General features: G+C 70.0%; 55 protein-coding genes and 2 tRNA genes (1 of these 57 running past the window's edge). 38 read left to right on the forward strand and 19 right to left on the reverse strand.

Annotated elements, in window-relative coordinates:
• Positions 1 to 88: 88 nt before the first annotated feature.
• Positions 89 to 424 (reverse strand): translation initiation factor 2, encoded by a 336-nt coding sequence (locus tag AB0F72_RS26815; RefSeq protein WP_360436318.1) that lies wholly within the window; start codon positions 422 to 424, stop codon positions 89 to 91.
• Positions 425 to 482: 58 nt separating this feature from the next.
• On the opposite strand from AB0F72_RS26815, the gene AB0F72_RS26820 reads away from it, so the two are divergent.
• Positions 483 to 662, forward strand: coding sequence for a hypothetical protein (locus AB0F72_RS26820; RefSeq protein WP_014447640.1), 180 nt, complete (start codon positions 483 to 485; stop codon positions 660 to 662).
• A 4-nt stretch (positions 663 to 666) separates the two neighbouring features.
• Here the strand turns inward: AB0F72_RS26820 and AB0F72_RS26825 are convergent, their stop codons facing one another.
• From AB0F72_RS26825 to AB0F72_RS26835, 3 genes are all read right to left on the reverse strand, one after another.
• Positions 667 to 1,173: a hypothetical protein gene (locus AB0F72_RS26825; RefSeq protein WP_360436321.1), complete on the reverse strand. Its 507-nt coding sequence runs from the start codon at positions 1,171 to 1,173 to the stop codon at positions 667 to 669.
• 265 nt (positions 1,174 to 1,438) lie between these two features.
• Complete coding sequence (locus tag AB0F72_RS26830; protein ID WP_360436323.1) at positions 1,439 to 1,765, reverse strand: FmdB family zinc ribbon protein; 327 nt, start codon at positions 1,763 to 1,765, stop codon at positions 1,439 to 1,441.
• 102 nt (positions 1,766 to 1,867) lie between these two features.
• Complete coding sequence (locus tag AB0F72_RS26835) at positions 1,868 to 2,515, reverse strand: 5-formyltetrahydrofolate cyclo-ligase (RefSeq protein WP_360436325.1); 648 nt, start codon at positions 2,513 to 2,515, stop codon at positions 1,868 to 1,870.
• An 82-nt stretch (positions 2,516 to 2,597) separates the two neighbouring features.
• On the opposite strand from AB0F72_RS26835, the gene AB0F72_RS26840 reads away from it, so the two are divergent.
• The 6 genes from AB0F72_RS26840 to AB0F72_RS26865 all read left to right on the forward strand — a co-directional run bounded on the left by AB0F72_RS26840 (position 2,598) and on the right by AB0F72_RS26865 (position 8,985).
• Positions 2,598 to 4,589, forward strand: a complete 1,992-nt coding sequence (locus AB0F72_RS26840) for a diguanylate cyclase (RefSeq protein WP_360436327.1) — start codon at positions 2,598 to 2,600, stop codon at positions 4,587 to 4,589.
• Between the two features lie 47 nt (positions 4,590 to 4,636).
• Positions 4,637 to 5,551 carry a UTP--glucose-1-phosphate uridylyltransferase gene (locus AB0F72_RS26845; protein ID WP_360436329.1) on the forward strand — a complete coding sequence of 305 codons (915 nt, stop codon included), beginning with the start codon at positions 4,637 to 4,639 and terminating at the stop codon, positions 5,549 to 5,551.
• Complete coding sequence (glp, locus tag AB0F72_RS26850) at positions 5,548 to 6,861, forward strand: gephyrin-like molybdotransferase Glp (protein ID WP_360436331.1); 1,314 nt, start codon at positions 5,548 to 5,550, stop codon at positions 6,859 to 6,861. The genes AB0F72_RS26845 and glp overlap by 4 nt, the downstream gene beginning before the upstream one ends.
• Positions 6,862 to 7,497, forward strand: coding sequence for a GNAT family protein (locus tag AB0F72_RS26855; RefSeq protein ID WP_360436333.1), 636 nt, complete (start codon positions 6,862 to 6,864; stop codon positions 7,495 to 7,497).
• A 116-nt stretch (positions 7,498 to 7,613) separates the two neighbouring features.
• Positions 7,614 to 8,366: a hypothetical protein gene (locus tag AB0F72_RS26860; protein ID WP_360436335.1), complete on the forward strand. Its 753-nt coding sequence runs from the start codon at positions 7,614 to 7,616 to the stop codon at positions 8,364 to 8,366.
• Between the two features lie 542 nt (positions 8,367 to 8,908).
• Positions 8,909 to 8,985, forward strand: a tRNA-Ala gene (locus AB0F72_RS26865).
• A gap of 169 nt (positions 8,986 to 9,154) precedes the next feature.
• Here the strand turns inward: AB0F72_RS26865 and AB0F72_RS26870 are convergent.
• Complete coding sequence (locus tag AB0F72_RS26870) at positions 9,155 to 9,742, reverse strand: peptidase inhibitor family I36 protein (RefSeq protein ID WP_360436337.1); 588 nt, start codon at positions 9,740 to 9,742, stop codon at positions 9,155 to 9,157.
• 35 nt (positions 9,743 to 9,777) lie between these two features.
• Complete coding sequence (locus AB0F72_RS26875) at positions 9,778 to 10,419, reverse strand: peptidase inhibitor family I36 protein (protein ID WP_360436339.1); 642 nt, start codon at positions 10,417 to 10,419, stop codon at positions 9,778 to 9,780.
• A gap of 224 nt (positions 10,420 to 10,643) precedes the next feature.
• On the opposite strand from AB0F72_RS26875, the gene AB0F72_RS26880 reads away from it, so the two are divergent.
• Together AB0F72_RS26880 and AB0F72_RS26885 are read left to right on the forward strand one after the other, a co-directional pair.
• The gene (locus AB0F72_RS26880; RefSeq protein WP_360436341.1) at positions 10,644 to 11,168 is read left to right on the forward strand and encodes a sigma-70 family RNA polymerase sigma factor; all 525 of its coding nucleotides are present in this window, start codon (positions 10,644 to 10,646) and stop codon (positions 11,166 to 11,168) included.
• 10 nt (positions 11,169 to 11,178) lie between these two features.
• The gene (locus AB0F72_RS26885) at positions 11,179 to 12,237 is read left to right on the forward strand and encodes a CU044_5270 family protein (protein ID WP_360436342.1); all 1,059 of its coding nucleotides are present in this window, start codon (positions 11,179 to 11,181) and stop codon (positions 12,235 to 12,237) included.
• Between the two features lie 136 nt (positions 12,238 to 12,373).
• Here the strand turns inward: AB0F72_RS26885 and AB0F72_RS26890 are convergent, their stop codons facing one another.
• Positions 12,374 to 12,892 (reverse strand): DUF2199 domain-containing protein, encoded by a 519-nt coding sequence (locus tag AB0F72_RS26890; protein WP_360436344.1) that lies wholly within the window; start codon positions 12,890 to 12,892, stop codon positions 12,374 to 12,376.
• 131 nt (positions 12,893 to 13,023) lie between these two features.
• On the opposite strand from AB0F72_RS26890, the gene AB0F72_RS26895 reads away from it, so the two are divergent.
• A complete protein-coding gene (locus AB0F72_RS26895; protein WP_360436346.1) occupies positions 13,024 to 14,268 on the forward strand; it encodes a GAF domain-containing protein in 1,245 nt (414 codons plus the stop codon).
• 83 nt (positions 14,269 to 14,351) lie between these two features.
• Here the strand turns inward: AB0F72_RS26895 and AB0F72_RS26900 are convergent, their stop codons facing one another.
• Together AB0F72_RS26900 and AB0F72_RS26905 are read right to left on the reverse strand one after the other, a co-directional pair.
• A complete protein-coding gene (locus AB0F72_RS26900) occupies positions 14,352 to 16,805 on the reverse strand; it encodes a glycosyltransferase (RefSeq protein ID WP_360436348.1) in 2,454 nt (817 codons plus the stop codon).
• Entirely contained in the window at positions 16,802 to 17,407 is a 606-nt protein-coding gene (locus AB0F72_RS26905) for a hypothetical protein (protein WP_360436350.1), read from the reverse strand. The genes AB0F72_RS26900 and AB0F72_RS26905 overlap by 4 nt, the downstream gene beginning before the upstream one ends.
• A 753-nt stretch (positions 17,408 to 18,160) precedes the next feature.
• On the opposite strand from AB0F72_RS26905, the gene AB0F72_RS26910 reads away from it, so the two are divergent.
• Complete coding sequence (locus AB0F72_RS26910) at positions 18,161 to 18,985, forward strand: hypothetical protein (RefSeq protein WP_360436352.1); 825 nt, start codon at positions 18,161 to 18,163, stop codon at positions 18,983 to 18,985.
• Here the strand turns inward: AB0F72_RS26910 and AB0F72_RS26915 are convergent.
• Both AB0F72_RS26915 and AB0F72_RS26920 read right to left on the reverse strand, forming a co-directional pair.
• Complete coding sequence (locus AB0F72_RS26915; protein WP_360436354.1) at positions 18,982 to 19,554, reverse strand: NUDIX domain-containing protein; 573 nt, start codon at positions 19,552 to 19,554, stop codon at positions 18,982 to 18,984. The two genes, AB0F72_RS26910 and AB0F72_RS26915, sit on opposite strands and share 4 nt — an antisense overlap.
• A 176-nt stretch (positions 19,555 to 19,730) precedes the next feature.
• The gene (locus AB0F72_RS26920) at positions 19,731 to 21,314 is read right to left on the reverse strand and encodes a phospholipid carrier-dependent glycosyltransferase (protein WP_360436356.1); all 1,584 of its coding nucleotides are present in this window, start codon (positions 21,312 to 21,314) and stop codon (positions 19,731 to 19,733) included.
• A gap of 75 nt (positions 21,315 to 21,389) precedes the next feature.
• On the opposite strand from AB0F72_RS26920, the gene rsmI reads away from it, so the two are divergent.
• Entirely contained in the window at positions 21,390 to 22,244 is an 855-nt protein-coding gene (gene rsmI / locus AB0F72_RS26925; RefSeq protein WP_360436358.1) for a 16S rRNA (cytidine(1402)-2'-O)-methyltransferase, read from the forward strand.
• A gap of 283 nt (positions 22,245 to 22,527) precedes the next feature.
• Here rsmI and AB0F72_RS26930 read toward each other — a convergent pair whose 3' ends face one another.
• Positions 22,528 to 23,343, reverse strand: a complete 816-nt coding sequence (locus tag AB0F72_RS26930; protein ID WP_360436360.1) for a hypothetical protein — start codon at positions 23,341 to 23,343, stop codon at positions 22,528 to 22,530.
• A gap of 133 nt (positions 23,344 to 23,476) precedes the next feature.
• Here AB0F72_RS26930 and metG point away from each other — a divergent pair, with 133 nt between their 5' ends.
• Together metG and AB0F72_RS26940 are read left to right on the forward strand one after the other, a co-directional pair.
• Positions 23,477 to 25,279, forward strand: coding sequence for a methionine--tRNA ligase (metG, locus tag AB0F72_RS26935; protein ID WP_360436362.1), 1,803 nt, complete (start codon positions 23,477 to 23,479; stop codon positions 25,277 to 25,279).
• A gap of 208 nt (positions 25,280 to 25,487) precedes the next feature.
• A complete protein-coding gene (locus tag AB0F72_RS26940; RefSeq protein WP_360436364.1) occupies positions 25,488 to 26,714 on the forward strand; it encodes a hypothetical protein in 1,227 nt (408 codons plus the stop codon).
• Positions 26,715 to 26,760: 46 nt separating this feature from the next.
• Here AB0F72_RS26940 and AB0F72_RS26945 read toward each other — a convergent pair whose 3' ends face one another.
• Positions 26,761 to 27,795 carry a hypothetical protein gene (locus AB0F72_RS26945; protein ID WP_360436366.1) on the reverse strand — a complete coding sequence of 345 codons (1,035 nt, stop codon included), beginning with the start codon at positions 27,793 to 27,795 and terminating at the stop codon, positions 26,761 to 26,763.
• A 70-nt stretch (positions 27,796 to 27,865) separates the two neighbouring features.
• Between AB0F72_RS26945 and AB0F72_RS26950 the strand changes: the two genes are divergently transcribed.
• Positions 27,866 to 28,795: a TatD family hydrolase gene (locus AB0F72_RS26950; RefSeq protein ID WP_360436368.1), complete on the forward strand. Its 930-nt coding sequence runs from the start codon at positions 27,866 to 27,868 to the stop codon at positions 28,793 to 28,795.
• A gap of 15 nt (positions 28,796 to 28,810) precedes the next feature.
• Here AB0F72_RS26950 and AB0F72_RS26955 read toward each other — a convergent pair whose 3' ends face one another.
• Entirely contained in the window at positions 28,811 to 29,233 is a 423-nt protein-coding gene (locus tag AB0F72_RS26955; protein ID WP_360436370.1) for a hypothetical protein, read from the reverse strand.
• Positions 29,234 to 29,350: 117 nt separating this feature from the next.
• On the opposite strand from AB0F72_RS26955, the gene rsmA reads away from it, so the two are divergent.
• From rsmA to AB0F72_RS26980, 5 genes are all read left to right on the forward strand, one after another.
• Positions 29,351 to 30,259 (forward strand): 16S rRNA (adenine(1518)-N(6)/adenine(1519)-N(6))-dimethyltransferase RsmA, encoded by a 909-nt coding sequence (gene rsmA / locus AB0F72_RS26960; protein ID WP_360436544.1) that lies wholly within the window; start codon positions 29,351 to 29,353, stop codon positions 30,257 to 30,259.
• Positions 30,256 to 30,831, forward strand: coding sequence for a Uma2 family endonuclease (locus AB0F72_RS26965; RefSeq protein ID WP_360436372.1), 576 nt, complete (start codon positions 30,256 to 30,258; stop codon positions 30,829 to 30,831). Before rsmA ends, AB0F72_RS26965 begins: the two co-directional genes overlap by 4 nt.
• Positions 30,828 to 31,775 (forward strand): 4-(cytidine 5'-diphospho)-2-C-methyl-D-erythritol kinase, encoded by a 948-nt coding sequence (locus AB0F72_RS26970; protein WP_360436374.1) that lies wholly within the window; start codon positions 30,828 to 30,830, stop codon positions 31,773 to 31,775. The genes AB0F72_RS26965 and AB0F72_RS26970 overlap by 4 nt, the downstream gene beginning before the upstream one ends.
• Before the next feature lie 7 nt (positions 31,776 to 31,782).
• Positions 31,783 to 33,579 carry an ABC-F family ATP-binding cassette domain-containing protein gene (locus tag AB0F72_RS26975; RefSeq protein ID WP_360436376.1) on the forward strand — a complete coding sequence of 599 codons (1,797 nt, stop codon included), beginning with the start codon at positions 31,783 to 31,785 and terminating at the stop codon, positions 33,577 to 33,579.
• A gap of 82 nt (positions 33,580 to 33,661) precedes the next feature.
• Positions 33,662 to 34,126 carry a DUF4383 domain-containing protein gene (locus AB0F72_RS26980; protein WP_360436378.1) on the forward strand — a complete coding sequence of 155 codons (465 nt, stop codon included), beginning with the start codon at positions 33,662 to 33,664 and terminating at the stop codon, positions 34,124 to 34,126.
• 28 nt (positions 34,127 to 34,154) lie between these two features.
• Here the strand turns inward: AB0F72_RS26980 and AB0F72_RS26985 are convergent, their stop codons facing one another.
• Entirely contained in the window at positions 34,155 to 34,757 is a 603-nt protein-coding gene (locus AB0F72_RS26985; protein ID WP_360436546.1) for a TetR/AcrR family transcriptional regulator, read from the reverse strand.
• Positions 34,758 to 34,873: 116 nt separating this feature from the next.
• On the opposite strand from AB0F72_RS26985, the gene AB0F72_RS26990 reads away from it, so the two are divergent.
• From AB0F72_RS26990 to cysN, 10 genes are all read left to right on the forward strand, one after another.
• Positions 34,874 to 35,764: a resolvase gene (locus AB0F72_RS26990; RefSeq protein ID WP_360436380.1), complete on the forward strand. Its 891-nt coding sequence runs from the start codon at positions 34,874 to 34,876 to the stop codon at positions 35,762 to 35,764.
• Between the two features lie 17 nt (positions 35,765 to 35,781).
• Positions 35,782 to 35,853, forward strand: a tRNA-Gln gene (locus AB0F72_RS26995).
• A gap of 80 nt (positions 35,854 to 35,933) precedes the next feature.
• A complete protein-coding gene (gene glmU, locus AB0F72_RS27000) occupies positions 35,934 to 37,376 on the forward strand; it encodes a bifunctional UDP-N-acetylglucosamine diphosphorylase/glucosamine-1-phosphate N-acetyltransferase GlmU (RefSeq protein ID WP_360436381.1) in 1,443 nt (480 codons plus the stop codon).
• A 111-nt stretch (positions 37,377 to 37,487) separates the two neighbouring features.
• On the forward strand, positions 37,488 to 38,468 hold the full coding sequence (locus AB0F72_RS27005; RefSeq protein WP_014447606.1) for a ribose-phosphate diphosphokinase: 981 nt from the start codon (positions 37,488 to 37,490) through the stop codon (positions 38,466 to 38,468).
• 363 nt (positions 38,469 to 38,831) lie between these two features.
• Positions 38,832 to 39,443: a 50S ribosomal protein L25/general stress protein Ctc gene (locus tag AB0F72_RS27010; RefSeq protein ID WP_360436383.1), complete on the forward strand. Its 612-nt coding sequence runs from the start codon at positions 38,832 to 38,834 to the stop codon at positions 39,441 to 39,443.
• Between the two features lie 113 nt (positions 39,444 to 39,556).
• Positions 39,557 to 40,144, forward strand: a complete 588-nt coding sequence (gene pth, locus AB0F72_RS27015; RefSeq protein WP_360436385.1) for an aminoacyl-tRNA hydrolase — start codon at positions 39,557 to 39,559, stop codon at positions 40,142 to 40,144.
• 101 nt (positions 40,145 to 40,245) lie between these two features.
• Positions 40,246 to 42,015, forward strand: coding sequence for an exopolysaccharide biosynthesis polyprenyl glycosylphosphotransferase (locus AB0F72_RS27020; protein ID WP_360436387.1), 1,770 nt, complete (start codon positions 40,246 to 40,248; stop codon positions 42,013 to 42,015).
• A 60-nt stretch (positions 42,016 to 42,075) separates the two neighbouring features.
• Complete coding sequence (locus tag AB0F72_RS27025) at positions 42,076 to 42,957, forward strand: 3'(2'),5'-bisphosphate nucleotidase CysQ (protein ID WP_360436389.1); 882 nt, start codon at positions 42,076 to 42,078, stop codon at positions 42,955 to 42,957.
• A gap of 57 nt (positions 42,958 to 43,014) precedes the next feature.
• The gene (cysD, locus tag AB0F72_RS27030) at positions 43,015 to 43,926 is read left to right on the forward strand and encodes a sulfate adenylyltransferase subunit CysD (protein ID WP_360436391.1); all 912 of its coding nucleotides are present in this window, start codon (positions 43,015 to 43,017) and stop codon (positions 43,924 to 43,926) included.
• Positions 43,926 to 45,224 (forward strand): sulfate adenylyltransferase subunit CysN, encoded by a 1,299-nt coding sequence (gene cysN / locus AB0F72_RS27035; protein ID WP_360436393.1) that lies wholly within the window; start codon positions 43,926 to 43,928, stop codon positions 45,222 to 45,224. Before cysD ends, cysN begins: the two co-directional genes overlap by 1 nt.
• Here the strand turns inward: cysN and AB0F72_RS27040 are convergent.
• From AB0F72_RS27040 to galE, 4 genes are all read right to left on the reverse strand, one after another.
• Positions 45,208 to 46,023, reverse strand: a complete 816-nt coding sequence (locus AB0F72_RS27040; protein ID WP_360436395.1) for an ATP-binding protein — start codon at positions 46,021 to 46,023, stop codon at positions 45,208 to 45,210. The two genes, cysN and AB0F72_RS27040, sit on opposite strands and share 17 nt — an antisense overlap.
• Before the next feature lie 87 nt (positions 46,024 to 46,110).
• Positions 46,111 to 46,326: a hypothetical protein gene (locus AB0F72_RS27045; protein WP_360436397.1), complete on the reverse strand. Its 216-nt coding sequence runs from the start codon at positions 46,324 to 46,326 to the stop codon at positions 46,111 to 46,113.
• 37 nt (positions 46,327 to 46,363) lie between these two features.
• Positions 46,364 to 47,494 (reverse strand): galactokinase, encoded by a 1,131-nt coding sequence (galK, locus tag AB0F72_RS27050; RefSeq protein WP_360436399.1) that lies wholly within the window; start codon positions 47,492 to 47,494, stop codon positions 46,364 to 46,366.
• Entirely contained in the window at positions 47,491 to 48,465 is a 975-nt protein-coding gene (gene galE, locus AB0F72_RS27055; RefSeq protein WP_360436401.1) for a UDP-glucose 4-epimerase GalE, read from the reverse strand. Before galE ends, galK begins: the two co-directional genes overlap by 4 nt.
• Positions 48,466 to 48,598: 133 nt before the next feature.
• Between galE and trpS the strand changes: the two genes are divergently transcribed.
• From trpS to AB0F72_RS27095, 8 genes are all read left to right on the forward strand, one after another.
• Positions 48,599 to 49,624 carry a tryptophan--tRNA ligase gene (trpS, locus tag AB0F72_RS27060; protein WP_360436403.1) on the forward strand — a complete coding sequence of 342 codons (1,026 nt, stop codon included), beginning with the start codon at positions 48,599 to 48,601 and terminating at the stop codon, positions 49,622 to 49,624.
• Between the two features lie 4 nt (positions 49,625 to 49,628).
• A complete protein-coding gene (locus AB0F72_RS27065) occupies positions 49,629 to 50,159 on the forward strand; it encodes a 2'-5' RNA ligase family protein (RefSeq protein WP_360436405.1) in 531 nt (176 codons plus the stop codon).
• A gap of 21 nt (positions 50,160 to 50,180) precedes the next feature.
• A complete protein-coding gene (locus AB0F72_RS27070; protein ID WP_360436407.1) occupies positions 50,181 to 51,101 on the forward strand; it encodes a YihY/virulence factor BrkB family protein in 921 nt (306 codons plus the stop codon).
• A 100-nt stretch (positions 51,102 to 51,201) separates the two neighbouring features.
• Positions 51,202 to 51,576, forward strand: coding sequence for a hypothetical protein (locus AB0F72_RS27075; protein WP_360436409.1), 375 nt, complete (start codon positions 51,202 to 51,204; stop codon positions 51,574 to 51,576).
• Positions 51,576 to 51,794, forward strand: a complete 219-nt coding sequence (locus AB0F72_RS27080) for a hypothetical protein (protein ID WP_360436548.1) — start codon at positions 51,576 to 51,578, stop codon at positions 51,792 to 51,794. Before AB0F72_RS27075 ends, AB0F72_RS27080 begins: the two co-directional genes overlap by 1 nt.
• A gap of 220 nt (positions 51,795 to 52,014) precedes the next feature.
• Positions 52,015 to 53,103 (forward strand): BMP family ABC transporter substrate-binding protein, encoded by a 1,089-nt coding sequence (locus AB0F72_RS27085; protein ID WP_360436411.1) that lies wholly within the window; start codon positions 52,015 to 52,017, stop codon positions 53,101 to 53,103.
• A gap of 161 nt (positions 53,104 to 53,264) precedes the next feature.
• Positions 53,265 to 54,746, forward strand: a complete 1,482-nt coding sequence (locus tag AB0F72_RS27090; protein WP_360436412.1) for an ABC transporter ATP-binding protein — start codon at positions 53,265 to 53,267, stop codon at positions 54,744 to 54,746.
• Positions 54,743 to 55,868, forward strand: partial view of an ABC transporter permease gene (locus AB0F72_RS27095; protein ID WP_360436414.1) — the 5' portion only. Its footprint extends 116 nt past the window's final position; only the first 1,126 of its 1,242 coding nucleotides appear in the window; the start codon lies at positions 54,743 to 54,745; the stop codon falls past the right edge of the window. The genes AB0F72_RS27090 and AB0F72_RS27095 overlap by 4 nt, the downstream gene beginning before the upstream one ends.

Here is a 55,868-nt window from a genome sequence, read left to right on the forward strand (position 1 = left end):
GAGCACCTGCTACACCCATACCCGACCAACACATCGATCTTGATCAGAGTGACGGCCGTTCACTCCAAAGCATGTGCGAAGTACGGGGCTAGAAGAACACGCGGGCGCAGAGCAGGCAGGTCACGATGATCGCGATCGCGCCGGCGACCAGGCCGACCCCGTAGGTCACCGTGCGCGCGGAGCCCTCCGCCTCGTCGAGCGCGTCGATGTCCTGGCCGGGCATGGCGCGCGGCGGCGGCGGGTGCGCGATCGTCGGCGGCCGCCAGTCCGGTGCGGGCGGGTCGGTGCGCGGCGGCCCGGGATAGACGGGACCGGGCGTGGCGGGCGGCCCGTCCCGCTCCGGGCGACCGAGCGAATCGGCGGCCGGATCGGGACGTTGCCAGTACGCGTCGTCCGGGTCACTGGTGGGGGATGTCACGTTCATCGACGGTACAGCCGGAGGGGGAAGACGGCCTCGCCACCGTCGGCTTACCCTCTTAGACGTGGACATCCTGGATGGCCCCGAGCGGGACAGCGACGCCGAGCGTGAGGTGGACTTCGAGTCCGAGGAGGCCGCCGTGCTTCCCGATCAGACCCGTGACGACACGGAACGGGGCTGGGGCGAGCGCAGCTACTCCAACGACGACCGGCTCTACGAGGACCGGCCGCCGCACTGGGGCTAGGCCCCTAGCCCGGGCGGATCACAATGGCGAAACCGTCGCCCGCGCCGGCCAGCGCCCGGTCGGCCTCGCCGGGATCGAGCGCCAGCAGCAGGCCGCCGGTCCCCGGATCGTCCGCGCCGGTCACCTCCAGGACCAGAGCGGCGCTCGCCACGAGCGTGCTGCGGTCACCGGTGCGCAGCAGATCGACCCGCTGCCCGGGCTCGACCAGGGTGAGGGCGGTGGGGTCGGCCAGGCGTACCGGAACGCCGACCTTGCCGGCCGGGATGCCGGGCCGGCCGGTGCCCGCCGTGCCCTCCTGCGCTGACGGCGCAGGTGCGGGCGGAGCGGTGGCGTCCGGCGAGCGGGCCACCGGCTGGTACCAGAGCACCGCCGCCGACGTGATCAACAACACCGCCGCGAGGACGAGCCGGGCCAGGGAGCCGCGGTGCGGGCGGCGCCAGCGGACCGGGTCCAGGCGTTCTCCGCGACGCACGGCGCGGTCGTGGCGGGCCGAGGCTTTGCGGGCCGTCATCCGGGCCTCCCTGAACTCGCCTGACTTGCCGTGACTCGTCCGGCTCGCCGGTGGGCAGCCGATCGGGAGGCACGCTAGGCGGCTGGGCCGCGGTGGCGGCAGAGGCCTGTGGACAACCTGGGGATGTGGACGCGCGGCGGAAATCCGGCTGATCGTGCTAGGCGGCCCGGACAGAGAACGCCGGGACACGAGAACGCCGGAACACGAGAACGCCGGGCCGTGGGACGGCCCGGCGTTTCGGTGATGCGGACGGCGCCGCGCCTGCTCAGGAAGCGGTGCTGGCGGCGGGGGTCGCAGCGGGCTTCGACGACGCCGCGGCCGGGGTGCTGCCGCTCGTGGTGGACGAGCTCGACGACGAGTCGCTGGACGACGACGAGGACGCAGGCGTGCCGGACTTCTCCGCGCTCACGTTTCCGGCGCGGGAGTCGGTGCGGTAGAACCCGGAGCCCTTGAAGACGACGCCGACGGAGTTGAACACCTTGCGCAGCTTGCCCTGGCAGTTCGGGCACTCGGTCAGCGCCGGGTCTGAGAAGGACTGCACGGCTTCGAGCTGCTCACCGCACTCGGTGCAGGCGTACTGGTAGGTAGGCACGGCTCCTCCGGATCCTTCGGCTGTTGGCACTCGCCAACTCCGAGTGCCAATGTTGCGGCATCGGAGGTCAATTCGTCCACTCCGACCCCTGCCTGAGGGGACTCAGGAGAACGTCACAAGCCCGCCAGTGGGCGTGATCACACCCCGGACCGCCCGATCGTGCGGCTCGGCGGGCACCTCGTCGACGAACTCGCCGTCGTGCAGGAGAGCCACGGTGAGCGGCGCCGGCCGTGTGGCCGCGGCGCCGCCCGGCGGTGGGCCGGGATCGTCGAGCCGTGCCAGGACGCGGTCGTAGGACCCGCCCCCGCGGCCCATCCGCACCCCACCCGGGCCGACCGCGAGCGCCGGCACCAGGACCAGATCCGCCTCCCGGATCGCGTCGGCGCCGAGCCGCGGGCCGCCCGGCTCCCGGAGACCGCGCGGGCCCCGGTCGAGTGAGCCCTCGAACACTGCCCAGTCGAGATCGTTGTCGGGCAGCAGCGCCGGTAGCAGGAGCCGTCCGCCGGGGGGGAGGGCCGCAGCCAGCAGTCCGGGCAGGCCGGGGCCACCGGGTTCGGTGCCGACCGGGACGTAGGCGGCGATGGTGGACGGGGCGAGACCCCGTACCAGGGAAAGGGTCTCGGCTTGGATCTTGGCGGCTGACTCGGCGAGCTCCGCGTCCGAAAGTGATCGACGGGCGGTGAGCAGGCGTGCGCGCAGCGCGATCTTGTTTTGTGGTGATTTTTCCGCGTCACTGGCTAAATCCGACATGCAACACCCCCTTTTGAAAACCGGCAAACGGTGCACACTATGTCAGCATCGCTGGAAAAGAGGGCCACTCCCGGGAGGAAGTGTGACACTTCGTGGCCGGCTAACCAGCGCGTTCCTGGTGGTCGTGCTCGGTCCGGTCCTGCTCGGGTCCATCTTCGTCGCCCTCACCGTCGGTGCCGTGAGCCGCGAACGGACGACCGAGCGCCTCGACCACGCCGCCATCACCGTCGGTACCGCTGTGGGTGCTGTCTGTCGTCAACTTCAGGCGGCGGCGGACGCGGTCGCGGTGGTTCCGGCTACCGAGCGTTCCGCCGTGGCCGATCAGCTGATCGCCCGAGGCCTGGCGACGGCGATCCGCATGACCGGTCCTGATCAGCAATCGCAACCCCCTCGACCGCGCGGGGCCAGCCGCGAGGAGGTCCTCGAGAAGGGCGGGCGCCCGATCGGCTGGCAGAACTGCGCCGAGCCGACCACCGGCGCCGTCACCGCGCTCGCCGCGCTCGCCACGACGCCGCAGACCGGCACCGCGCCGGAGGTGACGGTGATGGCCGCCCAGCGCGTGGACGGTGACCTGCTGGCCCGCATCGGCGCGGCCGGCGGCGTGGCGGTGACCCTCGGCGCGCCCGCACCCGGCGCCGGCGCCGCGATCCGCGGCCTGACCGCCGAGCCGGGACAGCCGCTGCCGCTCACCCTGAGCGTGCCGGCCGCCGACCCGACCGTGCGGTACACGATCCTGTTCCTCATCGTGCTGGTGACCGCCCTGGCGGCGATACTGGCCGCCCGCTGGCTGGCCCGGTCCACCACCCGGCCGCTCGGCGACCTGGCCTGGGCCGCGGACCGGGTGGCCAACGGCGACCTGGACACCCGGGTGCCGATCCCGCGACCGGACGAGCTGGGCCGGCTGGCCGGCACGTTCAACCGGATGACCCGTGAGCTGCAGTCCTATGTGCAGGCGCTGACCGCGAGCCGCGACCAGCTCAGGCGGCATCTGGCGATCCTCGGCGACACCCTGTCCAGCACTCACGACCTGGACCGGATCCTCCCGGTGATCCTGCGGACCGCGATGACCGCGACCGGCGCCCGGGCCGGGTTGATCCTGCTCGCCGAGACGGACGGACGGCTGGCCGTGCGCTGCGGGGCCGGGCTGACCGGGGAGTGGGACCTGCCCGCCGCCGAGCTGGCGCAGCGCCGGCTGGTCTCCGGCCGTGGCGTGCTGGGCACGGTCGCGGCGACCGGCGCGCCGCTGCAGGGAACGAGCGGAACGAGCGGCGACGAGCCGGCATGTGAGTCGTATCTCGCCGTGCCGATCTGCGCGCCGCCGAACCCGGACGCCGACGGTGAGCCGGAACCCGGCACGCTCGGGGTGCTGGCGCTCTACGACCGGCTCGGCAGCCCGGCCTTCGAGGACACCGATCTGCGGACCCTGCGCACCTTCGCCGGGCAGGCCGGGGTCGCCGTGAACAACGTGCGCGTGCACGAGGAGGCGCAGCGGCTGTCGCTGACCGACCCGCTCACCGGTTTGTGGAACTACCGTTATCTGCGCGAGGTCCTGCGGCGCGAAGTGGAGCGGGCGAGCCGGTTCGGCCGGATGCTGACCGTGCTGGTGCTCGACCTCGATCACTTCAAGGACGTGAACGACACGTACGGGCACACCGCCGGTGACCTGGTGCTCGGCGAGTTCGCCCGGCGCATCCGGCTCGGGCTGCGCGAGGTCGACGTGGCGTTCCGCCAGGGTGGTGAGGAGTTCGTGGTGCTGCTGCCGGAAACCGACGCGTACGGTGGTGTGATCGTGGCCGAGCGGCTCGGCGCGGCCGTTCGCGACTGTCCCGTGCCGATCGATCCACGCCGTCCCGATCTCGACGACCGCATCTCGATCAGTGTCTCGATCGGCATCGCGGTCTTCCCGGAACACGGGAACACCGCTCAGGAGGTTCTCGACGCCGCGGACGAAGCGCTTTACGCGGCGAAGAACTCGGGTAGAGATACGTACCGACTGGCCGAACGGGGATCGTTCGATCCCGCAGCGGCCACGACCGGAGGGCCACAACCGCCGCGGCAAGTCCGTGGCCGATAGTCTTCGCGGCATATCCGGGCACGATCCAGCGAAGGTGCGGTGACGCAATGACGACGAACGCGCAGGGAACGAACCGGCGCGCGGTTAAGGCAGTGATCCCGGCGGCAGGTCTCGCCACCCGGTTCCTACCGGCCACCAAGGCCGTGCCGAAGGAACTGCTACCGGTGGTGGACCGTCCCGTTCTGCAGTACATCGTCGAAGAGGCGGCCGCAGCCGGCATCACCGACGTCCTGCTCGTCACCGGCCGGGGCAAGACCTCGATGGTCGACCACTTCGACCGCCGCCCCGACGTGGAGCAGCGGCTCGCGGAGAAGGGCGACACCGCCCGGCTCGAAGCGGTGCGCCGGACCAGCGAGCTGGCCGACATCTACACCGTCCGGCAGGGCGAGCCGCTCGGCCTCGGTCACGCGGTCGGCACCGCGGCGTCGCACGTGGGCCCGGAGAACGCGTTCGCGGTGCTGCTCGGCGACGAGTTCGTGGAGGAGTCCAAGCCGCTGCTGCCCGCGATGCTGGACCTGCAGGCGCAGACCGGTGGCATCGTGCTGGCGTTCATGGAGGTGCCGCCCTCGGAGACCTCCCGGTACGGCATCGCCTCGGTTCGCGAGAGCGATCTCGGCGAGGACGTCGTCGAGGTGACCGGACTCGTCGAGAAGCCGAAGCCCGAGGAGGCGCCGAGCAACCTCGCGGTCCTGGGCCGCTACGTCCTGCCCGGCAAGATCTTCGAGACGATCGCGGACACCAAGCCGGGTGCCGGCGGCGAGATCCAGCTGACCGACGCGATGGCGACGCTGCTCGCCGAGGGCACCCCGGTGCACGGCATCATCTACCGCGGGCACCGGTACGACACCGGCATGCCGCTCGGATACCTGCAGGCGGTCGTGCAGCTGGCCGTCCAGCGTCCCGACCTCGGTGAAGAGTTCCGGGCCTGGCTGACCGACTTCGTCGGTGGTCAGAAGGGATGACCGCCACGGCCGATGCCGAGGCGGCCGCCAACGAGCTGATGCCTCTCGCCGAATACCTGGGCAGCGTGCTGCGCAGGTTGCGGGTGCTGCCTCCGCTCGACCTCGACCTCACCCAGGCGCACGGGAACGTGCTGGCGGCCGACGTGATCGCGCCGCACCCGTTCCCGGCGTTCGACCAGGCCGCGATCGACGGGTACGCGGCCCGATGGGAAGACCTGGCCGGCGCCGGGCGCATCGGGTCGCACCCGTCCTCGCTGCCGAAGTTCGACAACAACGCCCGCACGGTACGGCTCAACGTCGTCGGCGACCTGGGCGCGGCCAGCTGGCGCCCGGTCCGGCTCACCCCCGGCACCTGCTTCTCGGTGGCGGCCGGCGCGCCGCTGCCGATCGGCGCCGACGTGGTCGTGCCGGTGCACTGGACCGACCAGGGCATGGCGGCCGTGGAGATCCTGCACGCGCCGAAACGGGGCTCCGGCGTCCGGCGGGCCGGCGAGGAGATCGCTGTCGGCCAGGTGCTCGCCCGCGCCGGGACCTACGTCTCCCCGCCGATGGTGGCCACGTTCGCCGCCTCCGGCATCGGCCACGTCCTGGTGCGGCCCAGCCCGCGGGTCGTCGTGGTGGCGACCGGCGACGAACTGGTCGACGTGGGCCGGCCCAGTCAGCCCGGTCAGGTGGTGGACGCGAACTCGCACGCGCTCACCGCCGCCGCGGTGGAGGCGGGCGCTCTCGCGTACCGGATCGGCATCTGTGACGACGACCCGGAAGGGCTGCGTGGCCTGCTGGAGGACCAGACGCTGCGGGCCGACCTGATCATCACGACCGGCGGCACCGGCACCGGCCCCGGCGACATGCTGCGCCGGGTGCTGTCCCGGCCCGGCACCGGCCGCGGCTCGGTCGAGTTCACCGACGTGGCGCTCTGCCCGGGCACCGCGCTCGGGTTCGGCACGGTCGGCGGCGAGGAGGTCCCGGTGGTGTGCCTGCCCGGTGAGCCGGGCGCCGCACTGATCGGCTTCGAAGTGCTGGCCTGGCCGGTGATCCAGCTGCTGGCCGGGGCCGAGCCGGTGTTCCGGACCAGCGTCAAGGCGCACCTGCTGGAGACCGTCTCCTCGCCCGGCGGACTGCGCGAGTTCCGGCCGGCACACGTCGCGGAACGACGCGGCGGCGGTTACACGGTGCAGCCACTCGCCGGTGGGCCGTACACTCTCTCCGGTTTGTCCGAGGCGAACGGTCTGCTCGTCCTCGGGGAAAGGGTCACCACGGCGGCGGCGGGTTCGACCGTGGACGTGCTGCTGCTCGACCGGAGGCGATGAATGCTCGGGGCCACCCCCGGATGGCCAGCCGTCCTGGCGGATGGCCCGGTGCTGCTGCGGCCGTACAAGCGTGGTGACGCCCGGGCCTGGTCCGAGGTGCGGATCGCCAACCAGGCGTGGCTCGCGCCCTGGGAATCGGCGCCGCCCGGCCCGTGGTCCGAGATGAACTCGCCCCGCGCCTTCGGTTACGTCTACCGCGACATGAAACGGGCCGCCCGGCGCGGCGACAGCATGCCGTTCGCGGTCTGCCTGGTCGACGACGGCAGGGAGCGGCTGGTCGGCCACGTGAACCTGGGCAACATCGTCCGGCGGGCGTTCGCGTCCGCGTACGCGGGCTACTGGGTGGACTACCGGGTGGCCGGCCGGGGCGTGATACCGACAGCGCTGGCGCTCGCCGTGGACCACGCGTTCGGGCCCGGGGCTCTGCACCGCATCGAGGTCAACATCCGGCCGGAGAACGGGCCGAGTCGTCGTGTCGTGGAGAAGCTGGGTTTCCGCGAGGAGGCGTACCACCAGCGCTACATGCACATCGACGGTGGCTGGCGCGACCACCTCGGATATGCCATGACCAGCGAAGAAGTGGCTGCCGAGGGCGGTCTGCTGTCCCGCTGGAAGCGCGTCCGCGCCAGTAAATGATCTTGGCGCCATCACTGCTGTCGGCGCGGCGCGCGAAATATCACGGCTACCGCCCGTAACCTCGCAAACGGCGCGTCACTTTCGGCGCGTCCTTCTGGTGTCGCTGGGATGGGGGAGTGAGGGTGCCGACGTCGGTGCTCCTCGCCGTCCTCGCCGCGGCCGGTTTGCTCGCCCTCGCTCCGGCGCTGGTACGCCGGTACGACGCCACCGAGCGACTCGCCGCGGAGCGGGCGTCGTCGACGGCGCGGGTGCTGCAACGCCACCGCCGTCGCCGCAGCGTGCCCGGACGCCGACCGATCAACCCGGCGCGCCAGGTCACGGTTACGGTACCCGCCCCTTCGGGTGATTCCGCCGCCGCTCCGGAACGCCGCCTGCGCCTCGTCACCGGCAAGCGCTCCCCGCGCCGCGCACCCCAGCGCCGCGGCACCCCGGCCGTCGTCCGCCGCCGCCGGGTCTTCGCCGCCCTGGTGCTGCTCAACGCGATAGAGCTGGTCGGCGTGCTCGCCGTCGGCCCCGGCTTCTGGATCAGCTTCGCGGTCACCGGCAGCCTCCTCGGCCTCTACCTGGTCCACCTGCGCAACCGCGCCATCGCCGACCGCCGCCGACGCCGCGTCCAGGCCCGCGAGGCGGCCTGGCTGGCCGCACGCCAGGCCGAGGTCCGCCGCGAACAGGCACGCCGGGCCGCGGCACGACGCGAGGCCCAGCGCCGCCTGGCCGCCCAGCGCGAAGCCGTCCGCCGCGCCGCGATGGGCCTCGACCGGGAACCCTCCGACCTCCCGGTGGCGGCCAACGGAGGCTCGGTCTCCTACCGCCGGCGAGGGGGCCTGCGTGGGCGCGCCTACGAGGCCGGCGGAAGGCACATTTCATAGGTACGGGCGTTCGGCCGCCCTCCGGCGGCCGATGGCAGTCCCCGGCTCTTCCCCGGCGACCTGGTCGGTGGTCAAGGCCGTTGCGCCCGCTACGGCGACAGGTGCCGGGTCAAGCCGCGCCCCGTCCCGCGGTTCGCGAAGTCCCGTCTGCCGCCCGCGTCCAGGCCCGCCGCCCGCGTTCACGCCCGCCGCCCGCGTCCAGGCCCGCCCGCGTTCACGTCCGCCCGTCGTGTCTACGCCCGCCCGCTCGCGTCCACGCACGCCCGCCCACGTCCACGCACGCCCCACCCGCCCGTGCTCCTCACTCGGAGTGCCGGCAACCACGGTGAAGCTCGCGCTTCGCGGCATTCTGCGGACGCCCCCAGCCCCGCAGAATGCCGCAAAGCAGCAGCGCTCCACTGATGCCGGTGACGCATCGTGACACCCCGAGGCGGCTCGGCGTCTCCCCTGCTCAGCGGTGAAGGGAGGGGCGGTTCGCGGGGACGGCCGACATCCTGTTAGTCTTTCTGCGGTTCCACGGTGAGGCATCACCGCGAAGCCAAGGGGCTGTGGCGCAGACTGGTAGCGCACCTCGTTCGCATCGAGGGGGTCAGGGGTTCAAATCCCCTCAGCTCCACCAAATGATCAAGGCTGTTCCGGGGATCCGGAGCAGCCTTTTTCGCTTTCCTGGGCGCCGAGCGCGGGCGTGGAGCACCGGCGTGGCGCACGGGCGATGGCGCACGAGCGTGGCGCACGAGCGAGGGCCGCCCGGTCATGCCGGACGGCCCTCGGGTGCTGCTATGCCGGGATCAGCCGTAGACCTGGTCCGCGGTGTCGTTCCAGAACGTGCCGATGTTCGACGAGTAGGTCTTGCCGGAGATGTTCAGCTGACCCTTGCCGCCGTTGTCGAAGACGCTGCCCTGGTCGTTGGACGAGTTGTTGCGCCAGGACGACATGGTGTTGGCGAAGCCGTAGTCGTCCAGGTTCTGCCAGTACTCGTTGGCGAACTGGAGACGGCGGCCGCCGCCTTTGTCGTGCTCGTAGAGGCACAGGTAACGCTCGGCGCAGGACGGGAGGTCCGCAGCCGCCGCGAGGCCCTTCGCCTCGGCCTGGACGGCCAGGGTGTCGGTCTTGCGGTTGTAGCCGGCCTTCTTGTCGGCCTCCGCTGTCGTCGCGAAGCACTCGATGTCGGCCGGGCCGTTCACCGTGCAGGACTTGGCGCCTTCCCAGCCCTTCGCCAGGTCGATGGTGCGCCCCTGGAACTCGGCCAGGGCCGTGCCGGCGCCGGCGGCCGGCGCGGGCGGCGCCGACGGGGAGGCGAGCGCCGCACCGGCGGGCATCATCAGGATTCCGGCGGCGGCGGTGGCCAGGACGAAGTTGAAACGGTTCTTGTTCATTTTTCTACCCCTCGATTTTATGGCGCTGTGAACGGTCAGCCGTGAATCTGGTCAGCTTTGTCGTTCAGCGTCGAGCCAACATTCGAGTTGTAGGTGCTGGAGGACAGGGTGCGCTGGCCGAATCCACCGGCCTTCTCGTCGAAGATGGCGCCGGTGTCACCGCTTCCCTGGTTGTTCCGCCACGACGTCATCTGATTGTCGAACGCGTATTCGCGGAGTTGCTGCCAATACTCGTCCTGGAAGATGAGCCGGCGCCCGCCGCCGTTTTCGTGCTCGTAGAGACAGAGCCAGCCGGTCGCGCAGGCCGGCGTGGCCGCGGCCGCCGCGGTGGCCGACAGGCCTGCCGACCGTGCCTTTTTGACCAGCGGATCCGTCTCGCGGTTATAGCCGAGGGCGGCGTCCGCCTCGGCTGCGGTGGCGTAGCACTGCACCACTGTCGCCGAGTGGACGGCGCACGTCTGCGCAGCTCCCCAGCCGTCTTCCTGGAGGTTGATCGTGCCGTTCTTGAATTTGGCGGTTCCGTCGTAGGAATCCGCCGCCTGAGCGGCTCCCGCCGGTGCCAAAGAAATGGTTGCTGCGATGCCGGCCGCAACGGCCAGCAATCCCCGTAAACGCACGTTTCCCCCGTGGCGTTGTTTTTGATTGACGTGAGCAACCGTATGCGCCGGGTATTCCATGGTCAACCTCTGGCGTTTTCGGTGATCGTCTGATATCGGCCGCGCTCGAACGGGAGGTCACGGTGGTGCGGACTTGCTGGAATGGCGTTGGGTAGGCGGTGGATCGTACGGATCTCGGCTTGAGAGAAAGTCCGCGAATCGGACTTAAATTCTTAATATGGTCACTTGAGGATCGGCTGTGAAGTCCCGGTGGTCGCCGGACACAAGTAGGGCAGGAGGTTCGCATGACGACTGACGAGGAACGCTTCACGGTCCTCTACGAGCACCACTACGCCGACGTCGAGCGCTACGTGGTGCGCCGCGCCGCCGACGTCGTTGCCCGGGACGTCGTCGCCGATGTCTTCCTGGTGATCTGGCGCCGCATCGGCGAGGTGCCCGAGCCGGCCCTGCCGTGGATCTACGGCGTCGCCCGGCGGGTCCTGGCGAACGAGTTGCGCGGCGCCCAGCGGCGGCGGCAGCTCGAGCAGAAGGTCGCGGCGCACGTGGATGACGAGCTGGCCGATCACGCCGACGACGTGGCGTCGCGCGCCGCTCTCGCGGCGGCGTTCGAGCGCCTGCCGGAGACCGACCGCGAGACCCTTCGGCTGATCGCCTGGGAGCAGCTGTCACCGAGGGATGCGGCCACCGCGGCCCAATGCTCCTTCGCCACGTTCGCCATGCGGCTGCACCGGGCCAGGCGGCGGCTGCGCCGTGAGATGGCTCCGGCCGTCCCGCCCACCACGTTGCTCGCGCAACCCGGCCTGAACTGAAGGAGTTCCCATGCTGACCCGTATGGCGACCGAAACGCGCGACATGCTCAAGCCGCTCGACCCGGCTGCCGGCCACCGATCGGCGGTGCCGGAGCAGGACCGGCAGGACGACCTGCGGCGCATCCTGGCAGCCTCGGCACACGCCGACCCGAAACGCCACGCGTCTCGCGCGGCCCGGCCCCGGACGACCGGGCGCCGGCTGGCCTGGGGTTCGGGTGCCGCCGCTGTAGTGGCCGGCGCGGTGGTGGCGACGCTGACGCTCGGCGGTTCGCCCAGCCTGGCCTACGAGGCCACCCCGGCCCCGCTGGTGATCACCCTGACCAGCGACGCGCGGCCGGCCGGTGAAGTGCTGCGGGAGATCGCCGGCCGTGCCGAGAAACTGCCGGCCACGACGGGCGCCTACCAGCACCTCGTCACGGAGAGCTGGAGCCTCTGGACCCGGATCGACGACGAGCGGGTCGTCTCCGCCGTCGTGCCGGCGCGACAGGAGTCCTGGCGCGGCGACGACGGTTCCGGCAAGGTCGTCGTGGCCTCCGGCGAGCCGTACTTCCCGTCGGCCGAGCACCGCGAGGCCTGGGAGGACGACGGATCCTTCGGTGACGGCGACAAGCCGCAGGCTGAGACGTTCGGCGCCGGCCAGTTCCCGGCGATGTGGAAGGACGCGCCTCCGGCCGATCCGGCGAAGCTGGCGGACTGGCTGGCGATCGCCCACCCCCGCGAGAACGGCCCGGCCGAGACCATCGTGGCCGTCACCGACCTGGCCCGCGAGCGGGTGCTCGACCCGGCGCTACGGGCCGGTGTCCTGCGGGTCCTCGCCACTCTCCCCGGCATGACGCACGAGGGCGCCGTGGTGGACCGGATGGGCCGTCACGGCGAGGCGTTCGTGCTGGTGTCCGACTTCAGCGGCCTGCCCACCCACTACACGCTGGTCGTCGACCCCCGCACCGGTGAGCTGCTCGGCTACGAGAAGGAACTCCGGACCGAGGCCGGCAAGCTGGACGTGAAGCTTCCCGCGGTGATCGGCTACGACCTCTTCGTCGCCGCCGGACGCACCTCCCAGCCGGGCTGAGCAACCGGACTGAGCAACCGGACTGAGCACAACCTTCCCCCGAGTGGCCCCGCCGGCCTGGTCCCATGCCGGCGGGGCCGCGCCCCTCGGCTACCCCGGCGATCCGGGCCGAGCCTGTCGATCGCGTGGTCCGGCGTCAGAACCCGTCCAGCCGGCGGTGCAGGTGGTAGGACGCGATCTCCTGGACCCGGGCCATCGTGATGCCGGCGAGCTGCTCGACGGAGAGAGGATTGCCGGTCGGCTCCAGCTCGATGTAGGGCGGCTGCCCCACCGGGCGGGTGTGTACGTTCGTCTTCAGGTTGAGCGTGGACGGCTCGTAGCCGGCGATGGCGTTGGAGAGCCAGCCGAAGTACGGCGGTTCGCTCTCCCGGCCCTCCTGCTCCCAGATGTCCACCGCCCGGGTGAAGTTGGCCCGGCTCAGGGACACCCACATGCTGTACGTGAACACGTCGCCGATGTCCCACACCGGCAGCTCTATCAGGCCGCGGACGAAGAACTGCTCGCCGCCGATCACGCAGAGGTCGGCGTCCAGCAGGCAGCCGTCCTGGCCGGCCATCTCCGGCTGCCAGACGTCCGGGGCCGGCGCGGCGAAGCTGAGCGGCGGGCCGTCGTGCTTGGCTCCGCACGTTCCGCAGACGAACTGCTCGGTGCTCACAGCGCCGAAGCATACGACCGGCCGAATAGATCTTCGCGGTGGCCGGTGTTACGTCACACCAGAGATGGTGCAAAACATGAAAATTGCTACTTTCGGGTGGTATCTCTGGAGCAAGTCCCGGAGGTGACGCCATGAAAGCTCCACTGCCCGACAACGAGATCGAGCGGCTGGCCGCGCTCTACTCGCTTGACATCCTCGACAGCCCGCCGGAGAAGGATTTCGACGACATCGTCGCGCTGGCCGCGGGTGTCTGTGAAGTCCCGGTCGCGATGGTCAGCCTGGTCGACGCCGACCGGCAGTGGGCCAAGGCAAGCACCGGCTCGGAGCTGGTGCAGACCGCGCGGGACCTGTCGTTCTGCGCCCACGCCATCCTCGGCCGGGAGCTGCTCGTCGTCCCGGACGCCCGCGAGGACGCCCGGTTCGCGGACAACCCGTCGGTGACGGCCGAGGGCGGGGTGCGGTTCTACGCCGGTGCGCCGCTGATGACGACCGACGGGTTCGCGCTCGGCACGCTGTGCGTGCTGGACACCGTGCCGCGCCGGCTGGACAACGAGCAGCAGCAGGCCATGCGCGCTCTGGCCCGGCAGGTCACCGCCCAGCTGGAGCTGCGCCGGTACGCGTTCGCGCTCGCCAACACGACAGCCCGGTTGCAGGAGCTGGAGCGGCGCAAGGACGACCTGGCCGGCCTGGTCGGCGGGGAGCTGCGGTCGTCGCTGCGGCTGATGGCGGCGTACCTGGATCAGCTCGGCGACACCGGGTTCCACGACGCGGAGATGGCCGACCTGGTGGGCCGGGCCACGGCCGCGCACGTGCGCGGGTTCCGCGAGCTGCTCGACCACCTCACCTCGATGGCCGACGCCGGTCTGGGCGGGGACAGCCTGCACATGCGGCAGTGCGACCTGACCCGGGTGACCCAGCGGGCGGTGGAGGCGGTCCGCCCGATCGCGGCCAGCAAGCACATCTGGATCCTCAACCAGGCCGGCGGCCCGTCGCTGCCGATCATCGCGGATCCGGTCCGGCTCGAACAGGTGCTGACGCACCTGCTCTTCGCGGCGGTCAAGTACACGCCGGAGGGCGGCCGGGTGCGGGTGGGCACGGAGATGGAATCCGGCCCGACGGTACGGCTCGACGACATGGACCTGCCCGACGGGCTGCGACCCGAACTGTTCCCGCACCTGTATTACGGCGCCATCGCCAACCCGGCCGACGTGCCCGGTCCGGATCGCGGGCTGGCCGTGGCGAAGCGGATCCTGGACGCCCACCACGCCACGGTGGCGCTCTCCGACCGGCCCGGCGACGGGACGTCCCTGCACGTGGTCTTCCCCTATGCGGAACAGTCCCCGACCGAGCTCATCCGAGATCTCGCGATCGCCTGAGGAGAGAACCACGGATCTGGGGTACGGCTGTCACCGGCCCGCGCCCGCCCGGCTGCAGGTCGGCCGGGCGCGGGCCGGTGCGCTCACCCGGCCCGAACCGGGCCGGAGCCTCCTGCCGGGGGCGAGCCGGCGGACGGAAGCTCGTCGGGGAAGTTGTCGTAGTGGGCGGGCTGCACCGGGACGGCCGGGGGCGCCACGGCGCGGCCGGTGGGCGTACGCGGAGCCGGGGTGAAATGCGGCTGGATCGGCGGCCAGCTGTCCACCGCCGGTGCGACCGGCCCACCCGGTCCGATCGGCTCGGCGGCAGGCGTCGTCCGCGCCACCAATCCGGCCCGGTCCAGCTTGTGCCAGCGCAGCCGGCCACCGGTCAGCGCGGTGGTCGCGGACTGCAGCAGAACCAGGTACATCAACTGCCGGTACGCGAACTGCTGCAACGGCAGCCGGAGCAGTGGCGTGTACGACTCGCGGTCGAAACGGAACGCCACCGCGGCCGTGAACATCTGCAGCGACAGCATGCCGACCCAGGCGACAAGGGTCTCGCTGAGCTCCCAGAAGACCAGGCCGTAGATCAGCATGATGTCGACGACCGGCGCGAGCATCGGCAGCGCCACCCCGAACAGCGCGAGGAACGGCAGGCCGACCCGGCCGAACCGGCCCGAGGCGCCGGATTCGAAAATCGACCGGCGGTGCTTCCACATCGCCTGCATGGTCCCGTAACTCCACCGGTACCGCTGCCGGTAGAGCTGCTCCAGCGTGGTCGGGGCCTCGGTCCACGCCTTGGCGTTCTCCTCGTACACGACCCGCCAGCCGGCCCGGCAGAGCGCCATCGTGACGTCGGTGTCCTCGGCCAGCGTCTCGTCGCTCACGCCGCCGACCTGAGCCAGCGCCTCCCGGCGGAACGCGCCGATCGCGCCCGGCACGGTCGGCATGCAGTTCATCGTCTCGTAGAGCCGGCGGTCCAGGTTGAAGCCGATCACGTACTCGATGTGCTGCCAGAGCGCGACCATGCTGGCCCGGTTGCCGACCTTCACGTTGCCGGCGACCGCGCCCACCGTGGGGTCGGCGAACGGCTGCACGAGCCGGCGGATCGAGTCGTCCTCGAAGATCGTGTCGCCGTCGACCGTGACGATCAGGTCGTGCCGGGCCAGCGCCACGCCGGTGTTGAGGGCGTTGGGCTTGCCGCCGTTCGGGACCCGGACCACCCGGACGTTCGGCAGGCCCATCCGTTCCACCAGGTCGGCCGTGCCGTCGGTGGAGCCGTCGTCGACGACCACCACCTCGATCTCCGGGTAGTCGCCGGTGGCCAGCGAGCGGACGGCGGCCTCGATGCCCTCCTTCTCGTTGTAGGCCGGAACGATCACCGAGACCGGCTCGGTCACCGGGGGACCCCAGCGCCAGTCCGGCTTGCGGCGCTGCCGGGCGTGCCGGGTGGCGAGCACGAGCAACAGGAGGGTACGGCCGATGGTCAGCGCCCCGACCACCACGAACAATGTGGCGATCACCAGGACCAGGCCGTCGGCGAACCGTACCGTCCAGATCAGAGCCAGACCGCGCAACTCGTCGTGCTGGGGCGCGGCCGGGTTGAGCGGCAGCGCGGCAATCGCCTCGGTGCTCTCGGCCCGGTCCCGGCCGGCGTTCGCGGCCTGCTCGGCGATGCTCAGGTTCAGGCCCTCGGTGACAGTGGTGAACCGGTAGCCGCGGGCCTTCATCCGCGGGATGAACTCGGCCAGCGCCTGCACGGTCTGCGACCGATCACCGCCGGCGTCGTGGAACAGCACGACCGCCGAGCTCTCGCCGGCCGGCGTCGCGTTCGCGATGATCCGCTCGACGCCCGGCCGCTGCCAGTCCTCGCTGTCCAGGTCGTTGACCACGACGAGGTAGCCCTGCCGGCCCGCCTCCTTGACGATCTTCCAGTTCACGTCGTCGATCGCGGCGTTCTTGGAGGAGTACGGGAACCGGGCCAGGTTGGTCCGCACTCCGGTGGCCCGGGCGATCGCCACCTGGTTCTGGGACAGTTCCAGCTCACGCCGCCAGGGTGCGAGCCGCTGCATGTTCGGGTGGGTGAACGTGTGCAGGCCCAGCTCGTTGCCACCGGCCACGATCCGCTCGGTCAGCTCGGGGTGCCGGGCCACCTGCGAGCCGACCACGAAGAACGTGCCGTGCGCGTCGTTGTCGCGCAGCACCTTGAGAATTCTCGGGGTCCACTCGGGATCCGGACCGTCGTCGAAGGTGAGCGCGATGGTGCGGTCCGGCAGGCGGCTGGTGCTCTCCTGGCCGCCGGTGGTGTTGATGATCGGGCCGCCGCCGCGGATCGCCGGCGGCACTCCGGCCTGATCGCCGACCTCGGTCTGCACGTGGTCGTTCGTGAACTCGGCGTTGATGTACGCCTGCACGACGAGCACGGCGACGAAGAAGCCGATCAGCAGGGTGCCGAGCATGACGCGGGGGCGCGGCAGGATGCGGCGCCGGCTGCGGCCGCGCAGCCGGGACCGCCGGGGTGGGTGCGGGGTGGGGGCTGCCGAGGGGGCCGTGGTCATGGTGTGGTCCCGTCCCCGGTGCCGGGCGGCGCCGGCGCGACCGGTCCGGGCGCCGGTGGGCTGCTGGATTTCACGACCGGCGCCGGTGACGACTTGCTGGGCTGCACCTTGCTGGTCGACTCCGTGGTCCGGGTGGTGGCCGGCGCCGGGGTCCTGGTCCCGGCCGGCTTCGAGGTGGCCGATGCCGACGGTGTGGCGGACGGCCGGGACGAGCTCGGCCCGGCGGATCGCCGGGGTGTGTCGCCGGTGCGCCGTTGCAGCGACTCCACCGTGTACCGCGGGCCGGCCGCGGTGCTGGGCTGCGGGGTCGGGCTGGGGCGTGGCTGCGGCGTGGCGGCGCCCGTGGCGACCCGTTCGTCGTCCAGGCCGGGCAGCGGCAGTCCCGCGCCGGAACTGACCGGTCCACCGGCCAGACTGACGCTGAGCAACCCCCCGTAGGCGACGACGAGGACACCGAACGCGAGCGCGACGCCCCGAAGCAGCCGGCTGCGTCGCCCGGTGGTGTCGACGAACACCGGGGCGGGCGCCGACACGGCGATGATTTCCGTGTCGAGGGCGTCTTGGTCGGCGGATTGCGAAGTTCTTGGCTCCTGCGAAGTCACGCGGCGAAGCTTAAGAACATTTATCGCGATCTTGGCAGAGATCACTCACAAGGGGGACGGCCGACTGATCCCCTGAAATGGGACGAAATGACGAGCCTGAGGTTGTGGCCGGTGGCGATCGGTGCGGGCCTCGGCGGGGCGCGTTTCGCTGAGCAGCGGTGAGGCGCGAGGGTCAAAGACGTTACGTCGATTCGGGGCCCAATTTGCTGTCGCATTCCCGACGCATTAATCGAGCATTCTTCACGAATCAATAAAAACCGTTAAGAGCAATAAGAGCATATTGTCCGAATTCTCGGCAAGGTGGTTGCGACACGGCAATCTTGCCGGGGCACCGTTGTGTCAGGCATCCGACCTCGTTAAGCTCCATCTTGCGCGCCCCTATCGCCCGCTTCCCCCGTGGCAGGCGATCGGGGCGCGCCCTATTTCCGGGCCGGGCCCGGCGCACGGCGCTCAGCGGGCCCGGCGCGTCTTGACAGTCGTCATGTATCGGGTGTGACCGAGACGCTGTGTCGAGCGGGCCCTACGGGTCGGTCCGGTTTCTGCTCGGCATGATCGGTGCGTACTGCCTGACCTGCAAAAAGCAGCAGAGGTTGGCTGAGCGCAGCGTCTCGTTCACCGAGCGGGGCGTACGGCGGCGGATCAGCCTTCCTCGACACATGAAACCGGGCTGGTCGCAGAGGCTAGCGATCAGGGGCGGCTCGAAGTGCGGTGTAGGTGGTGTATCAGCGGCGGCTCGCCCTCAGTCCACTATCCATGATCGGGCTGCCGGCCCCGAATGATGGTCGCGGCGAGTTCGTGGTGGCGATAGCCGCAGCAGGGGCAGCTTCCTTGGTCGACCAGATGGGCTCGCATCTGGCCGCTTTGCAGGAGGTCCTGACCTTCGCCGTTCTGCCGGACGCCCGGAGGCCGGTGGCTGTCGCGCTGGCCGGAGCCGCGACCTTGGCAGCTTGGCAGGCGCTGGACGTCGGTGCGGCGGATCGGGCCTGGCGCCACTACGAGCTGGCGAAAACCGCCGCCAGAGACGCCGACGAGATCGCCTATCTCGCTCACGCCATGGCGGAGCAGTCCTACGTTCTGGTCGAGGCTGGCAGGCATGACCTCGCTGTCTCGTTGATGAGGGAAGCACGGCGAACGGCCGGCAGCCGGATATCGAGCCGACTTTCTGCATGGTTGAACGCGGCGGAAGCCGAGTTGTGCGCACTGGCCGGCCTCTCGGATGACTCCCGGCGTGCCCTGGATCGGGCCGTAGCTGATCTGCCGCCCGACAGCGATGACCGCGATCCCGGGATGGTGAGCATCTTCTTGAACCGAAGCCATTTCGATCGATGGCGTGGCAATACGCTGGCTCTCCTCGGTGATGACGAGGCTGTCGGAGACCTGTACGGCGTGCTCGAAACGATGGATCCGACGTTCGTGCGGGCGCGAAGCGGCGTGTTGTGCCACCTGGCTCGGGCTCACCTGGTTCGCGAGGAGGCTGATGAGGCGCGATCGTGCCTGCTCGCCGCGCGGCGTTTGGCCGGCCGGACCGGGTCGGTGCGGCATCGTCGCCGGGTCGAGCGCTTGATGCCGACTGTTTAGGGCTGCTCCGGGTCGACGCCGAAGGCCAGAATGTGCAGGAGCGCCAACAGCGTCCCGGAGCTGAGGATCTCGCCCTTCTCGATCAGACTGCGGACAGCTGCCAGGGGAACCCAGGCGACCTCGCCCGATTCCTCGCCGCCCTCAGGCTCGGCGACCAGGTCGGCGCCCCGGCCGACGAAAATCACGTGGGGCGAATCGACCATGCCGACGATGGGTTGGTAGGTGAGGACTCTGCGGAGAGCGTGTGGCCGCCATCCTGTCTCCTCCTCGACTTCCCGGGCCGCTGCGGCGGCCGCATCCTCGCCGGGGTCCAGGAGCCCACCGGGTAGTTCCCAACCCCACGTGTTCGGAACGAAGCGGTAGCGACGCAACATCAACACCCGATCTCGGCTGTCGACGATCGCAGCGATCGCGGCGCTGTTGAGGCGGACGACGTGGTGCTCGAACCGTTCGGCGCCAGGAGGCTCGACTTCGACGCGAGACAGAGTCACCCACCGGTTCTCGTAGACGGCCCGCTCACCGTGGACCCGCCAAGCAGGTGACGGTTCGTTCACCTCGGATGACGCCATCGATTTTCCGGCCTCCTACGAATCACACCCGCACAGGAACCTATCGGGGGTCTTGGGCAGACAAGCCTGGGCGGGACCACTTCAGTGCCGCTATGGGAGCCGACGGCCCGGCACACAGCGGCGCGGGGCACGGCGGCCCGGCGTCGAGAGTCGGCCGGGCCGGGTCGTAACCGGCATCAGATCCAGCGGCTCCCGAGCCACATCCGCACCGACCAGTCGTCGTACGGCATGAGCGTGCCCACGAAGATCGGGTAGAAGTACGCGAAGCAGAGCGCCACCAGCACCACGAACGTGGTCAGCACGACCGTGCCGATGAGCTGCCGGTCGGAGCGGCCCGCCCCGGCCACGATCCCGCCCGGTGGCGTCATGATCGCCCCGAGCACGTAGACGACGGCCAGGATCAGGAACGGCAGCGCCGGCATGGCGTAGAACGAGAACATCGTCCGGCCGTCGGCGACCGCGAAGTAGAACCACGGCAGCAGGCCGGCCGCCGCGCCCGTGAAGATGGCGTAGGCCCGCCAGTCGCGCCGGGCGATGCCGAACCAGACGAGCGCGCCCAGGGCCGGCAGGAACGACCACCAGAGGATCGGCGTGCCGAGCAGCAGGATCTCGGCCGCGCAGTTCGAGGCGCCGCAGCTGCCGTTGCCGTTCCAGTAGAACGCCACCGGCCGCCCCAGCAGCAGCCACTGCCACGGCCATGACTGGTAGGTGTGCTTCTCGGTCAGGCCGCTGTGGAAGTTGTACGCCTCGGAGTGGTAGTGCGCGAGGTTGAGCAGCGCGCCCAGGATCGGCGGCTCGCTCATCCCGTTCGCCTCCCGGTAGTGCCGGAAGTAGCCCGTGTCGGTCACGAACCAGCCGGTCCAGGTGGCCAGGTAGAGGACGAACGTGAGACCGAAGCTGAGCACCAGCCAGCCCAGGTCGCCGAGGATCCCGGCGATGATCGGGCCCTGGACGCCGGCCGAGCGGCGCGCCTGCACCCGCCAGACGATCACCAGGCCGGCGAAGAACGGCGCGAAGAAGAGCGCGCTCCACTTGACGCCGCAGGCCATGCCGAACGTCGCGCCGGCGACAAGCAGCCACCACGGCACGATCCGCGGGAGCGTGGGGGTGGCCGACGTGTCGTACCCCGCGTCCAGCGCCCGCTGCCAGCTGCGCCGGTAGTGGTCCCGGTCCAGCACCATGCACGCGAAGGTGATCAGGATGAACAGGGCGAGGAAGATGTCGAGCAGCGAGGTGCGGGAGAGCACCAGCTGGAAGCCGTCCAGCGTCATCAGCAGGCCCGCCGTGCCGGCCAGCACGATCGAGTGGAACAGCCTGTAGGTGAGCCGGATCAGGATCAGGATCATCAGCGTGCCGGCCGCCGCGGCGGAGACCCGCCAGCCCAGCTCGGTGTTGCCGAAGAAATGCTCCCCGAACGCGATGAGCCACTTGCCGAGCGGCGGATGCACCACGTAGGCGGGACCGTTCGTCTTCTCGTCCCACTCCACGCCGTGCTGCAGCATGTCCCAGGCGTCCGTCGGGTAGTACACCTCGTCGAAGATGTAGCCCTTGGGACGGCTCAGCCCGGCGAACCGCAGGATCGCCGCGATCGTCACGATGACCGCGGTGACGATCCATGAGTACGGGTTGAAGCGCTGGTCCAGCGTCGACAGGCGGCGCCGGACGATCTCCGGGACCGCGCGCACGCCGGAGGACTGCTCCGTCTCGGCGGGGGAGTCCGCGGGGGTGAGGTCATTCTCAGCAGTGGCCGCCGTCGTCACCCCGCGATCGTAGGCCCCACGCCTGAGAAGTGATGCCCGCCGTCGCCGCGTCCTGTCATGTGATGGACTTTTCCGATGGCGGGACATGAGAACGGACTCGGGCGGGTAGTGCTGGCCGGCGCGCCTCTCGGCAACATCGGCGACGCCTCCACCCGGTTGCGCGAGGTCCTGGCCTCGGCAGACGTGATCGCGGCGGAGGACACGCGACGCCTGAACCGGCTCGCCCGCGATCTCGGCGTCACGGTCAGCGGACGGATCGTGTCGTACTTCGAGGGCAACGACGAGCGGCGTACGCCCGAGCTCGTCGAGGCGCTGGCCGGCGGCGCGGTGGTCGCCGTCGTCACCGACGGTGGCATGCCGAGCGTCTCGGACCCCGGGTACCGGCTGGTCCGGGCCGCGCTCGACGCCGGGTACCCGGTCACCGCCGCGCCCGGCCCCAGCGCCGTGACCACCGCCCTCGCGCTCTCCGGGCTGCCCAGCGACAGGTTCGCCTTCGAGGGCTTCCTGCCGCGGACCGGCTCCGGCCGCCGGTCCCGGCTGCGCGAGCTCGCCGCCGAGCCACGCACGCTGGTCTTCTTCGAGGCGCCGCACCGGATCGTCAGCGCGCTCGCGGACCTGGCGGCGGTCTTCGGCGCGGACCGGCCGGCAGCGGTCTGCCGGGAGCTGACCAAGACCTATGAGGAGGTGCGCCGCGGCACCCTCGCCGAGCTGGCCGAGTGGGCCGCCGCGGGCGAGCCGCGTGGCGAGATCACGCTGGTGGTGGGTGGCGCGCCGGTGGTCGCGGCGACGGTTCCGGACGACGAGGAGCTGCGCGCCGCGGTCGCCGAGCGGGAGGCGGAAGGCGAGTCCCGCCGGGACGCCATCCAGGCGGTGGCGACCGAGTTCGGGCTAAAAAAGCGAGACGTCTACAACATCGTGCACAGTGCTTGATGGCTTCGCTTCGCTCCGCGGCAAAACGCCTTATACCCGGTGACTTGACCGCTGGTTTCCCGCCACCCGCACACCCCGCGGGCGTCGGGAAACCAGTGGTCAAGTCACCGGCGGCGTTTTGCGGGTCGCTCCGTGGCTACGCGCTTACTGGAGGCCAAACCCGTGAGGGGTGCCCGCGGAGCGAAGCGCAGCCGGACGGCAGAGCCGGCGGCGGGAAGCGCCGGCGGAAGGGGCGTCAGTCGCCCGGATGTTGGGGGACCGGGGTAGCTCGTACTTTGAATCTTTAAAAAGCCGCCGCCAGGAAGCCTAGCTGGAGCAGGAGGGGGGCGGCGAAGCTGAGCAGGACGGCTCGGCGGCGTCTCATGCCGGTCTCCAGGCGGTGGGCGCCGGTGCTCTGCGCGATGCCGTAACCGCAGGTCAGCACGAGCAGGAAGCCGAGAGTCCAGCGCAGGTGCATGAGGGTGCCGGCCGGTCCGGCGTAGGCCTGGTCGCTGCTCGGGCTGACCATCCGCGCCGGTGTGATCGCGCCGGGCTCGCGGCTTTCGCCGGTGATGCCGAGCAGTGTCACCCAGGGTGCGGTGAAGCTGCCATCCGCTGTGCTGAATCGGCCGGCGCAGCGTTGGGTGAGCCCGTCGCCGTGGCACTGCGCGGTGGTGGCGTATCCGTCGTCGCCGTGCCCGACCGCGAGCCAGAACGGCTCCGCGCTGACCCATCCGAAGAACGCCGCCAGCAGGCTCAGCGTGACGAGCGCGGTGAGCGGGCCGAGCGGGCGGTGGGAGGGCTGGCGCCGGCGCCGGCCGGGGTGGTGAGCGGGCGGCGCCGGTTCCGCTTCCGCGCGTTCCGATTCGGTCATCCAGAACGGCGAGTTCTCCATCCGTTCGAGCCGCGCCTCGACCTCCGGCGGGACCGCCACGTCGGGGAGCGGCCGGTGCGGATCGATCACCACGGTGGGCCGGTTGCGGTCGGTGAGTGATTGATCTTCAACCTCATCCGGTACGCCGGGAGCGGCGTCCCGGGAGTCCGGTTCGATGATCACGAGCTCGCCGGTGGTCAGTTCTCGCTGCGGTGGCTCCTCGGGCTGCGGCGCTTCTCCGGTCACTGGATCATTGAACGCCCGGGACGGGTCGAGATCACGTCATCTATAGGGCGTGTCGTGACAAATCGGGCGTGGCTGCTCGCCGTGCGGCAATGCGTTCGCGGTGCGGTGGGAGCGGTCACTACGCTTGTACGTCATGAGTCACGTTCTCGCCGCGGTTGCCTGGCCATACGCCAACGGCCCGCGCCACATCGGTCATGTTTCCGGCTTCGGGGTGCCGTCCGACGTCTTCAGCCGGTACATGCGCATGGCCGGCCACGACGTGCTCATGGTCTCCGGCACCGACGAGCACGGCACCCCGATCCAGGTGCAGGCCGACGCCGACGGGGTCACCCCCCGTGAGCTCGCCGACCGCTACAACCGGGTGATCGTGGAGGACCTGCACGGGCTGGGCCTCTCCTACGACCTGTTCACCCGGACCACCACGCGCAACCACTATGCCGTGGTGCAGGACCTGTTCGAGGGGCTGTTCGCGAACGGCTACATCGTCGCCCGCACCACGCTCGGCGCGATCTCGCCGTCCACCGGCCGCACCCTGCCCGACCGCTACATCGAGGGCACCTGCCCGATCTGCGGTTACGACAGCGCCCGTGGCGACCAGTGCGACAACTGCGGCAACCAGCTCGACCCGGAGCAGCTGATCAACCCGCGCTCGCGGATCAACGGGGAGACCCCGCAGTTCGTCGAGACCGAGCACTTCTTCCTGGACCTGCCGGCGTTCGCCGAGGCGATCGGCGGCTGGCTGGACCGCCGGGAGAACTGGCGGCCCAACGTCCTGAAGTTCTCCCGCAACCTGCTCGACGACCTGCAGCCCCGGGCGATCACCCGGGACCTGGAGTGGGGCGTGCCGATCCCGCTCGACGGCTGGCGGGACCGCAACGACAAGCGCATCTACGTCTGGTTCGACGCGGTCATCGGTTACCTGTCGGCCTCGATCGAGTGGGCCCGGCGCACCGGCGACCCGGAGGCCTGGCGCAAATGGTGGTCGGCGGACGGCGAGGGCAAGGACGCCTCGGCCTACTACTTCATGGGCAAGGACAACATCGTCTTCCACTCGGTGATCTGGCCGGCGCTGCTGCTCGGCTACTCCGGTGAGGGCGACAAGGGCGGCCAGCCGGGCGGCCTGGGCAAGCTGAACCTGCCGACCGAGGTGGTCTCCAGCGAGTACCTGACGATGGAGGGCAAGAAGTTCTCCTCGTCGCGCCGGGTCGTCATCTACGTGCGGGACTTCCTGGAGCGCTACGACGCCGACGCGCTGCGGTACTTCATCGCGGCCGCCGGCCCGGAGTCGAACGACACCGACTTCACCTGGGCCGAGTTCGTCCGGCGCAACAACGACGAGTTGGTCGCCGGCTGGGGCAACCTGGTCAACCGGTCGATCTCGATGGCGGCGAAGAACTTCGGGGCGATCCCGCCCGCCGTCGATCTGACCGCCGAGGACCGGGCTCTGCTCGAGGTGGCGCGCACCGGTTTCGCCACGGTCGGCGAGCTGATCGGCAAGCACCGGCAGAAGGCGGCGATCGGCGAGGCGATGCGGGTGGTCGCCGAGGCGAACAAGTACCTCTCCGAGCAGGCGCCGTGGAAGCTCAAGTCGGAGGAGGAGAAGCCGCGTCAGGGAACCGTCCTGCACGTCGCGCTGCAGGTGGTGAGTGATGCCAACACGCTGCTCACGCCGTTCCTGCCGCACTCCTCGCAGAAGGTCTTCGAGCTGCTCGGCGGCACCGGCGTGCACGCGCCGATGCCGAAGATCGTCGAGGTGGACGACCTGGACGGCGGCCCGGCCTACCCGGTGCTGATGGGTGATTACACCGAGGGCGCCCGCTGGGAGTCGGTGCCGCTGGTGGCGGGCACCCCGCTGGCGGCGCCGAAGCCGGTCTTCCGCAAGCTCGAGCCGTCCGTCGTGGACGAGGAGCTGGCCCGCCTCGGCGAAGGCGCCTGACGAGCCAAATATCCACAATGCCCGCCGGTGTCCCTGTGACACCGGCGGGCTTCTTCAATTGGGGATTGATCAAAGTTTCGATGTTCCGGTACCGTCACGTCGTCCACGGGGGGACATGAGCGTTTCATCGGTACGGTGGCGTCGCGGCGTCGAGGACTGATCGGGTGCCCTGCCTTCGTGTGGATCGATCCCTCGAAGGAGCACCACTGTGAAACCACGTCTTTCACGCCCTCTGGTCACGGCCATCGTCAGCGGCGCGCTCGTCGCCGGTGGCTCCGTCTACGCGTCCCCGGTCATGGCGGCTCCGGCCGGCGGCGGGGACAGCAACTCCTACCGCACCGCGGCGCCCGCCGAGGCCCCGGACACCACCGGCACCTCGGCCTCGTCGGCCTCCTCGGCCGAGGCCGCGGGCACCGTCGGCTCCACCGGTTCGGTCGGGTCCCTCGCGGACGAGCCGGCGCCGGTCGGGACCACGCCCGCCACGCCGGACACCGTGAAGCCGGCGGGCGCGTTCCGGCTCAACACGGGCGCGCTCTGGATCGGGCAGAAGGTCGTCTTCGGCCAGAACCCGAACGAGTACGGCGACAACGTCGACGCGGACGCCAGCATCACCCGGAAGATCAGCTGGGGTGACGGCACGACCACGACGCTGGCCGCCGGCGCGACGAGCTTCACGAAGCAGTACACCAAGGCCGGCCGGTTCAACGTCACCGAGACGCTGACCGACCGCAGCGGGAACAGCTTCACCACGGCCGCCAAGGCGGTCAGCGTGACGGTCCCGGGCAAGTACTCGCTGAGCAAGTACACCGTCTACCAGGGTGCGCTGTTCAACGTGAAGCTGAGCAGCATCCCGGCCGGAACCACGAAGATGAAGCTCGACTGGGGCGACGGCTGGGTTCAGGACCTCTCCGGCAAGAACCAGACGCAGCGCGGGCTCATCCTGTACCGCAAGAACACCAACAGCAAGATCAGCGGCAAGGTGACCCTGAAGGTCCAGCTGTTCAACAAGTACGGCGCGACCAGCTGGATCAACGTCGGCACCACGAACGTCCTCAAGGACAGCTGGAAGCCGAAGGTGACGGTCACCAAGCCGAAGAAGGCGAACCGGATCAGCTCCTGGAAGACCGTCAAGGGCACGGTCAGCGACAAGGGCTCCGGCGTGCGGTTCGTGGGCGTCACCGTCGTCCGCATCACCACGTCGGGCAAGTACTACTGCCTGACCCCGAAGAAGAAGTGGAAGCGCTACACCACCGAGGCGCAGCTGCTGAAGCACTGCGCCAACGGCAAGAACGTGGCGAAGGTGTCGAAGGGCAAGTGGTCGCTGAAGGTGCCGGCCGGTGTGACCAAGGGCAAGATCGTGGTCCTGCCGTGGGTCTACGACTACGCCAACAACTACAAGGACACCTACCGTGAGGCCAAGCTCACGCGTAAGTGATTCGTAGTTTTTCGAAGAAGGGGCCGGCAACCGCCGGCCCCTTCTTTCACAGCTGGTAGGCGATGTCCGCGATGTGGTGATCGGCCAGCTCGTCCACCGGCGCCCAGGCCTCGTAGACGCCGCGCTCGTAGCAGCGGGCCCCGGTGAGGTTGACCCCCTCGCTCTCCGGCCGGAGCAGCCGCAGCCGGGCCCACGTCTCGTCCCGCTGCAACACCCAGGCCGGCACGCCACGCCACAGCGCCTGCTCGGCCCGCCGGCTCAGCGTCTGCACCGGATAGCGGGCCGCGCGGGTGAGCGCACGCACCCGGAACTCGCCCGGCGGGTCGGCGACCGCCTCGTACTCCTTGTCGTCGATCCGGCCGACCAGCCGGGCCGAGGCGGACGCGGTGCACGGAACGTACTCGCGGTCCGGGCTGGCCCCGGGGATCTCGCCGAGCAGGCCCCGCCAGCGCGGCCCGGCCAGCCGCAGCCATCCGTGCTGCTCCGGCTGATAGGTGTAGAGGACGACCTCGTCGCCGCCCGGCACGTACGCCAGCAGCTGCGCGTTCGCCGGGATCGGCAGGTCCGCGAAGCCGGCCGTCACGTACTCCGGGATCAGGTCGTCGGTGCTCGGCGAGAAGCCGGTGCCGAGCACCATCGCGCCGACCCGGGAGTGTGCCGGCAGGGCGGCCAGGCCGGGCTGCGCCGGAGCCGCCGGGACCTCGTAGTCGATCGGGTCGACGGCCCGCCAGCGCAGGGCGAACGTGACCTCCGATTCGGCCGCGCCGTCGGTGCGGAGCAGGGCCAGGTCGGCGGGGTCGCGCAGGTGTTCCAGGTCGCAGGAGCGGTAGCAGAAGCCGTACGGCAGCCAGCCGCCGAGATGACCGGCGACCTGTGCCGCAGAGAGGATCTTCGTCATCCGGGTGCCGCGCCGGATCGCCGCCGTGGCCCGGATCCGGCGCAGCTCCGGATCGTCCCGGTACGACACCGACTGGCTGCGGAGCTGAACCTGCGGCCAGGTCAGGTCACGGCGCAGCGGTGCCATCAGGGGTGGGTCGAGCGGGTCGGTGCCGAGCTCACTGTCCTCACCGGTCACGGTCACGCGGCGCAACCTAAGTGACTACGGTGGATATCGGATGAACTAACGGTTACCGGAAAATGCGACGTGCACAATGTCTCACATGTCTGCTGCCCCTTCGCCGTCGTCCTCGTCGTCCTCGACGCCCTCCGAGTCGCGCCGGGCGAAAGCCGCCCGCCGGGCCGGCGAGTTCCCGCCGGCGCCCGAACCGCTCGCGATCCCGGTCTTCGACAGCCACACCCATCTCGATCTGACCGTTCAGGAGGCCGGCGTCCCGGACGGCTCCGGCGGTGACCCGGTCGAGGCGCTGATCGCCGCCGCCGCGAAGAGCGGTGTGGACCGGCTCGTGCAGGTGGGCGTCGACGTCGACTCGTCCCGCTGGGGCGCCGAAGCGGCCGAGAGGTACCCGTCGGTGCTCGCCGCCGTCGCCCTGCACCCGAACGAGGCGCCCCGGCTGTCCGATCTGGACGAGGCGCTGCGGGAGATCGAGACACTGGCCGGCCGGCCGCGGGTGCGGGGCGTCGGGGAGACCGGGATGGACACGTTCCGTACCGGTGACGAGGGCCGGGTCGCGCAGGAGGAGAGCTTCCGGGCGCACATCGCGATCGCGAAACGGCACCGCAAGGCACTGATCATCCACGACCGGGACGCGCACGACGACGTGCTGCGGATCCTCGACTCCGAGGGCGCGCCGGACACCGTCGTCCTGCACTGCTTCTCCGGTGACGCCACGTTCGCCGCCGAGTGCGTGCGCCGCGGGTACTACCTGAGCTTCGCCGGGACCGTCACGTTCGCGAGCGCCGGCAACCTGCGCGACGCGGCCGCGATCACCCCGCCGGAGCAGATGATGGTGGAGACCGATGCGCCCTATCTCACTCCGGTGCCGTACCGGGGGCGGCCCAACGCGTCCTACCTGATCCCGCTCACCGTGCGGGCGCTGGCGGCGGCCCGGGGCGTGGACGCTGACGAGCTCTGCGCGACGATCTCCGCGACCGGGGACCGGGTCTTCGGCTCCTGGACCTGATCCGCCGCGACGGCCCTAGTCCTCCACCACCCACGCCACGGCGCCCAGTTCCCGGCTCAGCTGCTCCAGGTGGGTGGCGAAGGCGGCGGGCGCCGCGCGCAGCGGGCCCCGCGAGACCATCCGCACCGCCCAGCCGTGGCCGGGCGCGATGTTGTAGATCCGGTGGACCACCTGAGCGCCGCGCGGGTCGGGCTCCACGGTGGTGACCCCTCGGTACCACCACTCGCCCTGCTGGGTCACCGAGCGGGCCGCCCGGTCGACGGTCACGGTGATCCGGCTGCCGTCGCGGACCACCACGAACTCGTCGCCGTCCGACTCCTCGACCGAGCCCTCGGCGGCGATCGGGGACCGGCCACCGGGCCGCACGTCGAGCAGCACGGCCGCGACCTCGTCAGGCGCGGCCTCGACGACGCCGCGCAGCGTCAGCAGCTCAGTCATGACCTCATTCCTAGCTGGTCATGTCCAGCGCTCTAGGCTCATGCCATGGCTGACTCGACGAGCAATTCTCAACCTGGCATCGGGCCTGAGGCCGCCGGGTCGTCGGCCGGCGCGGGCATGCGAGGCCCCGGCCACGGTGAAAAAGGCTCGCTTCTCGGCCCGGCGGAGATCCGGGAACTCGCCGCACGCCTCGGCGTCGCGCCGACCAAGAAGCTCGGCCAGAACTTCCTGCACGATCCGAACACCATCCGGCGGATCGTGGCGGCGGCCGCCCTGCGCCCCGACGACGTGGCCCTGGAGGTCGGCCCCGGTCTCGGGTCGCTGACGCTGGGCCTGGCCGGCGCGGTGCGGCACGTGCACGCCGTGGAGATCGACCCGACCCTGGCGGCGGCACTGCCGGAGACGGTACGGGCGTCGCACCTCACCGTGCACCCGGCCGACGCGCTGCGGGTGACCGGCGGCATGTTCGACCCGGCGCCGACCATGCTCGTCGCGAACCTGCCCTACAACGTGGCGGTCCCGGTCGTCCTGCACCTGCTCGCCGAGCTGCCCACGCTGCGCGGCGGCCTGGTGATGGTGCAGAAGGAGGTCGCGGACCGGCTCGTCGCCGGTCCCGGCTCGAAGGTGTACGGGGTTCCGTCCGTGAAGCTGGCCTGGTACGCCGAGGCCAAGTCGGCCGGCAAGGTGCCGCCCGCGGTGTTCTGGCCGGTGCCCAACGTGGATTCCGGGCTGGTCGCGTTCACCCGCCGCGAGCCGCCGGCCGGGGCCGTTCGCACGGACGTCTTCGCGGTGATCGACGCGGCGTTCGCCCAGCGCCGCAAGACGCTGCGGGCCGCCCTCGCCGGCTGGGCCGGTGGCGCGGACCGGGCCGAGCAGGTGCTGCGCGCGGCCGGGGTGAGCCCGCAGGCGCGTGGCGAGTCGCTCACGGTGAGCGAGTTCGCCGCGATCGCGGCGGCAGCCAAAGTGTCGGTGCCCGGCGGTAAGCTCAGCCCGTCGGACGCGCAGCCCCAGGAGGTGGACTCATGACAGCCGAACCGCTCGGCCCGGTCGTGTGGGCCCCTGACCCGGTAAAGCAGCAGAAGGCCGGATACACGATCGAAGACGTCCTGTCCCTGCCTGACGAGGCGCCCCGTGTCGAGCTGTCGGATGGAGTCCTGCTGGTGGTTCCGTCGCCTACCGCCGGTCACCAGAGGCTCAACTGGCGCTTGGCGACCTGGCTCGAGCGCCATGTGCCGAAAGGGTTCGAGCCGCAGATGGCGGTGGGGGTGGTGATCGATCACACCAGCACCCTCGAGCCCGACGCGTTGATTCTCTACAGCCCGGTCGACCCCGGCCACCACTACTTCGGGCCGGACCAGGTCGTCGTCGCCGTCGAGATCGTCTCGCCGGGGACCAGGAAACGTGATCGCTTCGAGAAGCCCGGCGCCTACGCCGCGGCCGGCATCCAGCACTTCTGGCGGATCGAGCTGAACCCGGTGCACATCTTCGCCTATGACCTGGCGGGCGGCCGTTACGAACTCGTCGCGGATTCCGCGGAGGAGCTGGTCCTCGACCGGCCCTTCGAGATCCGGTTGCCGATCCGGGAACTCGCTTCGTGACCGAGGCGTGGGGGCCGGATGACGAGGGGCCACGTCCGCATCCCGGTCCGGTGCGGGTGCGAGTGCCTGCCAAGATCAATCTGCATCTCGGTGTCGGTCCGCTGCGGCCGGACGGCTATCACGAGCTGAACACCGTCTATCACGCGATCGGGCTCTTCGACGAGCTCACCGCGCGGCGGGGCGACACGCTCACGCTTACCATGGAGGGCGTCGGGGCCGGTGAGCTGGCGCTCGACGAGAGCAACCTGATCATCCGGGCTGCCCGGGCGCTCGCCGCACGGGCGCGGGTCCCGGCGTTCGCGCGGCTGCACCTGCGCAAGTCGATCCCGCTCGCCGGCGGCCTGGCCGGCGGCAGCGCCGACGCGGCCGCCGCGCTCATCGCGTGTGACGTGCTCTGGGGGCTGGGCATGTCCCGGGACGAGCTCGCCGAGGTCGGCGCGCAGCTCGGATCGGACGTGCCGTTCCTGCTGCACGGCGGGACGGCGCTCGGCACCGGCCACGGCGAGGCGGTCAGCCCGATCCTGGCCCGGCCCACCGCCTGGTACTGGGTGGTCGCGATCGCCGACGGTGGCCTCTCCACCCCGGCGGTCTACCGCGAGCTCGACGCGCTGCGTGCCGGCTCCTGGCCGCCGGCCCCGCTCAGCGGCCCGGACCAGTTGATGGCCGCGCTGCGCCAGCGCGACCCCGAGGTGCTCGGCGCCGCGCTCGGCAACGACCTGCAGGCGGCCGCGCTGTCGCTGCGCCCGCAGCTCGCCGACGTGCTGAAAGCCGGTCACGAGGCGGGCGCGATCGCCGGCATCGTCTCCGGCTCCGGGCCGACCTGTGTCTTCCTGGCCGCCGACGCCGGCCACGCCCAGCAGGTGGCGGCCGGGCTGAACGCGGCAGGTGTGTGCCGGGAGGCGGTCACCGCGCGCGGGCCGCAGCCCGGAGCGCGGGTAATCTAGACGCATCGTGGCCAACATCATCAACCTGGACCGGGTCAACAAGGGTTACGGCGCCGCCGGTCAGCTGCTCACCGACGTTTCTCTCGGCCTGGACGACGATGCCCGCATCGGCATCGTCGGCCTCAACGGCGCGGGCAAGTCCACCCTCCTGCGCCTGATCGCGAAGATCGAGGATCCGGACTCCGGCCGGGTCACCCACCGGCGTGACCTGCGGGTCGCGACGCTGCCGCAGAACCTCGCCCTCGACGCCGACCTCACCGTGCGTGACGTCGTGCTCGGCACCGCCTGGCTCGCCGAGGGCATGGGCGCCGAGCACGAGTGGGCCGGCGACGCCGGGGTCCGCACGATCCTGGACGGGCTCGGCATGGGCTACCTCGGTCTGGACACCCCGGTCGGGCCGATGTCCGGCGGCGAGCGCCGCCGGGTCGCCCTCGCCGCGCTGCTGGTCCGCGACAGCGACCTGCTGATCCTCGACGAGCCCACCAACCACCTCGACGTGGCGGGTGTCGACTGGCTCGCCAAGCACCTGCTCACCCGGCGCGGCGCGCTGCTCGTGGTCACCCACGACCGGTGGTTCCTCGACGAGGTCTGCACCGCGACCTGGGAGGTCGTGGACGAGCAGGTGTACACGTACGAGGGTGGTTACGCCGCCTGGACGCTGGCTCGCGCCGAGCGGCAGCGGGTCGCCGCCTCGATCGAGGCCCGCCGGCAGAACCTGCTCCGCAAGGAGATCGCCTGGCTGCGCCGGGGCCCGCCGGCCCGCACCTCGAAGCCGAAATTCCGGATCGACGCGGCGAACGAGCTGATCGCCGACGTCCCGCCGGTGCGGGACACGGTCAGCCTGCAGCGCCTGGCCACCACCCGGCTCGGCAAGCAGGTCTACGACCTGGAACAGGTCGAGCTCAACGCCGGCCCGAAGCCGATCTTCAAGAACCTCACGTTCCAGGTCGGCCCGGGTGACCGGATCGCCATCCTGGGCGCCAACGGCGCGGGCAAGACGACGCTGCTGCGGTTGCTGGCGGGCGTCACCAAGCCGGACGGCGGGCGTCTGGTCACCGGCTCGACGGTTCGTCCCGCGTTCCTCTCCCAGGAGCTCAAGGAGCTGCCCGGGCACCTGCGCCTGCTGGAGGCGGTGGAGGAGGTCGCCAAGCGGGTGAAACTGGGCGACCGGGAGCTCTCCGCCGGTCAGCTCGCCGAGGTGTTCGGCTTCACCGACAAGCGGATCTGGACGCCGGTCAGCGACCTCTCCGGTGGTGAGCGCCGGCGCCTGCAGATGCTGCGCCTGCTCGCCACCGAGCCGAACGTGCTGCTGCTCGACGAGCCGACGAACGACCTGGACACCGACACCCTGGCCTCGCTGGAGGACCTGCTCGACTCCTGGCCGGGCACGATGGTGGTGGCCAGCCACGACCGTTACCTGGTGGAGCGGGTGACCGACCAGGTCTACGGGATGTTCGGCGACGGTCGCCTCGTGCACCTTCCGGGTGGTATCGACGAATACCTCGACCGGGTGACACAGCCGGGCGCTCCGGCCGTACCCGGGAAGGAACCGCAAGCGGCTCCGGCCGCGACTGGCCTCTCCGCGGGTGAGTTGCGCCAGGCTCGCAAGGATCTTTCCCGGCTGGAACGCCAGATGGACAAGCTGGCCGAGAAGGAATCCAAGATCAACGAAAAGCTGGCCGAGCACGGCAGCGACTACGAGAAGATCGTGGAGTTCGAGGCGCAGCTGAAGGCCGTCCGGGACGAGAAGGACCAGGCCGAGATGGAGTGGCTCGAACTCGCGGAAAAGGTGGGGGATAGCTGATCCGGGGGGTGTGCCTGCGCCCTTGTCACCGATACGCGAGAATCGGTACGACTACACCTGACCTTGGAGACGGACGGACAGTATGGCCTCGCACATTCCGGTCAACCATCCCCTGCGGCCGATCTACCGGGTGGCTGGCTTCATCGCCGGCGCCTACCTCGTGGTCTTCGGCGTCCTGGGCGCGATCCAGACCGCCGGGGAGCCGTTCGCGAACGAGACGGGCATCCGGGTCCTCGGCCAGGAGACCAACATGCTCTCCTCGATCATTCACATCGTGGTCGGCGGCCTGGTGCTGCTCGGCGCGGCGATCGGCAAGAACCTCGACGTCGCGATCGACAAGTACTTGGGCTGGGCGCTGCTGGTGCTCGGCAGCTACGCGCTGGCGACCATCCGCACCGACGCGAACTTCCTGGGCTACAGCATGTCCACCGTGATCGTGACCTACCTGGCCGGCCTGCTGCTGATCACGATCAGCCTGTACAGCAAGGTCGTCCCGGAGTCGCAGGCCGGCGCGCCGCGTCAGGTCCGCGAGGGGCGCACCGCCTGATCGTCCCGTTGACCCCGCAAGGTGCGACTCAGCGCACCTTGCGGGTCAGCAGGCCCGGCTTGGTCTCCAGATGGGACAGGCCGTTCCAGGCCAGGTTGACCAGGTGCGCGGCGACCATCTCCTTCTTCGGCCGCTGCGCCTCCCGCCACCACTGGCCGACCAGCGCCACCATCCCGACCAGCGCCTGTGAGTAGAGCTCGGCGAACTTCGGGTCGATGCCCCGGCTCTTGAACTCGGCGCCGAGGATGTGCTCCACCTGGTGCGCGATGTCGTTCATGACGCTGGAGAAGTTGCCCGAGGCGGAGAGCACCGGCGACTCGCGAACCAGCACCCGGAACCCGTGCGGCTCGTCGTCGATGTAGTCGAGCAGCGCGAGCGCCGCCTGTTCCAGCAGCTCCCGGGGGTGCCCCGCGGTCAACGCCGCGGCGATCCGGTCGAGCAGCGTCCGCACCTCGCGGTCCACGACCACCGCGTACAGGCCTTCCTTGCCGCCGAAGTGCTCGTAGATGACCGGCTTGGACACCTTCGCCCGGGCCGCCACCTCCTCGACGCTCGTGGCGTCGAAGCCGCGCTCGGCGAAGAGCTGGCGTCCTATCGCGATCAGCTGCTCCCGGCGCTGAGCGGCCGGCATCCGGACGCGCGGGGAGCGGTCGGCGCTTTCCGTCTGATCTTTCACCTAGCCATCCTGACAGGAATGGCATGCGGGGGGTCTTGAAGGTGGAGATCGAGGCGGGCCAGAATTGCTGCATGACTACTGAACATGAAGCAGGTAGCGCTATGACCAGCATGCGCGCCGAGGTGCGCCGGCTGCGGGTCGATCCAGGGCTGTCACGCGCGCAGCTGATGAGGATGTTCGGCGTCAGCAACGCGACCCTGACGGACTGGTTACGCGGTGTTGAGCCGCCGGAGTGGACCCGGCGGCCCAACGCGAAAGATCACCTTCGAGACGAAGCGATCAGGCTCCGTACCGATGGTTGGTCTCTCAACGACATCGCGACACGATTGGGTGTCGCGAAGTCGACGGCATTCGCCTGGGTTGGGCACATTCCGCTCGATCCCGACAGTGCCCGCGCCAGGGAAAAGCGAGAACTGGCGAAGAAGCGGACCGCGGGGAGATGGGACGAGTTCAGGGCGGATCGCGATCGGCGTCAGGCTGAGGTGTGGGAGCAGGCGGCAGGTGATGTCGATGCTCTCTCGGATCGGGACGTGCTGCTGTTGGGAGCCGTGGCTTACTGGTGCGAGGGCAGTAAGTCGAAGCCGTGGGCGAGGGATGACCGCTTGACATTCATCAACAGCGACCCGGGGCTTTGTGGCCTCTTCCTGCGTTTTCTCCAGTTGGGGGGATATGGTGCCGACGATCTGAAGTATCGCTTGAGCATCCATGAGACCGCCGACGCTGACAAAGCCACCGAATGGTGGTCGACGCGGCTGGGTCTTCCGCGAGATCGGTTCCGCCGTCCGACGATCAAGAAGCATGTCCCCCGCACCCGCCGGGCCAACACCGGCGATGACTACCACGGGTGTTTGATCATCGAGGCTCCACGGTCCCGCTTGCTGTACTGGCGGATGGAGGGTGTGATGCAGGCGGTCGCCCGAGAGGCTTCGTCCGCTTTCCCGGTACCAGGAGAGGGACGCTAGGCTGTCTCCAGCACTATTCGGCCGTGGTGTAATTGGCAACACTCTTGGTTTTGGTCCAAGCTTTCCGGGTTCGAGTCCTGGCGGCCGAGCAATTTCTGTGGTATGTGCCCAAGGCTGGGGTGGGATGCCGTCCCAGCGCGACGCCACCGCAATCTAATGGAGTTCACGCGTGAGCCAGGCCCCCAGCCGTACCGTTGTCGTCCTCGCCGCTGGTGAGGGGAAGCGGATGAAGTCCGCGACGCCCAAGGTTCTTCAGCCGCTGCTCGGGCGCACCCTGCTGGGGCACGTCCTGGCCGTCGCGTCCGCGATCCGCACCGATCGCACGCTCGTCGTCGTCGGGCACAAGGCCGACCAGGTCGGCGCGTTCCTCGCCGAGGCCGCGCCGGAGGCCACCCCGGTCCTGCAGGCCGAGCAGAACGGCACCGGCCACGCCGTGCGGATCGCCCTCGACGCGGCGCCCGAGCTGACCGGCACCGTGGTGGTGCTCAGCGGCGACGTGCCGCTGCTGCGCCCGGAGACGGTCGAGGCGCTGCTCGCCACCCACGAGCGGGCCGGCGCCGCGGCGACCGTGCTGGGCGCCGAGGTCACCGACCCGACCGGTCTCGGCCGGCTCGTGCGGGACGCGGACGGCAACCTGGAGCGGATCGTCGAGCAGAAGGACGCCACCGACGAGCAGCGGCGGATCCGGGAGATCAACTCCGGGATCTACGCGTTCGACGCGGTGCTGCTGCGGGAGGCGCTGGGCAAGCTGTCGACCGACAACGCGCAGGGCGAGGAGTACCTCACCGACGTCTTCGGGATCCTGGCCGGCCAGGGTCACCCGGTCGCGGTCGAGATCGCCGAGTTCGCGTACGAGACGCTCGGCTGCAACGACCGGGCCGAGCTCTCCCGGCTGCGGGTGCTGATGCGCGATCGGGTGAACGAGGCCTGGATGCGTTCCGGCGTGCTGCTGCTGGACCCGGCGACCACCTGGATCGACGTGACAGCGACCCTGGCGCCGGACGCCGTGGTCGACCAGAACTCGCAGATCTCCGGCACCACGTCGGTGGCGACCGGCGCGGTGATCGGCCCGGACACCACGCTGGTGGACACGGTGGTCGCCGAGGGCGCCACGGTGCTGCGGACGCACGCGATCGGCGCGGAGATCGGGCCGGCGGCGACCGTGGGGCCGTACTCCTACCTGCGGCCGGGCACCCGGCTGGGGCGCAAGTCGAAGGTCGGCGGTTTCGTCGAGACCAAGAACGCCGAGCTGGGCGACGGCGCGAAGGTGCCGCACCTGTCGTACGTGGGTGACGCGTCGATCGGCGCGAGCGCCAACATCGGCGCCGGCACGATCTTCGCGAACTACGACGGGGTCAAGAAGAGCCGGACCACGGTCGGCGAGGCCGCGTTCGTCGGCTCGGACACGGTGCTCATCGCGCCGGTGACGGTCGGCCCCGGCGCGTACGTGGCGGCCGGCAGCGCGATCGCCAAGGATGTTCCGGCGGGTGCCCTCGGTGTGACCCGCGCGCAGCAGCGCAACGTGGAAGGCTGGACCGAGCGCCGCCGTCCCGGGACGGTGTCCGCGAAAGCCGCGGCGCGGGCTGCGGATATCACCCCTGAGCAGGACTGATCCAGCGGGGGTGAGCCATCCCACCCGGCGGCCGTGAAACGTGGCGGTTACGTTCTCGCAAGGGATACTTCACTGCGAACCCACCCCCTAATCAACGGGAGCAGCGAGCCGATGGGCAGCATCGTCGCCGAGAACCGTAAGAGTTTGATGCTCTTCTCCGGCCGGGGATTCCCGGAACTGGCGGAGGAGATCGGACAGGTGCTCGGCGTCGCGCCGACGCCGTCGGACTCGTACGAGTTCGCCAATGGTGAGATCTTCGTCCGGTTCAAGGATTCGGTTCGCGGGTCCGACGCCTTCGTGGTCCAGTCGGTCACCGAGGGCGTGAACCGCTGGGTCATGGAGACGCTGATCATGATCGACGCGTTGAAGCGTGGGTCGGCGAAGCGGATCACCGTGGTCCTGCCGTTCTACCCGTACTCGCGGCAGGACAAGAAGCACCGCGGCCGGGAGCCGATCTCCGCGCGCCTGGTGGCGGACCTGCTGAAGACCGCCGGCGCGAACCGGATCCTCACTGTCGACCTGCACACCGCGCAGATCCAGGGCTTCTTCGACGGCCCGGTGGACCACCTGTTCGCGATGGACATCCTGGCCGACTACGTGCAGAAGAAGTTCGCCGGCCGCCCGATGACAGTGGTGGCGCCGGACTCCGGCCGGGTGCGGGTCGCCGAGCGGTGGACCGACCGGCTGGGCGGCTGCCCGCTGGCCTTCATCCACAAGACCCGTGACCCGCTGAAGCCGAACCAGGTGGTGGCGAACCGCGTGGTCGGCGAGGTCGAGGGCCGGGTCTGCCTGATCGTCGACGACATGATCGACACCGGCGGGACGATCACCAAGGCGGCGGACATCCTCTTCGAGGAGGGCGCGGCCGACGTGATCGTGGCGTCCACCCACGCGCTGCTCTCCGACCCGGCGACCGAGCGGCTGAAGAACAGCCGGATCAGCGAGCTGGTGGTGACGAACACGCTGCCGCTCTCGCCGGAGAAGCGGCTCGACAAGATCACTGTGTTGTCGATCGCCCCGCTGCTGGCCCGCGCGATCCGTGAGGTGTTCGACGACGGCTCGGTGACCACTTTGTTCGGTGGCCTCAGCTGATCCGGTGGTAACGGAGAACGCCCGTCTGTGACGGGCGTTTTCTCATGTGGCGCGAGTTGCCGCGACAGGGTGCTTTTTACGCAGACGCCGCCAGCAGAGGCGGACCCGCCGACCGGTGCGCGATCGTGGCAGGTAAGCTAGTGCGGTTGCCACGGCGAGGGTGCCTCGTGGTCTGCTGGGGTTTCGCAGTCCACTCGAGGTGCCGTCATCGACGCGGTGCTCCGGGCCTGTGCCCAGCGCGCCTTCGCCCGGCAGCGCCGACGACGGTCCCAGCGCCGTCGGCGGCCACACCGCACGTCCTGCCGGATACCGCAGCCGCAGACTTAGACGCAGCCCGCATCGAGAAGTTTCAGGAGTTTCCCCGTGTCCGAGGTAAAGATCAGCGCCGAGCCCCGTACCGAGTTCGGCAAGGGTGGTGCCCGCCGCACGCGCCGGGCCGGCCTGGTGCCAGCCGTTCTCTACGGCCACGGCGAGAAGCCGCAGCACATCGCGCTGCCCGCCCGTGAGTTCGCCGCCGCCATCCGGCACGGTGGGCTCAACCAGATTTTCACGATCGACATCGCGGGCAACGCCGCCGCGACGCTGGCCCTGCCGAAGGCGATCCAGCGTGACCCGATCAAGGACACCTACGAGCACATCGACCTGCTCATCGTGAAGCGCGGCGAGAAGATCCAGGTGGACATCCCGGTGACCCTGGTCGGCGAGGCCGCCAAGAACACCCTGATCGTGCACGAGTCGAACACCGTCTCGGTGGTCGCCGAGGCGCTGCACCTGCCGTCCGAGCTGGAGCTCTCGATCGAGGGTCTCGAGGCCGGCGCGCGGCTCACCGCCGGCGACGTGAAGCTGCCGCAGGGCACCGAGCTCGCGGTCGAGGCCGACCTGGTGCTCGCGATGATCACCGCGGCCCAGAGCACCACCCAGGCCGAGGACGACGCGGCCGCCGCCGAGGCGGAGGGCGAGAGCGCCGCGGAGTAAGTCTGACGCGCGCAGCGGTAAGCCAGGAATCAGGGAAAGTGCCACGGCACTTTCCCTGATTCGTATCTGCCCCTGATTCGTATGGTGCCCTGATCAGTAAGTGGAGGGTCGAAGTGAGCGACGACGCACCCTGGCTGGTGGTCGGCCTGGGGAACCCCGGCAAGGAGTACGCGGGCAACCGGCACAACGTCGGATTCATGGTCGCCGACCTGCTGGCGTCCCGGATCGGCGGCAAGTTCGGCCGGGCGAAGCGGGCGCAGGGCGAGATGGCCGAGGGCCGTCTGGGCATGGGTGGCCCGAAACTGGTCATCCTGAAGCCGCTGACCTATATGAACCTGTCAGGTGCTCCGGTGGTGGCGTTGTCGCAGTTCTTCAAAGTCCCCGTGGCGAATGTGATCGCGGTGCATGATGAGCTGGATGTGCCGTTCGGACAGGTGCGTGCCAAGCGGGGCGGTGGCGAGGGCGGTCACAATGGACTGCGCTCGATGTCGAAATCGCTGGCGACCAAGGAGTACGCGCGGGTGCGTTTCGGGATCGGGAGGCCGCCGGGCCGGCAGGATCCGGCCGACTACGTGCTCTCCGACTTCTCCGGTGCGGAGCGCAAGGAGTTGGACTTCCTGGTGGACCGGGCAGCCGACGTCACCGAGGCGATCGTTCTCGAGGGCGTCGAGTGGGCGCAGAACAAGTACCACGGAAGCTGACACTCTGGCGATTTGTCCGCCTTGTCATACCGTGACGCGTTCCGCCATCCGTCCGTTGGTCACACGGGTGCACGCATCGGGTGACGGGGGGTCGGCGGAAGATGTCTCAGGACGTGTCGTCGACCGAGTGCGCCGCACCGAAGAATCCCGACACCGAGCCTGCCGCTCCGAAGAACCCCGACACCGAGCCCGCGGCGCCGAAGAACCCCAACGCGGGACCGTGGAGCCGGATCCCGGTGCCGGGGGCGCCGCTCAGCCCGCCCCCGGCCGGAGCCGAGGCGCGGGCCGCTGACAACAAACGGGCCGCTGACAACAAATCAGAGGCGCGGGTCCCTGACAGCGCGTCCGAGGCCCGGGCCCGTAACAACGCGATCGAGCGACACTGGTCGGACCGGCCCAATCGCTCCCAGGCGACCCGCCCGGCCAGCCGGCCGTTCGTCCGCAACCGCGGCCGGCACGCCGCGATGTCCCGGCGTCAGCTCTGGGAGCGCCGGTACGTCTGGTCGCTCGTCGTCTCCGACCTGACCGCCGGGGTGGCCGCCGGCGTGGCGACGTTCATGGTCCGCTTCGGGGACGCGGTGACGCAGTACAACCGCGCCTACACCTTCTTCTCCGCGCTGCTGCCGGTCCTGCTCCTGCTGGTGCTCGCGGTCTCCCGGGCGTACGAGCGGCGCTATCTGTTCGTCGGCAGCGACGAGTACCAGCGGGTGCTCCGGGGCGGTGTCGGGCTGATCGCGGGAGCGGCCGTCGTCTCGTACGCGCTGAGCCTGGATCTCGCCCGGTCCTACGTGCTCGTCGCGCTGCCGGGGGCCATCGCGGCCGTCGTCGTGCTCCGGTTCCTGCTGCGCAAGCGGCTGCACCTGGCCCGCAGCCGCGGCGAGAACCTCCGCCGGGTGATCGTTGTCGGACATGAGCTATCAGTGATCGGAATCACCCGGCAGTTGCGCCGGGAGCGGTACCACGGCCTCGAGGTGGTCGGCGCCTGCCTGCCGCCGGACGCCGACGGGATCGGCGTCGCCGGTCTGACCGTCTACGGCACGTTCGACGAGGTGGCGAGCGCGGTCGAGCAGGCCGACGCGGACACCGTGGTGGTGCTCAGCTGCCCCGAACTGGACGGCGCCGCGGTGCGCCGGCTGGCCTGGCAGCTGGAGCGTGACGAGGTCGATCTCGTGGTGGCCAGCGCGCTGGTCGATGTGGCCGGTGCGCGGACCACGATTCGCCCGTTCGATGGACTTCCCATGCTGCACGTCGAACATCCCCGGCTGCACGGCGGATCGCGCCTGGTCAAGGACGTGTTCGATCGTTTAGGTGCGCTGGCCTTGCTGATCGTTGCCGGTCCGGTGCTGCTGGGCGTGGCGCTCTGCGTGGGACTCACGTCACGTGGCCCGGTACTCTTTCGCCAAGTGCGCGTGGGACGTGACGGCCGAGAATTCCGGATCTTCAAGTTCCGCAGCATGTACCTCGACGCCGAGGCTCGCCTGGGCGAACTGAGGCATCTCAACGAGCACGACGGTGTGCTCTTCAAAATGCGCGACGATCCGCGGGTCACCCCGGTCGGTCGGTGGCTGCGCCGGTTCTCGCTCGACGAGCTCCCGCAGTTGCTGAACGTCCTGCTGGGGCAGATGTCGCTGGTCGGCCCGCGGCCCCCGCTTCCGATGGAGGTCGCCGCTTACGCCGACGACGTGCGGCGGCGGCTGGCGGTCAAGCCCGGCATGACCGGTCTGTGGCAGGTGTCCGGGCGCTCGGACCTCTCCTGGGAGGAGGCGGTCCGACTCGACCTGCGCTATGTCGAGAACTGGTCCCTGAGCCTCGATCTGGTGATCCTGCTCAGGACCGTGACCGCGGTGGTGCGGTCGTCCGGGGCGTACTGAGTCCGGGCCTGCTCGCCGAGCAGGGCCGGCACTGGGCGAAAGCCGAGGAGGAGCGAGACGATGGGCGAGCAGACGAAGACGTCGGCACGCATTGCGGGGCCGAGGGACGCCGGCGAGGGCGGCTCGCCGCCGGTCATCGACGCGGCTTTCGCCCGCTGGCTCGCGGACCGCGCCGGCCAGGAGCTTCTCCGGGTCCGTGCCGAGATCGGGTACGCGGATCCGAAAGCCCTCAAGGCCGCCGGTGACCAGGCCGCGCACGATCTGCTGAAAACCGAGCTCGCCCGCTGGCGGCCCGCCGACGCCGTCCTCTCCGAGGAGGACGAGCACTCCCGGGTGGCCTGGCAGGAGGGTGTCGCCCGGCCGGACCGCCTGGGCGCCTCGCGGGTCTGGATCGTGGACCCGCTGGACGGCACCCGGGAGTTCTCCGAGGAGGGCCGCACCGACTGGGCCGTGCACGTGGCGCTCTGGACCGCCGACTCGTCCAATCCGGCCTGCCTGGCGTCCGGCGCGGTGGCGATGCCGGCCCAGCACCGGACGTTCGCGACGGACAAGCCCCCGGCGTACCCGCCGATGCCGCTGGAGTCGGCGACCGGCGGCGCGATCCGGATCGCGGCCAGCCGGACCCGGCCGCCCGCGTTCGTGACAGCCCTCGCCGAGGAGATCGGCGCCGAGCTGGTCCCGATGGGCTCGGCCGGTGTGAAGATCGCCGCGGTGATCAGCGGTGAGGCCGACGCGTACGTGCACGCCGGCGGCCAGTACGAGTGGGACTCGGCCGCGCCGGTCGCTGTGGCCCTCGCCACCGGCCTGCACGCGTCCCGCATCGACGGCACCCCGCTGGCCTACAACCAGGGCGACCCGAAGTTACCTGACCTGGTCGTTTGTCGTAAGGATCTCGCTCCTCGGTTGCTTGCTGCGTTGCAGAAGCATCTTCCGACACAATGACGAGTCGGCACCAAACAAGCAGGGTGAACACCGGAGAAAGGTCTGGGGACTGAGCCCATGAGCCAGACGAAGCCCTACCGCGTCTCTCATCTGGATGCGCTCGAAGCCGAGAGCATCTTCATCATGCGGGAGGTGATGGCCGAGTTCGAGCGCCCAGCGCTGCTCTTCTCCGGCGGCAAGGACTCGATCGTGATGCTCCGCCTCGCGGAGAAGGCGTTCGCCCCCGGGCGGATCCCGTTCCCGGTCATGCACGTCGACACCGGCCACAACTTCCCCGAGGTCCTGGAGTACCGGGACCGGCGGGTGGCCACGCTCGGCCTGAACCTGGTGATCGCCAGCGTGCAGGAGGCGATCGACACCGGCCTGGTCCGCGAGCTGCCGGACGGCACCCGCAACCGGATCCAGACTCCGGTGCTGCTGGCCGCCCAGGAGAAGTACCGCTTCGACGCGCTCTTCGGCGGCGCCCGCCGTGACGAGGAGAAGGCGCGGGCCAAGGAGCGGATGTTCAGCTTCCGCGACGACTTCGGCCAGTGGGACCCGAAGAACCAGCGGCCCGAGCTCTGGTCGCTCTACAACGGGCGGCACCACCCCGGCGAGTCGATCCGGGTGTTCCCGCTCTCCAACTGGACCGAGCTGGACGTCTGGCACTACATCGCCAAGGAGCAGATCCCGCTGCCGAGCATCTATTACGCGCACGACCGCGAGGTCGTCGAGCGCAACGGGATGTTCTACGCGGTCAACGAGTTCATCCGGCTCCGCGACGGCGAGACCTCCGAGGTGCGCCGGGTGCGCTACCGCACGGTCGGCGACGCCTCGCAGACCGCCGCGGTGCTCTCCGAGGCGGACACCGTCGAGAAGGTGATCGACGAGGTCGCCGCCACCCGGATCACCGAGCGCGGCGCCACCCGCGGCGACGACCGGGTGTCCGAGGCCGCGATGGAAGACCGTAAGCGAGAGGGTTACTTCTGATGAGCCAGGCAGTTCTCGAGCCGGAAGCCGCCGCCGGGCGTGGCATGGACCTGCTGAGGTTCGCCACCGCCGGAAGCGTGGACGACGGCAAGTCGACGCTCATCGGGCGGCTGCTGTTCGACACCAAGACGATCTTCGAGGACCAGCTCGAGGCCGTGGAGAGCGCCAGCGCGTCGCGCGGCGACGAGTACACGAACCTCGCGCTGCTCACCGACGGCCTGCGGGCCGAGCGGGAGCAGGGCATCACGATCGACGTGGCGTACCGGTACTTCGCCACCCCGCGCCGCAAGTTCATCATCGCGGACACCCCGGGGCACATCCAGTACACCCGGAACATGGTCACCGGCGCCTCCACGGCCGACCTGGCGCTGATCCTGGTCGACGCCCGCAAGGGCCTGGTCGAGCAGTCCCGCCGCCACGCGTTCCTGACCAGCCTGCTGCGGGTGCCGCACCTGGTGCTCTGCGTGAACAAGATGGACCTGGTCGACTGGGACAAGGAGGTCTACGACCGGATCGCCGACGAGTTCACCTCGTTCGCCGCGAAGCTGGACGCCCCGGACCTGACGATCATCCCGATCTCGGCGCTCAACGGCGACAACATCGCCTCCCGGTCGGACAAGAGCCCGTGGTACGAGGGCCCGTCCCTGCTGCACCACCTGGAGCACGTGCACATCGCCAGCGACCGCAACCTGGTCGACGTCCGGTTCCCGGTGCAGTTCGTGATCCGCCCGCAGTCCACCACCGTGACCGACTACCGGGGTTACGCCGGTCAGGTCGCCTCCGGCATCCTCAAGCCCGGCGACGACGTGCTCGTCCTGCCGTCCGGCCTGACCAGCAAGATCGCGTCGATCGACACCGCCGACGGGCCGGTCGAGGAGGCCTTCCCGCCGATGTCGGTGACGGTCCGGCTGACCGACGAGATCGACATCTCGCGCGGTGACATGATCTGCCGGCCGAACAACGCGCCGGCCGTCGCGCAGGACATCGAGGCGATGATCTGCTGGATGGACGAGTCGGCGCCGCTGCGCGTCGGCGGGAAGTACACGATCAAGCACACCACCCGGACCGCGCGGACCGTGATCCGCGGCGTGCAGTACCGGCTGGACGTGAACACGCTGCACCGGGACGAGTCGGCCGGTGAGCTCGCGCTCAACGAGATCGGCCGGATCAAGCTGCGGACCACCGTGCCGCTGCTGGCGGACGAGTACCGCCGCAACCGGACGACCGGTGGCTTCATCCTGATCGACGAGGGCACCAACCGTACGGTCGGCGCCGGCATGATCATCGAAGCCCGATAAGCGGGCTGCGTACCGTCGCCCAGACGATCTTGCCGTTCTCCGCGGGCACCGCGCCCCAGGAGGCGGCCGTCTGATCCACCGTCCGCAGGCCCCGGCCCCGCTCGTCGAGCGGCAGGTCGGGGCGCGGGCGGGCCGGGCTCGACAACAGCCGCGGCAGCGCCGGATCGCCGTCGGCCACCGCCAGATGCAGGCCCGAGCCGCGCCGGGTCACCACCACGTGGATCTCCGTGCCGGCGTGCTCGACCGCGTTCGTCACCAGCTCGGACATCACCAGCCGGCTCGGGTGCAGCAGACGCGCCAGTCCCCAGGACAGGCAGGCGTCACTGACCAGGTTGCGCGCGGCGCTCGGCGCGTCGGTGTCCGGCGTCAGCGTGGCCGTGAGCCGCTCGCTGCCGGGGATCCGGCCGGCCAGCGCCACCCGGGCCTGCCGCACCTTCGCGTACACCGGCAGGAACCGGCCCACTCCCAGGCCCTGCATGCGGTCCGCCAGCGGCAGGTCGGGCGGCACGCAGAGCGCCACCGGCACGGGCGGGATCAGGGCCGCGGCGGCGTGCTGAGCGGTGACCCAGGTCGGTGCGCTCTCGCTACGCGGGTCGAGCAGGCCGGTGAGGTCCACGATCAGCGCGTCCGGATGCTCGGTGAAGCATCGGCGCAGTGTCACCGAGGCGGTGAGCCGGAGCTTGTCGTCCCAGGGGCCACGGACAGTGAGAAGAGAGACGGCGGCGTCCGCCGCGGCGTCCAGGCGGATCGAAACACCGGGCTCGATGTCATCGGAGAGATACGGTGGGCTGACCCCCATGCCGCTCACGATAGACGCGTGGCTGCCGCCCGGCCCCTGGTCTCGCTCCTGTGGGTGATCGGCTGAAAGGCCTACCCCACCCCCTGATCAGTGGCGGTGCCGGCCCTCGTCGTCGGTCATCTCGTCGATCGCCTCGGTGATCGCGCCGGTGATGTCACCGGACGGCACGGCGATCGCCTCCACCTCGTCGTGCAGCCGGGACTCGGAGGTGCGCTCCGGCTCGGGCGCGGTGGCCCCGCCGGCGAAGCCGAACTCGTTCGGCTCGTTGGTCTTGACGTTGCGGTCCTGCGGTTCGCTGGTCATGGAGGCGCCATACCCACCGCAGGACCTCGTAAAGCCTCTAGATCCTGGTCGCGCCCGGCCCGGCCACCGCGACCCAGCTGGCCGGAGCGGTGAAGCCGTGCTTCTCGTACGCGGCGGCGACCGCCGCGGCGGTGGCGTCGGCCCGGTCCGCGTCGATCAGGGCGAGCACGCAGCCGCCGAAGCCGCCGCCGGTCATCCGGGCGCCGTACGCGCCGGCGTCCAGCGCGGCCTCCACCGCCACGTCCACCTGGGCCACGGTGATCTCGAAGTCGTCCCGCATCGAGGCGTGCGAGGCGGTCAGCAGCGGGCCGATCTCCCGGACCCGGCCGTCGCGCAGCAGGGCGACGGTGTCCAGGACACGCTGGTTCTCCGTGACGATGTGCCGGGTCCGGCGGACCAGCACGTCGTCGCCGAGGCGATCGAGCGCGGCCGGCAGGTCGGCGGTGGCGACGTCGCGCAGGGCCGGCACGCCCAGCAGGGCCGCAGCCTCCTCGCAGCTCTTGCGGCGTGCGCCGTACTCGCCGTCGACGTGCTGGTGCGGCGCGTTGCTGTTGATCACCAGGATGGCCAGCCCCTCGGCGGCCAGGTCGAACGGGATCTGCTCGACCTCGTACGACCGGCAGTCCAGGAACAGCGCCTTGCCGTCCTGGCAGCGGATCGAGGCCGACTGGTCCATGATCCCGGTGGGCGCTCCGACGTACACGTTCTCGGCGCGCTGGGCGATCGCCGGGCGTTTCTCCACCGGCAGGTCCAGGCCACCGAGGTCGACCAGCGCGGTGAGCACCGCCGATTCCAGAGCGGCGGAGGAGGAGAGACCGGAGCCGAGCGGCACGTCCGAGTCGATCGCGATGCGCACCGGCGGGACCTCGAAGCCGGCCTCCTGGAGCGCCCAGACCACGCCGGCGACGTAGGCGCCCCAGCCGGTGACCTCGGAACGGGCCGGCTTCCCGAAGCTGACCGGCTCGTTGATGAGCGTGGAGCAGACGTGCCAGCGCCCGTCCGGTGACGGACCGACCGCCGCGACGGTCCGCTGCGGCAGGGCGAAGGGGAGCACGAAGCCGTCGTTGTAGTCGGTGTGCTCGCCGATCAGGTTGACCCGGCCGGGAGCGGCCCAGAGGCCGGCCGGCTCGGCGCCGTAGGCCGCCGTGAAGACCTCCGTGACGCTCATGCCACGTGCTTCCGGTAGAAGGTCCAGGCGTCGCCGATCATCGCCTGCAGGGTGTTCTTCCGCGGCACCCAGCCGAGCTCGGTGCGGGCGCGCTCGGAGGAGGCGACCAGCGTCGCCGGGTCGCCGTCGCGGCGCGGGGCGATCTCCACCGGGATCGCCGCGCCGGTGACCTCGCGGGCGGCCTCGACGACCTGCTTGTTGGAGAAGCCGTTGCCGTTGCCCAGGTTGTAGATCTTGTGCTCGCCGGCCACCGTCGCGTCCAGCGCCAGCAGGTGGGCCCGGGCCAGGTCCTCGACGTGGATGTAGTCGCGCACGCAGGTGCCGTCGATGGTGGGGTAGTCGTCACCGAAGAGCTGCAGCTTCTCCCGCTTGCCGGCGGCGGCCTGCAGGGTGATCGGGATGAGGTGGGTCTCCGGGTCGTGCCGCTCGCCGATCTCGTGGCCGTCGTTGATGTACGCCCCGGCCACGTTGAAGTAGCGCAGCGAGACGGCGGCCAGGCCGTGTGCGAACGTCTCCGAGGTCAGCGCCAGGTCGAAGGTGAGCTTCGTCGACCCGTACGTGCTGGTGGGGGCCTTGATCGAGGCCTCGGTGATGGGCAGCTCGACCGGGTTGCCGTAGACCGCCGCGGTGGACGAGAAGATCACCCGGGGCACCTTGGCGGCGCGGATCGCGTCCAGCAGGGCGAGCGACTTCACCACGTTCTCGTGCCAGTACAGCTCCGGCTTGGCCATCGACTCGCCGGCCGCGATCAGCCCGGCGAAGTGCAGCACCGCGTCGAAACCGGCGTCCGGGGTGAGGACCTGCGCGGCGTCGGCGATGTCGGCCTCGACGAAGGTGGCGTCCGGGGCGACGGCCGCACGGAAGCCGGTGCGAAGGTTGTCGAGGACGACCACCTCGTGGCCGGCGTCCAGCAGTAGCCTGCTGGTCACGCTGCCGACGTAGCCGGCGCCGCCGGTGACGAGCAGTTTCATTGCTCAGACCCTTTCGCTAGTGAAGACGATCATAGAATCCTCCACAAACGCTCATAAGTCAACAGGTTCGAACATCGGCGCGATCCGGTGGGGGATTCGCGGTTACCGGGGAGAGGCTGACACAATGGCGGCCATGTCCGACGTTGCCCGCCGCCCGCGTGTGCTTTCCGGCATTCAGCCGACCGCCGACTCCTTCCACCTCGGCAACTATCTGGGCGCCGTGCGCAACTGGGTGGCGATGCAGAACACGCATGATGCCTTCTACTGCGTGGTCGACCTGCACGCGATCACCATGGGGCACGACCCGGTGGCTCTGCGCAACCGTACTCGCGTCTCGGTGGCGCAGCTGCTCGCGCTCGGCCTGGACCCGGAGCTCTGCACGCTGTTCGTGCAGTCGCACGTCCCCGAGCACGCGCAGCTCGGCTGGGTGCTCAGCTGCATCACCGGTTTCGGTGAGGCCAGCCGGATGGTCCAGTTCAAGGACAAGTCGGCGAAAGCCGGTCAGGACAGCACCTCCGTCGGCCTCTTCACGTACCCGATCCTGCAGGCCGCGGACATCCTGCTCTACCAGGCCGACCAGGTCCCGGTCGGCGAGGACCAGCGGCAGCACCTCGAGCTCACCCGGGACCTGGCGCAGCGGTTCAACTCGCGGTTCGGGAAGACCTTCACCACGCCGTCGGCGTACATCGTGAAGGACACCGCGAAGATCACCGACCTGCAGGACCCGGCGATCAAGATGTCCAAGTCGGCCTCGTCGCCGAACGGCATCATCGAGCTGCTGGACGACCCGGCGCGCTCGGCCAAGAAGATCAAGTCGGCGGTCACCGACACCGGGCGCGAGATCCTCTTCGACGAGGAGAACAAGCCCGGCGTCAGCAACCTGCTCACCATCTACGCGGCGCTCACCGGCCGGGCCATCGACGACCTTCTCGAGGGGTACGAGGGACGCGGCTACGGCGATCTGAAGAAGGACCTGGCCGAGGTGCTGGTCGAGTTCGTCAAGCCGATCCAGGAGCGCACCAAGGCGTACCTGGACGACCCGGCCCACCTCGACAAGATCCTCGCGATCGGCGCGGAGAAGGCCCGGGCCGTCTCGGCGGCCACGCTGGCCCGGGCGTACAAGAATGTGGGTTTCGTAGCCCCGGCCCGCGGAGCCTGACCCGGTGTCCGACCCGGCACTCACGCGCATCGGCGTGGCGATCGACATCCCGGAACCGTGGGGCGCGCTGCTGACCCGGCGGCGCGCCGAGGCGGGCGACCCGCAGGCGGCCTACACGCCGGCACACGTCACGCTCCTCGGTCCGACCGAGGTGGCCGGCGACGCGCTGCCCGCGGTGGAGAAGCACCTGGAGGCGATCGCCGCCGCCCAGCCGCCGTTCACCATCCACCTGCGTGGCACCGGCACGTTCCGGCCGATCACCGAGGTGGTTTTCGTGACGCTGGCGAAGGGCATCAGTGAGTGTGAGCTGCTGGCCGAGGCGATCACACGCTCGGAGGACGTGCGGCGGGACACCCGGTTCCCGTACCACCCGCATGTCACGGTGGCGCAGGACGTCTCGCCGGAGGCGCTGGACGCCGTCTTCGAGGAACTGGCCGGATTCTCCGCGAGTTTCGAGGTCACCTCGTTCACGCTTTTCTCGCACGGCGGCGAGGGACCTTGGCGGCCACGGCGGGACTTCCCACTGGGGCGTTGACAACTCGGTTACGGTCTGCCGGTGAACCCGATCGACCGGGCGTACGACGCTGCCGAAGCCCGGATCACGACGTGGCGGTATCGGTCGCCGTATTTCGACCATTTCTGCCGGGCGGTCCTGCGCTACTGGGACGTCCAGGGCGGTCGGCTGGCCGCGGCCATCGCCTACTACGGATTCTTCGCGGTCTTCGCCCTGCTGCTGATCGGCTACTCCGTCTTCGGCCTGCTGCTGAGCAACAACGTCGAGCTCTTCGAGCTGGTGACCGACTTCCTCGGGGACAACCTGCCCTTCCTCGACGTGCAGGCCATCGTGGACAGCAAGAAGACGGTCGGCATCGTCGGCATCATCGGTCTGACCTTCACCGGCATCGGCTGGGTCGAGTCGATCCGGTCGTCCCAGCGGCTGATCTGGCAGCTGCGGGAGCAGCCCGGGTACATCGGCGTGCGCCAGGCCGTCGACCTGCTCGTGCTGATCGGGCTGCTGGTGCTGCTGGCGCTCACCCAGCTCGCCGTGTACGGCCTGGAGCGGCTGCTGCACTGGCTGGCCGGCGGCGGGTTCACCACGCTGCTCTCGGTGGTCAGCCTGGTGCTCACGCTCGGCGTCAACATGCTGCTGGCGGCGGCCCTGCTGACCGGTGTGGCACGGCTGAAGATGACCGCCCGCCGGATGGCCCCGCCGGTGCTGCAGGTCGGCATCGGGCTGATGCTGCTCAACACGGTGGGCAAGTCGTTCGTCGCGATCGTGGAGCGGAACCCGGCGTACGCGCTCGTCGGTTCAGCGGTCGCCGCCCTCGTCTATCTGTACGTCTTCAACCAGTTGCTGCTCTTCGGGGCGGCCTGGGCGGCGACGAGCCCGCACGGCCACGTCACGGATCTGTCAGCTGACGATAAAACCGCTCCCGTGGGGCAAAACACCTGGATTCGCCATGCCCGCCCGCGATGAACCCTTTTCAGGCTGACATCGGGCCGAAGCTATCCGGGCCGTTGTCCGGTTCCGGCAGTATCGGCCCTCGTCATCTTGAAAAAAGTTCATGATGTCCCTCGTGGGCACTCTCGTGACGCTGCAGCTGCCACCCGGGTCACCGATCGCCGATCTGCCGTGGGTGGTCACCATCGGCGCGCTCGGCGACCCCGACGAGTGGGATCCGGTGGTCTGCGGCCCCTACGAGCGTGATCACGCCCTGGCCCTCGCCAGGGCCGTGGTGGCCGACGATGATCTGATGGCGGTCGTGGAGCCGCTGCAGCCGCTGGACGGCGTGGAGGCGATCCGCCGGGAGATCGAACTGGCCCGGACCGCCGACTTCAGCGACGCCGACGCCGGCACCGGGTCCGCCGCCGTGGTACCCGGGACGCCGCCGGAACCCGGGGAGGTGCGGGCGGGCTGGCGGCGGATAGCCGCTGGAATACTCACGCCGTGATGATCAGCAAGCGGTGGGCGGCGTTCCTCGTCGGCGTGGGCGTGTGGACCTGGGTGATCTGGCCGAGATTCGGTGTCGCGATCTGGAACGACGACCGGTCGTTCGCGGACGGCACGCCGACCTCATTTCTGTGGGTGCACGCCGTGTTGATCGTGGCGTCGCTCACTATTGGCACCGTGGTGGGTGTGCTCGGCATCCGTGCGTGGCGTCACAAGTGATTCCGTATGTAAATTCGGATCGCCTCTGACCACCCCAGATGCCCGTTTACGGCCGTAACAACGTGATACAGAAACGGGCCGAACGGGATCCGGGATTGCAACCAGGTAACGGACAACGAACAGTCCGGAACGATCACCTGACGTCGCGTTTAGCCCCGGCTACGCTGCCGTCCTTAGGTTCACCGAGCGGGTCGGTGCGCACATCAAGAAGGAGGGCGTCTTGCGCCCAGTACGTGGGAAGCGGATCGTGGCGATTCTCGCGGCAGGTGGGCTGACGCTCGCTGCCGCCGCCTGTGGCGATGCCCCTGAGGACAGCCCGACCGGTGGCTCCAGCGCCGCCGCCGCCTACAAGGCTTGCATGGTCACCGACACCGGTGGCATCGACGACAAGTCGTTCAACGCGTCCGCCTGGGCCGGCCTGGAGGCTGCCAAGGCCGAGGCCGGCAACGTCGACCCGAAGTACGTGGCGTCCTCCTCCGAGGCCGACTACGAGCCGGGCCTGCGCAGCTTCGTGAGCCAGAAGTGCAACTTCATCCTGGCGGTCGGCGGCCTGATGGGCGACTCCACCACCAAGGTGGCCAAGGAGAGCGCTGACTCGCAGTTCGGCATCGTCGACAGCACCAGCGGCAACGCCAACGTCTTCCCGATGCAGTTCGCCACCCAGCAGGCCGCGTTCCTCGCCGGCTACCTGGCCGCGGGCTACACCAAGTCCGGCAAGGTCGCGACGTACGGTGGCCTGAAGATTCCGCCGGTCACCATCTTCATGGACGGCTTCGCCGACGGCGTGGCGTACCACAACACCACCAAGGGCACCAAGGTTCAGGTCCTGGGCTGGGACAAGGCCAAGCAGAACGGCACCTTCGCCGAGAGCTTCGTCGACCAGAACAAGGGCAAGAGCATCACCCAGACGCTGGCCTCGCAGGGCGCCGACATCATCATGCCGGTCGCCGGCGGCACCGGCCTGGGCACCGCTCAGGTCGCCAAGGACTCGGCCGGCAAGACCACTGTCATCTGGGTCGACCAGGACGGCTGCAAGAGCGCCGAGCAGTACTGCGACGTGTTCCTGACCACGGTCGTGAAGAACATCGAGGAAGCCGTCAAGGAGGCCGTCGTCTCCGGCGCCAAGGGTGAGGCGCTCGCCGCCAGCCCGGGTTACGTGGGCACGCTGGAGAACAACGGTGTCGGCCTCGCGCCGTACAACCAGTTCGACTCCAAGGTCGACGCGACCCTCAAGACCGAGATCGAGACGCTGAAGGCGGACATCATCTCCGGCAAGGTGAAGGTCGAGTCGGCCAGCGCTCCGGCGTGATCGAGTAATTAGGTAGCATCTCGGCCGCCGCCCAGCCGCGGGTCCACCACCTGCGGCTGAGCGGCGGCTCGTATTAAGACCACCAGTGAAGTCCACCAGCGAACCGGGAGATTCCGCTGAAACTCGAACTGCGCGGCATCACCAAGCGCTTCGGCGACCTGGTGGCCAACGACCACATCGACATCACCGTCGAGCCGGGTGAAGTGCACGCCCTGCTCGGCGAGAACGGCGCCGGCAAGTCGACGCTGATGAACCAGCTGTACGGCCTGTTGCAGCCGGACGAGGGCCAGATCGTCGTCAACGGCGAGCCGGTCGTGTTCCGCAGCCCGCGCGACGCGATCGCCGCCGGCATCGGCATGGTCCACCAGCACTTCATGCTGGTGCCGGTCTTCACCGTGGCGGAGAACATCGCGCTCGGCAGCGAGGAGACCCGCGGCGGGCCGCTCGGCTGGCTGGACCGCCGCCGCTCGCGCCGCGACGTCCTGGAGACCTCCGAGCGGTACGGCCTGCCGGTCGACCCGGACGCGCTGGTCGAGGACCTGCCGGTCGGCGCGCAGCAGCGTGTGGAGATCGTCAAGGCGCTCACCCGCGACGTCGACCTGCTGATCCTGGACGAGCCGACCGCCGTGCTCACCCCGCAGGAGACCGACGAGCTGCTCGCCGTGATGCGCTCGCTCACCGCGATGGGCAAGTCGATCGTCTTCATCACCCACAAGCTCAAAGAGGTCAAGGCGATCGCCGACCGGATCACCGTGGTCCGCCGCGGCAAGATCGTCGGGACCGCCTCACCGGATGCCGGCGAGGACGAGCTCGCCGCCCTGATGGTCGGCCGCGCGGTGAGCCTGGAGGTCGCGAAGACCCCGGCGGAGCCCGGCCGCGGCGTGCTCAAGCTCTCCGGCCTGGTGGTCGACGACGACCGCGGCGTCCGCGCCGTCGACGGCGTCGACCTGGAGGTCCGGGCCGGCGAGGTGCTCGGCATCGCGGGCGTGCAGGGCAACGGGCAGACCGAGCTGGTCGAGGCCGTGATGGGCCTGCGCGAGGTGCGGGCCGGCACGATCGAGCTGGACAACGAGAGCCTGACCGCGCTGAACACCAAGCAGATCCTGCGCTCCGGCGTCGGCTACATCCCCGAGGACCGCAGCCACGACGGCGTGGTCAAGGAGTTCAGCGTCGCGGAGAACCTGATCCTCGACATGTACGACCGGCCGCCGTACGGCAACGCGTTCAAGATGAACCGGGACAGCATCGGCAGCAACGCCCAGGAGCGGGTGGACGAGTTCGACATCCGGTGCCAGTCGCCGGAGACCCCGGTCGGCACCCTCTCCGGCGGTAACCAGCAGAAGGTCGTGGTGGCCCGGGAGATGTCCCGCCCGCTGCGCCTGTTCATCGCCGCACAGCCGACCCGCGGTGTGGACGTCGGCTCGATCGAGTTCATCCACGGTCAGATCATCCACGAGCGTGACCAGGGCACCGCGGTGCTGGTGGTCTCCAGCGAGCTGGACGAGGTGGTCGGTCTGGCCGACCGGATCGCCGTGATGTACCGCGGCCGGGTCCTGGCCGTCGTCTCGCCGGACACGCCGCGCGAGGAACTCGGCCTGCTCATGGCCGGCATCACCGGACCGGCCGAGAAAGGGACGAAGTGACCACCGAAGCGCCGGCTAAAAAAGAGGAATCGTTCCTCAGCCACTTCACCCGTAACCTCTGGGCCTCGAACACCGTCACGGTGACGTTCCTGTCGATCGTGCTGGCGTTCGTGATCGGCGCGATCCTGATCGTCGTCTCCGACTCCGAGGTGCTGGCGAAGTTCGCCTACTTCACCGCCCGCCCGGGTGACGCGCTGACCGCGAGCTGGCAGCTGATCAGCACGGCCTACTCGGATCTGCTCAAGGGCGCGTTCGGCGACCCGGAGGCGTTCTCCGCCTGGTTCGGCGGGACCGGCTCCTGGCAGGACGCGTTCGCGCCGATCTCGGAGACGCTCACCTACGCCGCGCCGCTGGTCTTCACCGGTCTCTCCGTGGCGCTGGCGTTCCGCGGCGGCCTGTTCAACATCGGCGCGCAGGGCCAGGCCGTGATCGGCTGCATCGCCGCCGGCGTGGCCGGCTTCACGTTCGGCCTGCCGATCGTGCTGAACCTGGTGGTGGCGATCGTGGCCGGTGCGCTCGGCGGCGCGCTCTGGGGCTTCATCCCGGGCATCCTCAAGGCGCGCACCGGCGCGCACGAGGTGATCACCACGATCATGCTCAACTACACCGCCGCGCTGTTCCTCTCCTGGCTGGTGCTGCAGAAGGGCGTGCAGGACCCGGACCGCACCGACGCGATCAGCAAGACCATCGCGGACTCGGCGCAGCTGCCCTCGTTCGGCGGTGTGCTCCGGGTGCACCTGGGCATCCTGCTCGCGGTGGCGGTCACGGCCGGCGTGGCCTGGCTGCTGAACCGCTCCTCGTTCGGCTTCGAGCTGCGGGCCGTCGGCGCGAACCAGCACGCGGCCAAGACGGCAGGCATCAGCGTCGCCAAGACGTACGCGCTGCTGATGGCCGTCGCCGGTGGTCTCGCCGGTCTCGGCGGCGCGACCCAGGTCCTCGGCACCGCCCACGCGCTGACCCCCGCGGTGGCCGGCAACATCGGCTTCGACGGCCTGCTGGTCGCCCTGCTCGGCCGCAACAAGCCGTGGGGCACCCTCTGGGCCGCACTGCTCTTCGGTGCGCTGCGGGCCGGTGGCAACCGGATGCAGTCGTACTCCGGCATCTCGCTGGAGCTGGTCACCG

The sequence above is a fragment of the Actinoplanes sp. NPDC023936 genome (assembly GCF_040639325.1).
GTDB lineage: Bacteria > Actinomycetota > Actinomycetes > Mycobacteriales > Micromonosporaceae > Actinoplanes.

What these genes read in the sequence shown, in the direction of transcription:
- AB0F72_RS26815 (WP_360436318.1), bottom strand. Translation starts at nt 424, where the DNA reads ATGAACGTGACATCCCCCACCAGTGACCCGGACGACGCGTACTGGCAA.
- AB0F72_RS26825 (WP_360436321.1), bottom strand. Translation starts at nt 1,173, where the DNA reads ATGACGGCCCGCAAAGCCTCGGCCCGCCACGACCGCGCCGTGCGTCGC.
- AB0F72_RS26835 (WP_360436325.1), bottom strand. Translation starts at nt 2,515, where the DNA reads ATGTCGGATTTAGCCAGTGACGCGGAAAAATCACCACAAAACAAGATC.
- AB0F72_RS26845 (WP_360436329.1), top strand. Translation starts at nt 4,637, where the DNA reads ATGACGACGAACGCGCAGGGAACGAACCGGCGCGCGGTTAAGGCAGTG.
- glp (WP_360436331.1), top strand. Translation starts at nt 5,548, where the DNA reads ATGACCGCCACGGCCGATGCCGAGGCGGCCGCCAACGAGCTGATGCCT.
- AB0F72_RS26855 (WP_360436333.1), top strand. Translation starts at nt 6,862, where the DNA reads ATGCTCGGGGCCACCCCCGGATGGCCAGCCGTCCTGGCGGATGGCCCG.
- AB0F72_RS26870 (WP_360436337.1), bottom strand. Translation starts at nt 9,742, where the DNA reads ATGAACAAGAACCGTTTCAACTTCGTCCTGGCCACCGCCGCCGCCGGA.
- AB0F72_RS26875 (WP_360436339.1), bottom strand. Translation starts at nt 10,419, where the DNA reads ATGGAATACCCGGCGCATACGGTTGCTCACGTCAATCAAAAACAACGC.
- AB0F72_RS26880 (WP_360436341.1), top strand. Translation starts at nt 10,644, where the DNA reads ATGACGACTGACGAGGAACGCTTCACGGTCCTCTACGAGCACCACTAC.
- AB0F72_RS26885 (WP_360436342.1), top strand. Translation starts at nt 11,179, where the DNA reads ATGCTGACCCGTATGGCGACCGAAACGCGCGACATGCTCAAGCCGCTC.
- AB0F72_RS26895 (WP_360436346.1), top strand. Translation starts at nt 13,024, where the DNA reads ATGAAAGCTCCACTGCCCGACAACGAGATCGAGCGGCTGGCCGCGCTC.
- AB0F72_RS26900 (WP_360436348.1), bottom strand. Translation starts at nt 16,805, where the DNA reads ATGACCACGGCCCCCTCGGCAGCCCCCACCCCGCACCCACCCCGGCGG.
- AB0F72_RS26910 (WP_360436352.1), top strand. Translation starts at nt 18,161, where the DNA reads ATGATCGGGCTGCCGGCCCCGAATGATGGTCGCGGCGAGTTCGTGGTG.
- AB0F72_RS26915 (WP_360436354.1), bottom strand. Translation starts at nt 19,554, where the DNA reads ATGGCGTCATCCGAGGTGAACGAACCGTCACCTGCTTGGCGGGTCCAC.
- rsmI (WP_360436358.1), top strand. Translation starts at nt 21,390, where the DNA reads ATGGCGGGACATGAGAACGGACTCGGGCGGGTAGTGCTGGCCGGCGCG.
- metG (WP_360436362.1), top strand. Translation starts at nt 23,477, where the DNA reads ATGAGTCACGTTCTCGCCGCGGTTGCCTGGCCATACGCCAACGGCCCG.
- AB0F72_RS26950 (WP_360436368.1), top strand. Translation starts at nt 27,866, where the DNA reads ATGTCTCACATGTCTGCTGCCCCTTCGCCGTCGTCCTCGTCGTCCTCG.
- AB0F72_RS26955 (WP_360436370.1), bottom strand. Translation starts at nt 29,233, where the DNA reads ATGACTGAGCTGCTGACGCTGCGCGGCGTCGTCGAGGCCGCGCCTGAC.
- rsmA (WP_360436544.1), top strand. Translation starts at nt 29,351, where the DNA reads ATGCGAGGCCCCGGCCACGGTGAAAAAGGCTCGCTTCTCGGCCCGGCG.
- AB0F72_RS26965 (WP_360436372.1), top strand. Translation starts at nt 30,256, where the DNA reads ATGACAGCCGAACCGCTCGGCCCGGTCGTGTGGGCCCCTGACCCGGTA.
- AB0F72_RS26980 (WP_360436378.1), top strand. Translation starts at nt 33,662, where the DNA reads ATGGCCTCGCACATTCCGGTCAACCATCCCCTGCGGCCGATCTACCGG.
- AB0F72_RS26985 (WP_360436546.1), bottom strand. Translation starts at nt 34,757, where the DNA reads ATGCCGGCCGCTCAGCGCCGGGAGCAGCTGATCGCGATAGGACGCCAG.
- AB0F72_RS26990 (WP_360436380.1), top strand. Translation starts at nt 34,874, where the DNA reads ATGACTACTGAACATGAAGCAGGTAGCGCTATGACCAGCATGCGCGCC.
- AB0F72_RS27005 (WP_014447606.1), top strand. Translation starts at nt 37,488, where the DNA reads ATGGGCAGCATCGTCGCCGAGAACCGTAAGAGTTTGATGCTCTTCTCC.
- AB0F72_RS27020 (WP_360436387.1), top strand. Translation starts at nt 40,246, where the DNA reads ATGTCTCAGGACGTGTCGTCGACCGAGTGCGCCGCACCGAAGAATCCC.
- AB0F72_RS27025 (WP_360436389.1), top strand. Translation starts at nt 42,076, where the DNA reads ATGGGCGAGCAGACGAAGACGTCGGCACGCATTGCGGGGCCGAGGGAC.
- cysD (WP_360436391.1), top strand. Translation starts at nt 43,015, where the DNA reads ATGAGCCAGACGAAGCCCTACCGCGTCTCTCATCTGGATGCGCTCGAA.
- cysN (WP_360436393.1), top strand. Translation starts at nt 43,926, where the DNA reads ATGAGCCAGGCAGTTCTCGAGCCGGAAGCCGCCGCCGGGCGTGGCATG.
- AB0F72_RS27040 (WP_360436395.1), bottom strand. Translation starts at nt 46,023, where the DNA reads ATGGGGGTCAGCCCACCGTATCTCTCCGATGACATCGAGCCCGGTGTT.
- AB0F72_RS27045 (WP_360436397.1), bottom strand. Translation starts at nt 46,326, where the DNA reads ATGACCAGCGAACCGCAGGACCGCAACGTCAAGACCAACGAGCCGAAC.
- galK (WP_360436399.1), bottom strand. Translation starts at nt 47,494, where the DNA reads ATGAGCGTCACGGAGGTCTTCACGGCGGCCTACGGCGCCGAGCCGGCC.
- galE (WP_360436401.1), bottom strand. Translation starts at nt 48,465, where the DNA reads ATGAAACTGCTCGTCACCGGCGGCGCCGGCTACGTCGGCAGCGTGACC.
- trpS (WP_360436403.1), top strand. Translation starts at nt 48,599, where the DNA reads ATGTCCGACGTTGCCCGCCGCCCGCGTGTGCTTTCCGGCATTCAGCCG.
- AB0F72_RS27080 (WP_360436548.1), top strand. Translation starts at nt 51,576, where the DNA reads ATGATCAGCAAGCGGTGGGCGGCGTTCCTCGTCGGCGTGGGCGTGTGG.